This is a genomic window from Streptomyces sp. NPDC006529 (assembly GCF_040611795.1).
GTDB lineage: Bacteria > Actinomycetota > Actinomycetes > Streptomycetales > Streptomycetaceae > Streptomyces.
The window spans coordinates 1-43,145 of record NZ_JBEXPB010000051.1 but is presented as its reverse complement, the minus strand read 5'-3'; the positions used below and the strand labels follow the sequence as shown (position 1 = coordinate 43,145).

Below are 43,145 nucleotides of genomic sequence, written 5' to 3'. Positions count from 1 at the left end.
GCCCCGTGGGGAGAAGGGGGCGGCGCGCGGGTTTCACGGGGTGGTGCCGGTCGCCGCGGCGGTCAGGCGTACACGCCTAAGTGGAACAGCGAGTAGCCGTAGCCGGTGCCGCGCTGGGTCATGTCCAGGCGTACGTACCGCCCCGAGGCCGCGATGCCGACGTCGTCGATACCGCCGTCCCCGGTGGACGTCGCGTACGCCGTGCGCCAGCTGCGGCCGTCGTCGGAGACCTGGACGGTGTACGCCCTGCCGAACGCCGACTCCCACACCAGCTGGACGTGCTTCAGCTGCTTCACCGCGCCCAGGTCCACCTGGAGCCACTGCGGATCGGCCCAACTGCTCGCCCACCGGGTGTCGTTGCGACCGTCCGTGGCAAGCGCCGCACCGCACGGACAGCCGCCCCAGGTGTCGTTCTGGAAGGTCGAGGCAGTGGTCGGCCGGTTCAGCGCCACGTCCGTGCCCGGCACCGGCGGCGGGACGACCCGCACCGAGCGCTGCTCCACGCCGACGTTGCCCCGGCCGTCCTTGACCTTCACGTACAGGATCCACACGCCGGTCCTGCCCGGCGCCGTGACCCGGATGGTGCCGTTGCCGAGGGCGCCCGAGGCGGCCGAGAGCAGCCCGACGCTCCCGTCGACGTACTTGCCGCCCCAGAGCACCTCGTACGAGAGCGCGTCGCCCTCCGGGTCGGTCGCCGGGGCCTGGAGGGTGATCTCCTTGCCCGCCGGCACGGCCGAGGCGTCGGCGACCGAGGGCACGGACACGGTCGGCGGCAGGTTGTCCCCGGCCGTGTTCCCGCCGTACATCCGCTTCACCGCGTAGTAGGCCTTGCGCCGCTCCCCGGCCGGGGTCAGGTTGAACCAGTGCCCGCCGAAGTCGTATTCGGTGCCGTAATGGAAGACGGTCGCGCCGAGCGCCACCCCGCGGTGGCCCGTGACGCAGTTCCACGCGTTGGTGTAGCCGTCGGCCATCGCCTGGTCGCCGACCTGCCGCGGCACGCCGTTCGCGTCGTTGGGCACCTCCCATTCGCCCGCCGGGCCGGTCTCGGTGATGATGTACGGCTTGGTGTAACCGCCCTGCTCCCAGGCCTGCTTGACGCCGCAGACCTCCTTGTAGGAGTTGACCGCGTACAGGTCGAGGTCGGGGGAGTTGCGCTTGTAGTACGTCCAGGCCCCCACCCAGGCGTCGGTGGAGGTGACCGGGTGGTTGGCGTCGATGCGGTGGACGGCCTTCGCCACGTCGTTCACGAAGGCGGTGTAGGCGTTGCGCTGGTTCTCCAGCTCCGTGCCCGCGTAGCAGTTCTGCAGGCCGAGCACCGATTCGTTGCCGACGTTCCACATCAGCACGCCCGGGTGGTCCCGGTAGGTCTGCACCCAGCGGGTGAACTCGGCGAGCATGTCGTTCTTGTACGTGGTGTCCGTGACGTAGTTGGTGCAGCCGCCGCTGCCGGGGCCGCCGCCGGGCTGGAGCCAGAAGCCCGCGATGACCTTGATGCCGTTGGCCGCCGCCGCGTCGAGCAGCGGGCGGCTGCTCGCGTCGGTGCCCCAGGTGCGGATGGTGTTGGCGCCCAACGACTTCACGTCGGGCAGCAGGCGGGCCGCGTCGGCCGGGGAGGGACCCCAGGTGACGCCCTTGACCTGGTACGGCGAACCGTTCACCTGGAGCTGCCAGTTGCCCTGGGAGCCGGTCACCCTGACCACGCTGCCCGCGGCGTGCGCGGGCAGGGCGGGCAGGGCGGTGACGGCTCCGGCGAGCAGGGCCGCGGCGGTGAGGGTACGCATGCGCGTGAGCATGCCGGTGCCTCCTTGGAGGAGTGGGGGGAGGGGATCGCGCGGGGAACGGACGGGCCTACGGGAGGCGGTAGTCGGGGCCCAGTACGGCGCCCGCCGCGGGGTGGGTCTCGTCGTAGCCGCGGGCGTTGCACTGGAGGCCGCCCTTGATGCAGTGCTCGACCAGGGCGCTCAGTGTCCGGTCGTCCCACGCGTTGAAGAAGTCGTAGTGGAAGGTGTGGCCGGCCCCGCTGGAGAGCCGGACCTGCGACATGTCGCCGCTGACCGGGAAGGCCATCTTGAACTCGACCATGGGCAGCGCGACCGGGTGGTCCGCGGGGCAGACGTTGTCGTTGTTGCCCGGCTTCACCACCGGGTAGGCCATGTGCGCCTTGTGGTCCGGGGTGTCGAGGTTCTTGCCGTCCCAGCAACTGGGCGCCTGCATGCGGATGTTGAGCTGCGTGCCGACGGGGCAGTTGGCCGGGAACTCGACGTTCTTGAAGCTGTCGCCGCACTCCCAGCCCTCGACCCAGCCCTTGTGGGCGCGGAACTCGGCAGCGGTCTGGGTGGGGCTGCCGACGACGAACCGCAGCCCCTTGGGGAAGGGGCGCACGCTCGTGTAGTCGGTGACGCCCGTCTTGTAGTAGATCACTTGCGGTCCGGTGGGCAGGACCGGCCGGGTGCCGTTGTAGAGCGTGGGCATCCAGTAGCCGGACAGGTCGCCGGGCGCGTTGCAGGCGGTGCCGCCGGCGCTGAGGGACGCGGTGGTGCTGAAGGCGTTCGTCGTGGTGTTGCCGAGGAACGTGTGGTCGTGCGAGGCGCCGGGGCGGCCCGCGAAGACGATCGGGTCGTCGGGGGCGGTCCTGCTGACCGCACAGTTGGCCTGGAACTCGTGGAAGTACCGGTCCGGGGGGTTGTTCCAGGACGGGCTCACGCCGGTGACCGGCGGTACGGCGGGGATGTAGCCGTCACCGTCCGGGTCGTCGCCCCCGGCGAGCGGGGCGGCGGCGGTGTGGTCCATGCCCTGGTGGACCGCGAGGCCGGCGTCGGGTGAGGCCTGTGCGGTCAGCGTGGTCAGGCCCAGACCGGCGGTGGCGGTCACGGCGCAGGCGACGGAGACGAGGGCGGCGGACAGGGCCCGCGGGTGGAGTGTCATCGGTTCAGCTCCTTCGGGGAGGGGGAGGGTGCGGCCGTACGGTGCACTGGGAGAGCGCTCTCTCAGGTGGCCCGGAAAACGCGGGGCGGCCGGCGGCCGCCCCGCGTCCTGCGGGGATCAGGGGTGGATCAGGGGAACGAGACGACGGTGGACGGGGTGGTCGACGTACCCGAGGTCGGGGCGCCGGTGCTGTTGATGACGTGCTCGTACTGGCCGTTGCCGCCCAGGGAGACCACCAGCAGGTCGTGGAACCGTACGCCGGGCTTCACCGGCACCTCGAAGCCGTGGTCCTGACGGATCGTCGGGTCGACGTTGTAGTAGCAGTAGCTGCCCAGGCCCCAGCCCTCGTGGGTGGTCACCGAGTCCGCGACCTTGTACGCCGCGAAGCCCTTGACCGATCCGTTCTGCACGGCCGCCTGGTTGGGGGCGTCGTAGGCCTTCTCGTTCTGGAAGAAGATCGTGCGGCCGCGGTCGCCGTTCCACTCCACGTCGTACTTGTTGAAGTGCTCGACGAACAGGCCGGTGGCCAGGACGTCGTCACCGTTGACCCGGAAGCCGTAGTCGGAGCGGTTGGTCTCCCAGCCCACCCCGTCCCCGTGGTCGGCGCGCCAGATCCACGTGTGGTCGACGATCGTGTCGTGGTTGTTGACGACCATGCCCGCCGTGGCCTTGCCCGCGCCCGCGCCGCCGACCCGGATGAAGACGTCCTGGACGGTGGTGGGGTTCGCCGCGTGGTCCGTGGTGGTGCCGGCCGGGCCGACCTCCAGCAGGCTCGGCGAGTTGACGGTGCCCGCGTCGACGAGGAAGCCCGCGAGCCTGACCCCGTCCACGTCGGCGACCTTCATCGCGGTCACCCCGTTGTCCGGGACGATCGTGGCCAGGCCGAGGCCCAGCACCACCGTGTCGGCGCGGTTGACCTGGATGGTCTGGTTCACGTGGTAGACGCCGGGGGTGAAGAGCAGGTGCAGGCCCTGGGCCAGCGCCTGGTTCATGGTCGCCGCGGTCGTGCCCGGCTTGACCACGTAGAAGCGGCTCAGCGGGACCGAGGTCCCCTGCGGCGCTCCGTTGCCCCAGGACGTGCCGCGCGCGTTGACGCGCTTGGCGGGCACGAACACCTTGTACTCGGACCCGTCCAGGTACAGGAAGGGCTTCTCGCGGGAGACGGGCGTCGTGTCGAGGGTGGTGTACCGCGGGTCCGGGAAGCTCTGCGCGGGCGCCCCCTGCGTGCCCGAGAACACCTGGTTCCAGACCGAGTTGTTCCAGCTGCCGATTGAGCTGTCGCGCGTGTACCACTGCTGCTGCGAGTAGTTGCCGACCTGCCCGTCGATCTTCGAGTCGGCGATGTAGCCGCCGGAGGCCCAGCCGTAGCCGTTGGGGGCGAGGTTCAGGCCGCCCTTGACGTGCATCCGGCGGAAGGGGGCCGCCTGGGAGACGGCCCAGCGGTCGGTGCCGTTGACCGGGTTCAGCGCGAGGTTCTCCGCCGAACGCCAGAAGTTCTGGGTGGCGTTGCCGCCGAACCAGCCGGCGTCCACGGTCACGTCACCGTTGATCGTGGTGTCGTCCGGGTTCAGGCCGAGGCCCGAGATCGAGGTGTAGAAGCCGATCTGGGCGTTGAGGCCGTTGTACGTGCCCGGCTTGAACAGGAACTGGTAGCGCCCGGAGCCGAATTGGGCGGACTCCTGCTGAGCGAAGACCTGGTCGAGCCGGGCCTGGATGTTCGGCGTCGACGGATCGAAGACGATCACGTTGGGTCCGAGGTCCCCGCCACCGGGCAGGGTCGGACCGGTGCCGCCCGGGGTGCCGTAGACCTGGAACTCGAACAGCGAGTAGCCGTAGCCGGTGGCGCGCTGCGTGCCGTAGACCCGGACGTAGCGGGCGGTGCCGGAGACGTCGTGGGTCTGGACGCCGCCGGTGCTCGCGGCCGTGGAGTACGCGGTGCTCCAGTTGGTGCCGTCGGTGGACAGCTCGACCCGGTAGGCCTTCCCGTAGGCCGTCTCCCAGCGCAGGACGACCTGGTTGACCTGAGCGGGCGCGCCCAGGTCGACCTGTATCCACTGGGGATCGGCGAACTGGCTCGACCAGCGGGTGCCGTTGTCGCCGTCCACGGCGGCGGCGGCCGGGGTGCCGGCGCCCTCGATGCTGGACGCGGTGGCGGGCTTGCCCTGGGAGAGCAGGGTCGGAGCCGCCTGGGCCGCGGTGGCGGGGAGCAGCATCAGCAGGGCCGCGACCAGCGCGGCGGCGAGCGCCGCCGCGGTGAGCCGCGGCGGCCGGTCGGAGAGCAATCGCATGGAGGTACTCCTGACGTCGGGGATCCGGGGGGATCGAAGCGTGAGTGAACTGCCCCCGGGTGGGCCCGTCAAGAGGTGCAGCGTTCATGAACTGAAGACCCGTGGATGCGTCAAATCGATGGCAGGCCCGTGAACTTGGGGTTTCTTCAATCCTTGTGAAAAGTATTGACGAAAAAAGTCGCGAGCGCTTGGCTGAGACTCCCAACGGCTCCGTCCGACCCTGCCCCGAGGAGACCCGGGAGGCCGCCGTGCGCACTGCGTTCGGAACATGGCGACACCGCCGCGTTCACGGGCGAACCGCCTTCGCTACTTGTCAGGCCGGGCCACCGGTGCGCCCGCAGCCACCCCGCTACCGGGGCGGTGTCGGTACGTCCCCGCCCGCCACCCGGGCCACCTCCACACCCGGCAGCCCCGCGGCCCAGCGCCGGGCGATGACCGCGAGCCGCTCCGCGTCCGGCGGGGTCCCACCCAGACCGATCGCGTACCGGATGCTCCCCGGGGCGCAGGCCGGGGCCGGGGCGAAGGGGCGCGGCCAGGCGTGCGCGTCCACCGCCCCCGCCTCCTCCAGGGCGGCGAGCAGCGCGCGCATCCGGCCCCGGACCCGGCCCACCGTCTCCTCTGCCTCGGCCTCCGCTCCGGGAGCGGGGCGCACGGTGACCTGCGCCCAGGCCGCGTGCCGCCGGTGCAGCGGCGGCGGGTCGAGCAGCGCGGGCCAGGGCCCGGGCCCGCTCTCCGTGATCTCCCACGCCCGGTACAGCTCGCGCACCAGCAGGTCGCGGAAGCCCGGCCCCACCTGGGCCGTGCAGGAACGCACCGGCGCGGTCGGGGTCAGTACGGTCACCGGGGCGTCGGTCGCGCGGTCCGAGGTCACATCAGCCGCGGTCGCTTCCGGGGGCATGGCGTCCGCCGCGGTCACGGACCCTCCCGCAGCCGGCCCGTCCCGCAAGGCCACCGGCAGGCGCCAGTCCCAGGCCGCCCACCCGCCGAAGAACTGGCGCAGCAGCGCGTCACCGGTCAGGCCGGCCGCGCCCGCGCTCTCCGTCGTACGCGCGGCGAGCACCGCCCAGGCCAGCCCGGGCAGGCCGCCGAACGGAGCGCAGTCCAGCCCCCGGGCCCGCGCCCACTCCTTCACCCGCCGGGCCAGCTCCGCGAAGGCCGCGTGGCGCTCCGGGCCCACGGCTTCGCGCACCGCCACGGCGTCGCTCACCGCGCTCAGCGCGAGCGCGGCGCCTTCGCCCCACTCGGCCCGCCGGGCCACCGCGCGACCGGGATCGACCTCCGCGCCCGCGACGACCGCGAGGTCAACGTCCAGCGCGCCGACCCGCAACCGCAGCCCGGGTACGCGCGCCCCGTGCACCTCCCGGACCCGGACCGCCTCCGGCAGCGCGGCCACCACCCGCTCGCGCAGCCGCGCCGGCTCCACCGGCCCCGCGAGGGCCGCCACCAGGTCCAGGTCCGCCCCGGACAGCGCGCACCCCGTCCGGCGCGATCCGGCGACCTCAACCACCCCCTCGGACAGGGCCCGCGCCAGCCGCTCCGTGACGGAACGCGCCTGCTCCTCCAGGAAGTCCGGGGCGTCCGGGCCACCGTCCGGCCCCGCGCCTCCGTCCGCCTCCGGCCCGGCCGACCCCTCCGGCAGCCACCGCACCTCGCCCGTGCCCAGGGCCACCGTGAACCGCACCCGCATCGCTTCCCCGCCCCGCCGGGACAGCACGGCGAGCGATCCCACCCGCACGGAAGCCCCCGCCTCCGGAGCCGCGGCCAGCACCTGCGCGCACCGGGCCGCGTCGCGTGCCGGATCCGTACTGCGACCCAGCGTCAGATGCGGGGTATACCCCTCGGCGCGCCCCCCGCACCCGGGGAACCGGCCTACCAGCGCCGCCCGCAGTTCCTGCCAGGGCGCCTCACCGCCCGCCGCCGGGTCCAGCCACAGCATCGCGTCCTCGCGGTGGCCGAAGCTGTGCACGCCGGCCGGACGCGCGCTGAAGGCGGGCACCGCGGCGGCGGCTTCGGCCAGCAGGACGGCCGCCCGGTCGAACGCGGACTCCGGTACGAACCCGAACAGCAGGTTCACGTGCGGCGGCCAGCGGTCCACCTGCGGATCCAGCTCCCGGCGCAGCTCCTGCACGGTGGGCCACAGCTCCGCGGGCGGGATCCAGGCCACGGCGGTCCGCGCGGTCGCCGCGGCGTCGAGCACGGCCGGCCCGCCCCCCGGGTCGGCGGCCGCCCCACCGGTCGTCGGGCCGAATCGGTCGTCAGGCGGCCCGAGTTCGAGTTCCGCCGCCACCCCGAAGTGATCGGACACGAACAGTCCGTCGGCGGTGGCGGGCCGGTCCCCGCGCAGGACCGCCCCCGCCACCCGGGCCCCGCCCCGCAGCAGGATCCGGTCCAGCCGGGCGGCGCGCCCGGTCAGCGAGCCCACGGCGGCCAGCGGATTGACCGCGGGGTCGAAGGTCGCCGTCGCGTCCGCCGCCCCGTGCACCTCGGTCCACACGTCCCGCAGCCCCAGCGCCCCCGCGGGCCCCTCGGCGCCCCCGCGCCCGTCGTTGAAGTCGCCCATGAGTACGACCTCGCCGTCGATCCCGGCCAACCCATCGGCCAGTTCGACCAGTTCGGCCGCCCGCCGGCCCGCGCCGTCGGCGGAGTGGTCGCTGCTGAGGTGGGTCGCGGCGACCACGAGCGGCCCAGCCGCCGTCTGTACCGTGATGGCGGCGACCCCCTTGTGCGGCCCCAGGGCGTGAACTCCCGCCTCGCGTACGGGCATCCGGCTGAGCAGCAGCAAGCCGGTACCGGGCACGTCCCGGCCGCGCGGAGACGTGCCCACGGTGCAGGAGGCGCGTACCCAGGGTTCGGCCAGGAGGAGGTCGAGCAGCCGTGGTTCGACCTCCTGGAGCGCGATCACGTCGGCGTCGGCGGCGGCCAGCTCGGCGAGCAGCAGCGGGCGCCGCCGCGCCGTCTCGATGAACGGGCCGTCGTAGCGGTCCCACAGCGTGTTCCAGGTCAGCACGCGCACGGTCGCCCCGGCCGCAGCGGTCACCGGCGCGAGCCCGGTGAGGGCGGCTCCCTCGTCCGGCACCCAGCCGCGCGCCGGGTCCCAGACGTGCGCCGTGCGCGCCGTGAAGAAGGGCGCGCGCAGCAGCCGGGGGGCGCGCGCCCGCCCGGCCCCCGAGGCCTCGACCCGGTCCACGCCGGTCGCCCGGTCCCACACCCGCTCCCCGTCCGCCTCGACGAACAGCACCCGGTGCCAGGGGATGTCGCCGCCCGGCACGAAGGAGGTCAGCGGCATCCGCTTCGGGTCGGCCCCCCGCTGGAGCAGCCCCATGACGAACCGGGCGGGATCGAAGCGGGGGTCCCAGCGGACCTGGTGGTACAGCTGCTCACTGGTGCGCATCACGCCGGCCCCCCGTCGTGCCGGTCTCGTCCGGGTGCCCGTCGTACAGCCCGCCCGCCGTGTCCTCCACGGCGCTGCCCGCCCCGATGTACCACGTCCGGTGCGCCTCACCCGGGTACGGCGGCGCGAACCGGCGCAGCTGGGCGTCCAGGACCGCGGGCGGCACCGGATGAGCGCGCGTGCCGTTGCGCCGCAGCAGCGCCTGCTCGTCGGCCAGGACGACGGCCTGCGTCACCAGCGCGTCCCGGCGCCGGGCCACCGCACCGACCAGCGCGCGCTGCGGAGCCACCAGCGAGGTGGCGTCCCACACCACCGTGCCCCCGGCAGCGAGCGCCGCGTCGAGCCGGTCCAGCCCCTCCCGCAGCACCTCGCCGTTGGCCCGCTGGTCCGACCGGGCTCCGCGCGCGGAGCGCAGGTCGTCCAGCGAGACGTACGCGTCCACCCCCGGCAGCGCCCGCCCGAAGGTGCTCTTTCCGCTGCCCGACGGCCCGACCAGCTGGACCAGCCGGGGGAAGTCCCCGTCCCGCCACCGCCAGGTCGCCGCCACCGCCTCCTCCACGCCGCCGGCCCGGCCCTCGGCCCAGGCCTGGCGCGCTTGCGCCCAGCACCGGTCCGCCGCCTGCCCGTCGAGTCCCGCCAGCGCCTCCCGGAGCCCCGACCGCAGCGGCCCGTACGGATCGGGGCCCAGCAGCCCGGCCTCCTCGGCGCACAGCGCGGACCATTCGACGCACTCCCGCGCCCCGGCGCCCTCGGCGTCGGTACGCGCCCCCGCCACCGCCCCGGCGACCGCGTGCAGGACCCCGAGATCGGCCGCGGCCGCCATCCGCGCGAGCCCCGCCGCGCGCCCGTCGTCGGGGAACGGCAGCTGCAACCGCCCCTGCAACCCGACGAGATCCGCCACCCGGCGCGCGAGCGGCAGCCCGAGCGCTTCCGCGAGGCGCGGCGCGAGGAGCCCCCGGTGCGCGCCGTGCAGCGCGGCGGCCAGCACCCCCGCCAACCGGGCGTCCCCCGACCGCCCCAACCCGTCGAGCCGGGCGACGGCCCCGGCCACCCTCTCCGCGCGCGCGTCCGCGCACTTATCGACAGGGGCATCCGCATGGTCCCCGGCGTCCGGCACGCCCGCTGCCGACAGCACGGCCGGTACGTCGGGCATCGCGCCCGAACGGACCGCCCATAGCGCGGCGGCCGGGCCGAGACCGTTCTCCACCACGGACGCGAACATCCAGTGCGTGCCGGTCTGCACATGGCCCCCGCGCACCCATTTGGCCACGTGCCGGGCGAAGGCCGCACGGTCGAAGCCCTCCACGGAGCGCACGACGTACCCCTCGTGGCGGCTCGTGTCCAGCTTCAGCCTGCGCAGCGCGCGCTCGGCCGGCGCGTCCAGAACGCCCCGCCACAGCACGCGCGGCACCGGCACGCCGAGCCCGGTCAGGAACCGCACGGTCCGGTCCCAGTCGAGGCACCGGTCGCCGTCCCAGACCGAGAAGCCGTAGAACCAGCTGTCCAGCGCCTCGTAGGCGAGGGAGTGGCGCGCGTAGAGGTTCTCGCCGCAGATCCGCCAACCGGCGGGGATGCGCGGGCCGATGCGGCCCTGGAGGGCCTTCACCCAGGCCCGCGAGGGGTGGTGGGCCGAGTCCAGCGAGCGGGCGTGCAGACCATCGGTGTAGATGCTCGTGTTCTCGCCGTCGAGCTTCTCGGTCACGACGACCTCGCGCCCCGCGAGCCCGGGCATCCCCGACAGGTCCCCGGTCCGAATGTCGTCGGGCGTGGCCCCGGGCGACCACGGGACGTGCGGCGTGCGGGGATAGTGGGTGCGCATGATCCGCTCCGGTCGGCGAGGTGGTCCCGCCACTGTAGGAAGGCGTACCGGGCCGATCTACCGATTATCGCTCCGGCGCGGGGCCGTCGAGCCCGCACGGGCGGCGCCGTTCAGCGGCCGAACCGGTCCGCGCACAGCTGGGCGAGGGCCGGAGACGCCGTCCCCCGGGCGGCCGCGCAGATCGCCGCCATGTCGGAGGCGCGCCCCGGTGCGGCGGGCCGTGCGTGCGGACGAGGCCGGGCACGCGGCGTGCGCGCCTTCGGCGGGGCGGGGTCGCGCCGCGTGTCCGAGCGGTGCGGGGCCCGGTGCCGGCCGTCGTCGGCGCCTTGGGCCGCGTGGTCTTCCTGGTCTTCTGGGTCTTGGTCTTCGCCGCTGGGCGCGGGGCCGGCCGGTGCCTGATCTTCCGCTACCGGAGCGGGTTCCTGCGGCAGGCGCCCCAGGGGCAGCACCGGAAGGGCCGCACGCGTGGGCGGGGCGGCCGTACGGACGGCCGCCCCGCCCGGAGCCGCCGGTGCGACCGTCACACATCCGGCGCACCCCGCCCCGAGGACGAGCGCGGCAAGAGACAGGGGCACGACCCGGCGCAGCTGCATCCGCCCACCCTGCCGCATCCGGGACCCGGGCGGGTGACGGCGTCACGCTCACGGGTGAGGTCACCATCGCCGGGTTGCGCGCGCATCGGCGCCCCTGAGGTGACCTCGTGCGCGCGGCGTACGCCCGGCGCCGTAACCCGGGGGCCGCGCGCGCTGTTGCACAGGTGCAGGGGAACGGCTCCGCCCCGCCTGTCACGAGCCCGCCCCGGCCCTCTCCCACCCACGGTGAACGGAGTACCGATGCCGCAGTTGACCGACACGGACCGGACGGACCGCGCGGACCACGCGACCGAGGACTGCACGACCGAGGAGCACCCGACCGAGGACCGCACGGCCGAAGGGCACGCGGCCGAAGAGCACGGGGGTGTGGACCGTCCGGCCGGGGAGCGGGAACTTCCCGAGCCCGCCGTACCGGCCCCCGTGACCCCGGGCCGGCTCGCCCACACGGTCGGGACGTGGATGACCGCGGCCGAGTACGGGGCCTCGCGCGCCGCGCTCTGGAGCGCCGCGTGCGTCCTGGTCACCGACCCCGACGGGCGGGTCCTCGTCCAGACCGTGGACTACCGTCCCGACCGGTTGCTGCCCGGCGGGGCCGTGGACGCGGGGGAGGCGCCGTCCGCGGCGGCCGCCCGCGAGGTGTACGAGGAACTCGGCATCCGGGACCACTTCCCCCGCGGCCTCGCCGTGGACTGGATCCCCGCCGACGCCCCCGGTTTTGAACCGGAGATGCGCTTCCCCGGCGAGATCCTGCACGTCTTCGACGGCGGCACCTGGAACGCGGAACGCATCGCTGCCATCCGCCTCCCCGCCCAGGAGATCACCGGCGTCCACTTCGCGGAGCCCGCCGATCTGCCGGGTCTGATGCACCCCGGCGACGCGCGGCGCGCACTGTCCGCCCTGCGGGCCCGCATCGAGGGCGGCGGCCCCGCCCTGCTGGAGGACGGACGGCCCACCACCCCCGGCGCGCTCGACCGGCTCGGCGCGCTGCGCACCCGGCGCACCCCGCAGCGGGGCACCTGGTGCGCGGGCCCGGCCCCGGAGACGGCGCGGGTGGAGGACCGGGCGGCCTGGCTGTTCGCCCCCGACGGGCGGGTGATGGTCCTGATCGACCACGCCACCGGAAACGCGCGGCTGCCCGAACCCGGCCCCGAACTGACCATCACCGAGGCGGAGTTGCTGGGTCACCTGACCGAGGAGGGCGCGGCGGGCCGCGGTGTGCGGATCCGCTCCGCGGCCCGGCTGCGCGCGCTCGGCCCGGCCGCCGATGCGCGGCACGCCCGCCTGCTGGCCACCCCGGAGCAGGTCCGGGACCTCTGCGACTGGGGCCCCGCGGCGGCGGACCAGCTGACCGCCGTGCACGCGGCCCGTACCCGCCTCGGCCTGCCCCGGTCCCCGCGCCGCCCGTGCACGGAACTCCCGGCGGAGGGTCTGGCCTGGTGAGCGCGGGCGTTTCGTACCGGCACCGGGCGCCCGGCATATAGTTTCAGGGGCCACGCGTCGGGTGATGCGGTACCGGCACGGGAACAGGAACGGGGTGGCGGCATGGGCCGGACACTGGGGGAGATCCTCGACGCGGCGGCACGCGGGCAGTTCCCGCCGCCCGACGGGGGTACCACGGTGGTCGCGCAGGAGCGGCACCGGGACGCCGGGGTGATCGCCTTCACCGCGCATTCCGTGGTCTTCACCGACGAGGACCCCGCGTGGGTACGGTCGGCCCTGGCCACCGTCGACTGCGACGGCCTGGCCGCCACCATGAACCCCCGCTTCCTGGCCGCCCTGCTGGACCGCACCGGGCGCCGGCACGACACGATCGACTTGATGACCGTGGCCGACCCGCTGCCGGGGGAGCCGCCGCTCGCCCTGCGCGAACTCGCGGACCGGGACCACCCCCGGGTGGTCCGGGCGCGCGCCCGGCGCGACGACGTACGGGTGTGGGCCGCCGACGGCGGGGTCGTGGTCCTCGGCCGCGGGGTCGCGGGCCGCTGGGAAACGGCGATCGAGGTGGACGAGCCGGCCCGGCACCGGGGCCTGGGCCGCGCCCTCGCCACCGCCGCCCGCCACCTGGTCCCGGGCGGCGCCCCGGTCTGGTCCCAACAGGCTGCGGGCAATGCCCGCAGCATCCGCGCCTTCCAAGCCGCCGGCTACCGCCCGATCGGCTCAGAGGCCCTCCTGATCGCCCCCTGACCCCGGAAACCGCCGGGTGAAGCGCAGGGCCCACCCCGGCCCGATCCAGCCCCGCCCACCATGAGGCGCAGGGCTACCCCGGCCCGATCCAGCCCCGCCGGCGTTTGAGGCGCCGCCGGAGGCCCCCCAGGCGCAAGCCGGCACTCACGCTCTCCGCCCCCTGCGCCGCTACCGGGGGGCGCCGAGACCAGTGGCCGGGACGGCCCGGCCCGGGCCGCTGCTCACCAGGGAGCGCACCGCGGCACCCCGTCCCCCCTCGGCCCCCCCAGGGGCCCGCGGCAACCCCCCGCACCAGCCGATCCGTTACCCCCCGGCCCCCCGCCGAACCCCTCCGCTTCGCCGCAGCCTCGTCATGTACCCGTCCCGTGGTCTAAGGTCTGGCTACCCGGCCAGGTGTCAGTGCTGATTCCGTGCCATATCCCGGAGGACGACTCTCCATGTCGCAAGCTGCGCGTCTCCCTGTCACCGACCCCCCCGTGCTGTCCGCAGCACCGGTCCCCACGGGGTTCAAAGACGTGAAGGGATGGTTCTGGAACGTCGACCAGCTGCTGTTCGACTGGTTCCTGCAACACCAGAACGCCGACGCCGAACACCGCGGTGACCTGCTGGAACTCGGCGCGTACATGGGCAAGAGCGCGATCTACATGGGCGGTTACCTGCGCGACGGCGAGGAGTTCACCGTCTGTGACCTCTTCGACTCGCCCGCCGAGGACGCGTCCAACCTCGCCGAGACGCAGTCCTCGTACGCCTCGCTGACCCGCCAGGCTTTCGAGGCCAACTACCTCGCCTTCCACGAGGAGTTGCCCACCGTCATCCAGGCCCCGACCTCCGTCGTCGGTGACCGCGTACGCCCCGCCAGCTGCCGGTTCATCCACATCGACGCCTCGCACCTCTACGAGCACGTGCACGGGGACATCGAGGCCTCCCGCGTCCTCGCGGCGCCCGGCGCCGTGGTGGCGTTCGACGACTACCGGTCCGAGCACTGCCCCGGCGTCGCCGCCGCCGTATGGGGCGCGGTCACCTCGTCCGACCTGCGGGTGATCTGCGTGACCGGGACGAAGCTCTACGCGACCTGGGACGACCCCGCCCCGCTGCAGAAGGCCCTGGGCACGTGGCTGGAGGGCCGCGAGGACCTGTGGCACGGGATCGACCACGTCGCGGGCGCCCCGCTCGTGCGGATCGGCGGCCAGCGGGCGGACGCCGGCCCCGAGCCGAAGCCGCTGAAGGCCCCCGAGGTCCCCGTGCTGGCGGCGGTTCCGGCGCAGCCCAAGCCCGCACCCCGCGGGCGGCGCGTGCGCAAGCTCGCGAAGGACCTGCTGCCGCCCATCGTGACGCGCGCGATCGTCGCGGGACGCCGCCACTGAACCGTAGGCCGTAGGCCGGGCTGCGCGAGAGCGCACCGGCCTCCGGCGCGGGACGCCACCACTGACCCGCACGCGGAAGGCCGGGCTGCGCGACGCGCACCCGGCCTCCGGTCACTCTCACCGTGCGCGGTCAGACTCCGCGGCGCACCCGCGCGGCCGCCCGCGCCTCGGCGGCCTGGCGGGCCTCCGTGGTCTTGCGGGACTCCTTGGCCTTGCCGCCGCCGGGCCGGCCCGGCCGGGTGCCCATGCCGCGGAAGGCGAGGGTGCTGGTGCCCTTCCCGCCCTTGCCGCCCTCTGCGGGCACGGACCCGGCGAGGGGCACGCCGGACGGCTTCTTCGCCCCGGTGATCCTGCTCAGCAGGGAGTCGCCCGACCGCACCTGGGTGATGGTGGGGCGGATCTTCGCGTCGGCCAGCAGCCGTGTCATGTCGCGGCGCTGGTTCGGGGTGACCAGGGTGACGACCCGGCCGGACTCGCCCGCGCGCGCCGTACGGCCGCCGCGGTGCAGGTAGTCCTTGTGGTCGGCGGGCGGATCGACGTTCACGACGAGGTCGAGGTCGTCGACGTGCAGCCCGCGCGCGGCCACGTTGGTGGCGACCAGTACGGTCACCGCGCCGGTCTTGAACTGGGCCAGCGTGCGGGTCCGCTGCGGCTGCGACTTGCCGCTGTGCAGGCCCTCGGCCCGTACGCCGTTGGCCCGCAGGTGCCGGGTGAACTGGTCCACACCGTGCTTGGTGTCCAGGAACATCAGCACCCGCCCGTCGCGCGCCGCGATCTCGGTGGCGGTCTCGTACTTGTCGGCGGCGTGGATGTGGAGCACGTGGTGCTCCATCGTCGTCACCGTGCCGACCGACGCGTCGACCGAGTGGACGACCGGGTCCTTCAGGTAAGTCCGGACCAACTGGTCGACGTTGCGGTCGAGGGTGGCGGAGAAGAGCATCTTCTGACCGTCGTGGTGCACCTGGTCGAGGATCTCGGTGACCTGCGGCATGAAGCCCATGTCGGTCATCTGGTCGGCCTCGTCGAGCACGGTGATCTTGACGCGCTCCAGGTGGCAGTCGCGCCGCCCGACGAGGTCGCTGAGCCGTCCCGGCGTGGCCACGACGATCTCGGCGCCGGTCCGCAGGGCGCTCACCTGGCGGCTGATGGACAGACCGCCCACCACGGTGGCCATCCGCAGCTTCATGGCGTGCGCGTACGGGGTCAGCGCCTCGGTCACCTGCTGGGCGAGCTCCCGGGTCGGTACGAGGACCAGGGCCAGCGGGCGCTTCGGCTCCGCGCGCCGTCCGGCCGTCCGGACGATCATGGCCAGCCCGAAGGCGAGGGTCTTGCCGGACCCGGTCCGCCCGCGGCCGAGGATGTCCCGGCCCGCGAGCGCGTTGGGCAGGGTGGCGGCCTGGATGGGGAACGGCTCGCGCACCTCCAGCTCCGCCATCGCCGCCATCAGCTCCTCCGGCAGCCCCAGCTCGGAGAACGCCGCCACCGCGGGCAGCGCCGGCGCGACCGTCTGCGGCATCGCGAACTCGCCCTGGAGCGCGAGGGGCCGCGCGGACTTCTTGGGGGACTTCGCGGTCTTGGGGGGCCTGCCGGGCTGGACGCCGAAGCGGCCACGGGCTGACGGATTCAAACGGAGAACCTTCCTCGATACGGAGCACGTCGTCGAGGAGTCCCGACCCGGGCCGGGGAACGGCGGCGGGCGGGCACGCGCGAGAACGAGCCGGAACGAACCGGGGCCCGTACCCAGCGGTACGGGCCCCGGCTTCGTCGTGCGTAGGCGCCTGACCGAAGGCCGTGCGCCACAAGTAACCATCCCATTCTACCCCCGGCCCCCACCGGCCGGGGGCGCGGCCCCGGGCCGGAGAACGGTCCGCTGCGTGCGCCTGTGGCCGGGCGGCCCGTTCACCAGCGAACGGCGGTGAAGTCGATCGGGCGCGGCCGCAGCCGCCGGGTGCGCTCGGCCAGGGTGCGCAACCGCCGGGACATCTCCTCGGCAGGCAGGCGGCGGCGATCACCGTGGCCCGGCAGAACCCATGCGAAGCGGACCCGCCCGGCCGTCCTGACCAGTGAGGTGGCCAGTTCCTCGATGGAATACCAGGTCACACTGTCCGCGACTGCCAGGTCGCCGGCGGCGCGGGACCAGTAGAAGCTGTCCCCGCTGAAGCAGTACCGGTCGTCCGCGAGGTAGAGCACGCTGCCCCGGGTGTGGCCGGGCAGCGGGTGGGCGGTGACTCCCTCGCCGATCTCCACGGGCTCGCGGCCCCGGATCACCTGGTCAGCGGTCGGCTCCGCGTCGAGGTCGCCCTCGTGGATCCACAGCCGGGCGCCGAAGTGGTCGGCGTAGCGGCGGCCGTGCGCCGCGTGGTCGCGGTGGGTGAGCAGCACGTCGGTGACCGGGCCCACGGCTGCGTAACGTTCGGCGAGCCCACGACTCCAGCGCGGGGTGTCGATCATCATGACCGCGCCGGAAGGCCGCAGCAGCAGGTAGGAATTGGCCCCGGCCGTCTGGGGCGAGTTGTGCCCGCACAGCAGCACGCCGCTGTCCAAGGGCATCGGGAAGGGGTCGAGCCGCTGGTCCGGTCGCCCGGAGGCGGGGCGGATCGAGCGGGTGGGGCAGGCGAAGACGGCTGCGTGCAGATCCCGCGTCTCCCTGTCGTCGCGCGGCGGCCGCAGGATCCGGGACCTTCCGTTCACCTCGCCGATCAGACCGGGCGCGAGCTGTCGTGCGACATCGCAATTGAAGCAGCGCTCATCCACATACCAGCCGTCCACGGCACGTGTCCTTCCATGGGGCAGCGCAGGGGGCAGCGCCTCCGATCGGGGCGCCCTTCAGGGATACCCCACCCCCGTCCGGTCCCGGTAGGCAGTGGCGATCTTGTACTTCCCGCCCTGCCGTGATCTCCGGGTACCGTCCACCGCCCTGGAGGGAGGAGCATGGGATCATGGACCTTCCGCCGACCGACACCAGGGCCACCACCCCCACCACCACCCCGAGCGCCGCCCCCGGCCCGACCGACCACCGCCCCGACCGGTGGTCCGGCGCACTGCTCGACCTCGACGCCTATCTGGCCCGGACCGGCTACGACGGGCCCCGTGAGCCCACGCTCACGGTCCTGCGCGACCTCCAGCGCGCCCACACCACCGGCATCCCCTTCGAGAACGTGCACGCCGTCCTCGGCCGGGACCTGCCGCTCGACCTCCCGTCCATCGAGGACCGCCTCGTCCGGGACCGCCGCGGCGGCTACTGCTTCGAGCACGTACTGGTCTTCGCCGCCGCGGTCGAACGCCTCGGGTTCCACGTCACCGGCATGATCGGCCGGGTCAGCCTGGGCGCTCCCAAGGTGCTGCCCGCCACGCACGGCCTGCTCGCCGTCACCACCCGCGACGACGACCGCAGGTGGCTGTGCGACGTCGGCTTCGGGGCCGGTCCGCTCGGCCCGATCGAGATCGCCGACGGGGCGCGCATCGCGTACGACGGCTGGCAGCACCGGCTGGAGCGACGGCCCGGTCCCCACGGCATCGACCAGTGGTGGCTGTACCAGAGCGCTCCCGGCCCGTCCGGCCCGGACCACGACCCCGAGCGCGCCGCGACGCCGTGGATCGACCGGCACACCTTCACCCTCACCGCCCAGTACCCGATCGACTACGTCGTCGCCAGCCACTTCGTGGGCACGCACCCGCGCTCCCCGTTCGTCCGCCGGTTGTTCGCCCAGCGCATGACCCCGGCCGCCCACCACAGCCTGGACGGCCTGACGCACGTCACCACCCGCCCCGACGGGACGGACACCACCGAGCAGATCGCCCCGGAGGCCCTGGACGGGGCCCTGCGGGAGGTGTTCGGGATCGCGCTCACGGAGGAGGAACTCCGGGAGGTCGCCGCCCACCGATCGGCCGCCGCCGAAGCGGGAGCGTGACGGTCGCCAAGGTCCTGGCGGGCAGGGGTCAGTCAAGGCCCTCGACGATGCGGAAGTCGCGCTCGACGCCGTCGGCGAGTACGGCCAGCGCCTCCTGGTAGGCCGCACTCTCGCGCGCCGCGACGGCCTGTTCGAAGCTGTCGAACTCGATCAGGATGGTGCGCTCGGCGGTTCCGGCGTCATGCGCCACGACACGACCGCCCCGGACGAGGACCCGCCCGCCCCCGGCCCGGACGGCCGGACCGGCCAGCTTGTTGTAGGCGTCCAGCTTCGCCTGGTCCGAAATGGTGCGGTAGGCGCTGACCCAGTAGCCCTTGGGCATGGAAACCTCCAGTGTGGGGATGCGTGCATCCGACGTACGGGTGGTCGAGCATCAGGTGGGGAACCGGTGGCCCCAGGGTTCCGCTTCCAGGAGGAGCCCGTTGGCCAGACAGCTGATGGTTCGGTACCAGCCGATCAGTACGAGCAGTTCGAGTAGTTGAGCCGCTTCGTAGTGCGTGTGCAGGGCGTCCCAGGCGGACTGTGTGAGCCGGGCCGTGTCGTCCAGTTCGTCGACGGCGTGGAGCAATGCCGTGTGGCGTGGTGACCAGGGGGCGCTGACTGCCGCGTCGGGTCGGGTGGTTGCGCGGAGTTGTTCCGGGCTGAGTCCGGCCTGTGGCGCCAGGGTGGCGGCGTGGACGCCCCATTCGTAAGCGCAGGCGGATCGCGCGGTCACGCGGGCGATGACGATCTCCCGGTCGATGGCGGGCAGGAGCCCGTGGCCCAGCAGTCCGGCGCCGAGACCGAACATGCGTGAGGCGAGCTCCGGGTTCCGGTGGAGGACGCGGAACAGCGTGAGCGGCTCGTGCGGCACACCCGGCGGCATCCATCGGCGGAGCGCCCGGTCGACGTCGGCGGTGTAGGGCGGGGTGAGCGGTTCGATGCGTGGGATCGCGACACCTCCTGCTTCGATTTCCGAATCACTATGATGCTTCGAGAAGCGAAGCGCAAGGAGGGCGTATGGAAGCCAGAGCGCCACGTCCCGGTGTGCCGGTGCGGGGGTCCGAAACGGGTCGTCCAGTGATGGCCGCACTCGACCTGCTCGGCCGGCGTTGGACGATGCGGATCCTGTGGGAACTGCGGCAAGCCCCGGTCGGCTTCCGTGAATTGCAGCGCCGATGCGAGCGCATGTCCTCCAGCGTGCTCAGCACCCGCATCGAGGAACTGTCCGGCGCCCGCCTGATCGCCCCGGACGGCGATGGCTACCGCCTCACCGAGCTCGGCCGGGACCTCGTCGAGGCGCTGAGCCCGCTGGGCGCCTGGAGCCGCCGCTGGGCCGAGGAAATGGGACCCGCTACGGCAGACGGCCCGCAATGATCACCGCATGGCCGCTCTGACCACGGCAGCGGTGCCGTGGCGAGTTGGCGACCTGGTACCCGCCGACCTGCGCCCACTCGCGGGCCGAGCCCTCGACCGCGTGGTCACCGGCCCCAGCGAGCTCCTGGAGCTCGGGGAGGAGACCGACTCGGCCGACGCGTGGCGGGACACCATCGGCCGGCTGCGGACGCCACTACTGGCCCCTTCGGGCCCGGAGACCGGGCACCTGACCCAGCCGCCGTCGTGCCCGCGGCAGGGCGGCCGTTCACACCTCTGGGTGAGGTCGGAGCGGTTCGCGGGGGTGGGGGTGGGGCGGCTGTCTAGGGTGGGTCCCGGGTGCGGGCCGTCGTTCCGATCGGCGCGTCGAGGGATGTACGGGAGCTGGTGTGGCACAGCAGCGCACGACGACACTCAGGCTGCGGCTCCGGTACCGCTTCGACCATCTGTTCTCCGGGGGAACCACCGCGCTCATCGGCTGGCTCGCCCTGGCCTGCCTGGCCGTCGTCGTTCCGGCGAGCACGGTCCTCGTCTGGTCCGACCGGGCCGCGCCCGCCACGCTGTCGGGACGGCTCACCGCGGTGTGGGTCAGCGTCGGGCAGACGCTGAAGATCGGGGGCGCGGTCGGCTCCCCGCTCTACGTCCTGGCCTCCGTGTCGCTCGCGCTCGTGGCGCTGCTCTTCGTGTCGACGCTGGTCAGCCTGATCACCACGGGCATCAACCGGCGCGTCATGTCGCTGCGCATGGGCCACTCCACCGTGCTGGAGACGCGGCACACCGTCGTACTGGGATGGTCCGACCAGGTCTTTCCCGTGATCGCGGAGCTGGTGGCCGCCAACGCCAACCAGCGCCGGTCCGCCATCGCCGTGCTCGCCCCGCAGGACAAGGCGTGGATGGAGGACGAGATCTCCACCCGGGTCGGCGACCCGGGAAGGACGCGGATCATCTGCCGCAACGGGAGCACCACCAACCCCACCGAACTCGCCCGGGTGAGTCCCGGCACCGCGAAGGCGGTGCTGGTGCTGCCGCCCACCGGGGACGCCGGTGACGGTCACGTGGTGAAGACGCTGCTCGCCCTCGACACGGCCGTGTCCGGGTCCGTCACCGGCTCCGACGAGGGGCCCGTGGTGGTCGCCGCCGTCCGCGACTCCCGTCATCACGTGACCGCCCGACTGGCCGCCGGCCCCGCGGGACACGTCCTGTGCGTCGACGACATCGTGGCCCGGATCCTCGTCTCGACGGCCCGGCAGCCCGGCCTCTCGCTCGTCTACTCGGAGTTGCTGGACTTCGCGGGGGACGAGTTCTACCCGGTCACCGCCGAGGACCTGGTGGGCCGGACGTTCGGGGAGGCGCTGCTCTCGTTCGCCACGTCTTCGGCGGTCGGCCTGCTGCACGGCGACGGGAGCGTCACCCTCAACCCCGCACCGGAAACGGCGGTCGGCCCGGCCGATCGGATCATCGTCATCTCCCGGGACGACGACACGGCCGTACGGGCGGACGTCGCCTCCCACGTGGAGGAAGGCGCGATCGTGGCGCCGGAGCCCGGGACGGGAACCGGGCCCGGCGCCGGGGCCGTTCAGGGGGAGCGGCTCCTCCTGCTCGGCTGGAACCGCCGCGCGCCGCTCGTCATCGAGCAACTCGACCAGTACGTGAGCCCGGGAACCACCCTGGACGTCGTGGCCCTCGGCCCGTACGCGGCCGCGTACGGAGCCAGGGCGGCCGCGGCGGCGCGGTCCCGACTCGACGTCCGCGTCCACGACGGCGACATCACCGACCCGCTGACCCTGGCCAAGCTGGACGTGCCGTCGTACGACGGCGTGATCGTGATCGGTGAGACGGAGCCCGCGGTCGCGGGCTGCGGTTCGCCCTCGGGCTGCGGCTCCGCCGCGGACCCGACCGGCGCGCCCCTCGCCGCGCCCCAGGCCCCGCCGCTCGCTCCGCTGCCGGATCCGGAGGCGCGGGCCGACGACAGGACGCTGGTCGCCCTGCTGCACCTGCGGGCCATCGGGGACGCCGCAGGGCGGGATCTCGTCCTGACCACCGAGATGGCCGATGACGGCAACCGGCTCCTCGCGCCGGGGCGGGGCGGCAACGACTTCGTCGTGAGCGGCCGGCTGATCAGCCTGCTGATGACCCAGATCTCGGAGAGCCCGTATCTCGCCGCGGTCTTCGAGGAGTTGTTCACCGCCGAGGGCCACGAGTTCCACCTGAAGCCGGCCACGGACTACGTCCGGGCCGGCCGCGAGGTCTCCTTCGCCACCGTCGTCGAGTCGGCGCGGCGGCGCCGGGAATGCGCGGTCGGCTACCGGCTGCGCGCGGAGAGCGCCACCGGTCCCGGCTTCGGGGTGCGGATCAACCCCGACAAGCGGCGGCGGGTCCGGTTCTCCGACGGCGACTGGGTGATCGTGCTCGCCGAGAGCTGACGTACCCGCCGGAAGCCGATCGGACCCGCCGCATGCCGACCGCGCCGCCGCACGCCGACCGCGCCGCCGTGGCGCGCCTACGCCGTGTGCACTTCCAGTGCGGCCCGCACCGCCGACTCCAGGGCGCCCTCGATCCACGCGGGCTTGATCGAGGTGTGGCATCCGGCGAAGTGCAGGTTGCCCTCGGCCCGTCGGACGTGCGGGAACAGCTCGGTGTGCTGGCCGGGCAGGAGGACGGACGCCTCGCCGTAGGCGTACGGGTCGCGCATCCAGGACTGGGTGCGCCCGACGCCGGTGTAGAACACCTCGATGCGCTGCCCGAACACCTCCTGGACCCCGGCCAGCGCGCGCGGGTAGCGCTCCTCGTCGTCCAGGGAGTCCCACTTCAGGGCGTCGTCCGACCAGCTGTAGGAGGCGAGGATGACGCCGCCGGGGCTGCCGTCGACGGGGTAGGAGGGCTGGAACATGAAGCGGTTCGGGTTGTCGGTCGCCGATCCGCCGCCGACCACGCCGGCCGCCTCGGGCTGGTCGCGCGTGACCACGCGGCAGGCCGCGTAGTGGGCGCGCTGGCCCGCGGAGATGTGGCCCCCGGGTACGGAGGGGTGGGCGCCCAGCAGGGTGCCGTCCGCCGGGGTCTGCCCGGTCTGGTACCGCCGGTACAGGCCGGGCCGCACCTCCTCCAGCTCGCGCTTCCAGTCCGCCTCGTCGAACTCCCACCAGCGGCGGCTGAATTCGAGCAGCACCTTGGTGGCGGCGTCGTAGTGCAGCTCGGTGACCGCGCGCCGCTTGCCGTACGAGAGGGCGGGGGCGATGGGGATGTGGCGCAGCCCGGAGAAGGGGACGGTGATGACGGCCGAGTCGGCGGTGAAGGTCTCGCGCCGCACGGGGCTGCCGTCCCGGCCCTCGGAGACGGTCTCGACGGAGACCTCCCCGGCGCCGTGCGTGATGCGGGTGGCCCGGCGGTCCAGCCGTACGAGGTCCTTGACGCGGGCGTACATGGCGTCGGCCAGCGTGGCAGTGCCGCCCGGCAGTTCGTAGAAGGCGGTGTCGGGGCTGATCAGCGAGGCGCCGATGAAGCTGTGGACGAAGGCGAGGTGCAGGCGGGAGGTGAGGTTCTCGACGGTTCCGATCAGGTCGATGGTCCGCTCGTCGAGCCTGGCCTCCTCCGTCAGGAATCGATACATCGACATGTGGCCGTAGCGCTGGATGACGCGCGCCCAGCCCTCGACGAGTTCCTTGTCCTGCTTGCCCTCGATCTCCTTGCGTACGGGGGCGAACGCGTCGCGGACGATCTGCGCGGCGGGGCGGGATTCGTAGGCCTTCGGCACGCCGAAGGAGCGGTTGAGCGCCTGCGGAGCGCGTGCGTAGTCGGCGCGGCGGACGCGGATGCCGTTGACGTAGATCCACGTCCGGTAGGCGGGGCGGCCGGCCCCGTCGACGTCCACCAGGTAGAAGCGCCGGCGCTTGAGGCCGAGGCCGTCCATCAGCCCCGTCACCAGGGGGTGGCTGTCGGGGATGCGCATCGCGCCGGCCTCGGCGTACTGCTTCGGGTCGGCGAAGGGCTGGGCCGCCTTCTCGTGGCCGCCGGAGCGGAAGGTCTTGATCCGGCCGCCCACCCGGTTGGCGTTGGCCTCGATGACGGTGACCTGGTGGCCGGCTTCGCGCAGGAGGTGGGCGGCGGTGAGGCCGGCCGGCCCGGCGCCGACGACCAGCACTTTCTTGGCGGGGCGGCGGGAGCGGGGCAGGCCGTTCTTGAGCAGGATGTCGGCGTAGCGCGGCACGAGCGGCTGGTCGTGCTCGTCCCGTACGAGGACGGCCCGGGCGATCGTGAGGCAGGTGCCCCAGTCGGTGACCGCGGCGCCGGCGGGGGCGGCCTGCGAGGTCCCGGCGGAGGTGGCGGCGACGGTCACTCCCGCGGCGGTGGCGACGGCGGCCGCGCCGGCGATGACCGTACGGCGGGAGGGCTGACGGGAGGGGGAGGGGGCGGTGTCGCCGGGGGCGTCGGGGGTACCGGAGTCGCCCTTGGGATCCATGATCATGGCGCAACTCTCGCGGCCGCGAACCTGCGGGAGCCGCCAGAACGCCCCTGTGGGGACAAGGACCACCCGGACGTGGGTCGGGCGCCGTTCTGCTGACGAACTGGGTTTCGGACCGGGGTCGTTGGGGTCGGCCCGACCGGGGGATCGCGCAGCCGGTCAGTCGTACGGCAGTGGCTCTATCTCCAATCCGCGTTGTTTCTAGAATGGCCGGATGGAGGACATCGAAGCGATCGCGGCGTTGCAGGACCCGGTACGCCGCCGCCTGTACGAGTACGTCGCCGCGCAGGGCCGGGAGGTCGGCCGCAACGAGGCCGCCGAGGCGGCGGGGGTGGCCCGCACGCTCGCCGCGCACCATCTGGACAGGCTGGCCGAGGCCGGGCTGCTCGACAGCGGCTCCCGCCGCCTGACCGGGCGTACGGGGCCCGGGGCGGGCCGCCCCGCCAAGGTGTACACGCGGGCGCGGACCGAGCGGTCGGTGTCGCTGCCCGCCCGCGACTACCGCACCGCCGCCGAACTGCTCGCCGAGGCGGCGGAGGAGGCCGGGCTCGACGCCGGGCTGCGCGCGGCCGCGCGGCGGAGGGGCGAGGCCCTGCGCGGTGCGGCGGCGCCTTGCGCGGGGCTCGAAGAGGCCATGGAGGTGCTGGCCTCGCGCGGCTACGAACCCCACCTGGAGCGGGCGGGAAGTAGTGACCCCGATGAGGCGGCGGGGTATGGGGCGGTGGCCGACGAGGTGGGGACGCCTTGCCCGGTCTCCCCGGCCGCCCCCGTCGTCCGCATGCGCAACTGCCCTTTCCATGCCGTTGCCGAGCGCTTCCCGCCCCTCGTCTGCGGCATGAACCTCGCTCTGCTGGAGGGACTGATCGGCGTGGACGGCCCGGTACGGGCGCGCATGGATGCCCGGCCGGGGGAGTGCTGCGTGGTGCTCCAAGCTTCTATCAACAATGAACATTGACATAGAAATGGAGGCCGTGCTGGGATGAGGCCATGACCGCATCAGCGTCCCCGCAGCCGGCCCACCTTGCCCAACTCAACGTCGCCACAATCCGGTTCCCCCTCGACGACCCGCGCGTCGCGCCGTTCGTCGAGATGCTCGACCCGGTCAACAGCGCCGCCGACGGCGCTCCCGGCTTCGTGTGGCGTCTCGTCGAGGAGGGCGCGGCCGACGCCACCGGCATGCGCCCCGCCGGGGAGAACGTCATCGTCACCCTGTCGGTGTGGGAGACCAGGGAAGCGCTGTGGGACTTCGTTTACCGCAGCGGGCACCTGGAGGCGATGCAGGGGCGGCGTGCGTGGTTCGAACGGCACGTCGAGGCGCACCTGGTGCTCTGGTGGGTCCCGGCCGGCCATCGCCCGACCGTCGATGAGGCCCTGGAACGGCTGGCGGAGCTACGGGCGCACGGGCCGTCCCCCCGCGCGTTCACCTTCGCCTCCGCCCATACCGCGGCCGAGGCGGCCCACCACCCTCGGGCCGCCCTCACCCCCGCGTGCGGGGGACAGGCCGGCTGACCTGCGAGGTGCCCGGGGCTGCTCACGTACGGGCGAAGGTGCGCAGGTCGTCATTGAGGCGCTCCGCATGCGTCGCGAACAGTCCGTGGCCCGCGTTCTCGTACACGTGGAGCGTCGCGCCCGGGATCAGCGCGGCTGCGCGGCGGCCCGTGAGTTCGATCGGGGCGGAGGCGTCGGCCGAGCCGTGCACGACCAGGACCGGGCAGTCGATCTTCGCCATCTCCGGTGCGAGGTTCAGCGTGACCAGCAGGTCGTTGAGGGCCGTCCCGGCCCGTGCCGTCGCCCCCTGGCAGAGGTTCACCATGTGCGCCACGTACGCGTCCGACACCGCGGGGCCCGGAAGCCCGCGGGCGAAGAAGGCGTCCGCCCCGTCGGTGAAGAACTTCGCGCGGTCCTGCCGGAAGGTCTCGTTGAACGCGCGGACGAGCTCCGGGTCCAGGCCCTCCGGGTGGTCCGCGGACCGGGCCGGGCCCGGTGCGACCCCGCTGACGAGAACCGCCCGGGCCACCCGTCGGCCGCCCGCGAGGGTCAGGTGGCGGACGACCTCGACGCTGCCGAACGAGTGCCCCACCAACGTGACGTCGAGCAGGTCCAGGTGGTCGAGCAGGGCGCCCAGGTCCCCGGCCAGCGTATCGAGGTCGAAGCCGCCCCAGGCGTCCTCCGACCTGCCGTGCCCCCTGCGGTCGAAGCCGACGCACCGGAACCCCTCGGCCGCCAGCGGCAGCATCTGGTACTCCCACATCTCGCTGCTGAAGTAGGAGCTGTTGACGAAGACGATGGCCGGGCCGCTCGCCGGACCGTAGTCGACGAAGTGGAGGCGGGCGTGATCGGCCGTGGACTCGAAGTACGGCATGACGGAGGTCCCTTCGCGAGGCGGTTGTGGGGGCGTGGCACCATCCTCGCCCGGTGTCCCGGGCCGGGCCATTACCGGCGAGGTCATGGCGGGGACGGCTGCGCGGTGTCGTGCGCCGGCCATCCGGGCATGCCCGAGACCGAGCATGCCGAAGGGGCGCCTTCGTGCGTGTGCAGTCCGCGCGGACTTCCCCAACATGCAGCGCATGGCGGATCACTGACGGGCATTCAGTAAGCGGTTCGGAGGTACTACAGTTCGCCATGCCCCTGACACTTCGCCACTTCGCCCTCCCCGGGTGGCCGCACCCGCCACCCGCCGACGGCACGGACCCCGAAGGGGGCCACCAGCACATGACCAGCCCGGACGGTGCGGGACCCGACTACGACGTCGTCATCAGCGGAGCCGGCCTGGCGGGCAGCGCCGCGGCGATCCTGCTCGCCCGACGCGGTGCCCGCGTCGCTCTCCTGGAACGCCGCTCGGACCCGGACGCGTACAAGGTGCTGTGCACCCACTCGCTGACGGCCAACGCCCATCCGGTGCTGGCCGAACTCGGCCTCGTACCCGACCTGGAGAAGGCGGGAGCCGTCCGCAACGAGGCGCGTTGGTACACGCGTTGGGGCTGGATCGAGCCGAAGGCCGCGGCGGCGGGCCCCGCGCTGCCGTACGGTTACAACATCCGTCGCAGCGTCCTCGACCCGCTCATCAGGTCCTGGGCGGCCGGCACCCCGGGCGTGGACCTGCTCCTCGGCCACCGGGTGACCGCTCTGGTCCGGGAAGCCGGGCGGACCGTAGGGGTGCGTGCGTCGACGGGGGTGGGCGAGCGCGATATCCGGGCCCGCCTCGTGGTCGGCGCGGACGGCAGGGACTCGGCCGTGGCGAAGCTCGCCGGGGTCCCCACCCGGCTGCACGAGAACGGCCGGTTCGGCTACCTCGCGCACTTCCGCGGGCTTCCGCTGGCCGGCGGGATCGGCCAGACCTGGTTCCTGGAACCGGACATGGCGTACGCGTTCCCGAACGACGACGGTGTCACGGTCCTCGCGGTGCTGCCCGACAAGCAGTGGCTGCCGGCCTTCCGGGAAGACCTGGAGGGCAGCTTTCTCGCCTTCGTCCGCGCGCTTCCGCAGGCGCCGCCCATCGACTCCGCCGAGCGGGTCAGCAAGATCATCGGGACTGTCGACTACCCGCTCGTCAGCCGCAGGCCGACGGCGCCGGGCGTGGCGCTGATCGGGGACGCCGCCCTCACCGGCGACCCCTTGTGGGGAGTGGGCTGCGGATGGGCCCTGGAGTCCGCCCGATGGCTGGCGGAGGCGGTCGCTCCCGCGGTGGTGGGCGATCCCGCGGTCGCGGGCCCCGTCGGCCCCGCCGACGTCGCCCACCTCGACCGGTCGCTCACCGCGTACGCCCGCAGGCACCGGCGCCGGCTGCGCGGCCATCAGGCCCTGGCCGCCGACTACGCCAGATCCCGCCCCTTCAACCCCGGGGAACGGCTGATGTTCTCGGCGGCGGCGCGCGACGAGGCGATGGCACGGCACATGTACCTGTTCGGCACTCGCGTGATCAGTCCGCAGCGCTTCCTGAACCCGCTGGCCCTGGCCAAGGCTGCCGCCGTCAACATCAGGCACCGCCGGGCCGCCGCCGGCGCGGCCGCCGAGGGGACGCGGCCCGCGGGATAGTCCGGGCGGAGCCGGGCCCGGCGGCGCGCGTGCGGTCGGCCCCAGAAAGCCGACGGCAGCGGTGTCCGACGGATCCATCGCACAGCGGGCCGTGGCCGAATCTGACAGAACCTCGTCATTGCGGCCATCATGGTCGGCCGAAATGATCAGAGCATGCCCCTACCCCTCCCGCACACGGTCGTCATCGTGGCCTTCGCCGGTGCCGAACTCCTCGACGTCACCGGCCCGGCCGAGGTGTTCTCGGTCGCCACGCGGGTCGCCGGCCCCGACCGCCGCGGGTACCTCGTACGGATCGCCACGGCCGACGGTGGCCCGGTGGCCACCTCCAGCGGCGTACGGCTGATGGCGGACCTGGCGCTCGACGAGGTGCGCGGCGGGGTCGACACGCTGCTCGTGGCCGGTGCGGTCACCATGGTCGGCGACCGGGTGGAGCCCGTGATCGACGGTGCGGTCACCGCCTGGCTGCGCGATGCGGCGCCGCCGACGCGCCGGACCGGGTCGATCTGCGCGGGAGCGCACCTGCTGGCCGCGGCGGGTCTGCTGGACGGCCGGTCCGCCACGACCCACTGGCTCACCGCTGCCCGGCTGGCCGCCGACCATCCGCGGGTCACCGTGGATCCGGACCCCATTTTCATCCGGTCCGGGAGCGTGTGGACCTGCGCCGGTGTCACCTCCGGGCTCGACATGGCGCTGGCGATGGTCGCCGAGGACCACGGCCAGGCACTCGCCCTGTCCACCGCGCGGATGATGGTCATGTACGTCAAACGTTCCGGCGGGCAGAGCCAGTTCAGCGTCCCGCTGTCCGCCCCGGCCGCGTCGGGCGACCGGATCGACGAGCTGCGCGTGTGGATCGCCGACCACCTCACCGACGACCTCTCCACGGAAGCCCTGGCCGCACGGACGCACCTCAGCGTGCGCCATTTCTCCCGGCTGTTCCGGCTCCGCACCGACGGCACGCCGGCCGCCTACGTGGAATCCGCCCGCCTCGAAGCGGCCCGCCGACTGCTGGAGGAGAGCGACGGCAGCCTGCCGGAGATCGCCGCCGCCAGCGGTCTCGGCTCGGTGGAGACGCTGCACCGCTCCTTCCAACGCCGCCTGGGCACCACTCCCGCCGAATACCGGCGCCGCTTCCGCTAGCCACCTGCACACCCGCCCCGGCCGCCGGTCGCCCGGCGGATTTCCGGCACGCCCGCGAGGGCCGCATCCGTCACTCACCTCATGGAGGACGCCATGTCCCGTACGAAGGTCATCCCCATCCCGGTCATGGGCCGAACGGCCATCAACGCCTACTTGCTCCTGGGCCGACGGCCGGTGATCGTCGACGCCGGGACACCCGGCAGCGGTCGGAAGATTTACGACCGCGTCACCGCGCACGGAGTGGACCCCCGGGACGTCTCGCTGATCGTCATCACGCACGGGCACATCGACCACTTCGGCTCCGCGGCCGAATTGCACCGCCTCACGGGCGCCCCGGTCGCCGGCCACGTCGCGGACCTCGGACCGTACCGCAGCGGCCGCGTCCGCGAACCGTACCTGCCCACCGGCCCGATGGGACGCATCATGAACCGGAGCAAGGACCTGCACGTCCAAGCAGAACCCCTCGACCCGGACGTCCTGATCCACGGCGAAACATCCCTGGAGGACTTCGGCATCGCGGCCCGCATCATGCCCACGCCCGGACACACCGCCGGGTCGGTCTCCGTCCTCACCGATGACGGGGATCTGGTCGCCGGTGACCTGGTGGCGAACTCCTTCATGGGCCTCATCCCGGGCAGACCGGCCAATCCGCCCTTCCACGACGACCCGCAGCGCAACCTCACCAGCCTCCGCGAGATGCTCGCCCTCAACCCCACCAGACTCCACGTCGGCCACGGAGCCCCGCTGGAACCCGACCGCGTCCGACGCTGGGCCGACGGAGAGTCCGACCGCCTGTCCCGCCTCGAAGCGGCCGGCCGGATCACCACCCGCGCCACCATCCGACCGTGAGCGCCCGCAGGCCGTCCGCCTCCCTGCCCCAGGCGTAGCAGGCGCACCAGCCGTACCAAGGGACGCCGACACACGCGGTCGCGGCGGATCCGGGACGCGGTCGGCCGGGGACCGCTCCCGTCGGCCCGGGCCGCGCGGGCCGTGCCAGCCGTGCCCCGCCGCCGCACGTGGCGGGCCGTACGTCGCGTACGGCCCGCTCGCGCGCGTGCTCGACCGCCCGGTAGACGGAGCGTCGCAGCTGGGCAGTATGGCCAAGCGGGTACGCAGCCCCGAGTCAGTCGAACCAAACGACAAGGCGTACGTTCTCGGCTCCGTGGACCTCGCTGAGGATGCGCATGACGCTCCAGACCCGGCCCCGGTCGATGTCGGTTCCTGCGGCCGAGGCGCGGGTTCGTGTGCCTGAGTCGTTGGTCTCCTGCCAGTCCGTGGTGTCCAGCTCGGCCCGGGGCAACCAGGTGGTCCCGTGTGCGTAGTGGGGCCCCACCGCAGGCGGAGAACGCACCCGGCATTCGATCATTCCGCTGACGTCGGTCGACATGGAGAGATCCTGCCTGCGCGGGCCAGGAGCCGGCATCTCCGATTTCGCGCGCGGGCGTACGTGGCTCGGTCGAGGCGGGCTCGGCCGGATCCGTAGGCCGCATAGTGGCGCCTCCGGCGCGGTTCCGGCCCATGACAGCGCCCTCACGGTCCATCGCGGGCTAGGAGGTGTAGTAGACCGCCAGCACCGGTCCGTCCCCGAGGCTGCTGTCCGGCGCGAGCCACCGGGAGCGTGATCTCGACAGCATGGGACGACGAGGCGGCCCGCATCACGGCGCTGGTCGCCCGGATGACACCTCCTGCCGATGCCGAACGGACGGAGAACTTCCGCTTCATCGACGAGGTGACCACGCTCCTGGCCTCGCGCTACGGAAAACTGGGCCTGCGGCTGGGACCGGGCGACCCACAATGGCGGACCTGTCGCCGCTTGGTACTGCGATGCGCATTCGGCGGGAGAGGCGCAGGAGACCGCCGCGCGGGTGGTGGCCTCGCTGCTGGAATCGCGTGACTGGCTGGAGGACATGGCCGAGCGATTCGAGCAGCTCACCCCGTCGCGCTCGTTGGCTCTTCCGCCGGGGTGCTGTCCTGACCTGTGTCCATGAGTGTTTGGATGGTGGAGTTTTGCCCCGATATGGCCGTCCAGAGTCCGGTCGCTGGAGTGCCTTTCGGCCCGCTTAAGCTCCGATCATGGAGCTGTGCGAGCGGTGGGCGGAGTGGAACAGGCTGCGGGGCCGGGTGCCTGAGTGGCACCCGGTCGGGGTGGTGGTCGATGCCGAGGGGCCGGTCGTGCGCCGGTACTACGGGACGCATGGCACCGTCGAGCACTCCCCCCTCGTGCCCGGGACGGACATCGCCGGGCTGGTGCGCGTCCAGCAGGAGGCGTTCGCGGAACGCGGTGAGCCGGTGGAGTGGAAGGTGTGCGGGCATGACTCGCCGGGCCCCTGCCCGATGAGGAGCGCGGTACCCCGCCCGCAGAAGCGGCCGACCGTCCGGCGGAGCCGCCCCGGCAGGGGGTGTGCAACCTGTACGGCGTACGGGATCAGGCCGAGCGGGCGTGGAAGGTCGCCGTCGGATCCACGGGACCCCACGCGGTGCCCTACGCGGAGATGATCGCGGACGGCGCCTCGGATTACGGTGGCGTGTTCATAGAGGTCCTGTTGGAGGACGGCCTCGTCGTCGCCGTCGCCTGGGTGCATGCCGAAGGACGCAGTACCTTCGCCCTCGTGGGCGGTCTGACCCGGGACGACGCGGATTTCGTCACGGTCTGTACGGACGGATGGCGCAGGCTCTGGTCGGGCAGGGCCCTCCTCGCGGAGGCCGATGGGCCTCTGCGTGCGCGGCTCCTGGAGGCAGGGTTCAGCGAGGCCGCCACCGTCCGCTCTTACCATTGGAGCCCGCCGGGCGCCCGCGAGACGACGCGTCCCGCACGATTCCTCGACTGGCTTCACGACGACGGCCCGTTGTGGGACCGCTTCTACACGGACTTCAACTTCAAGCCGGGCACCACATGCCGGCCCGCGATCACAGATCCCTCCCCTTCGGCCGTCTGGAACCTGCACTCCCACCACCGCCTCGCCCCGGACCTCCCCGCGGAGCTCGACGCGATCGTCCGCCGCGGACTCCTTGCCGCCACCGAGCCCGGGGAGCTCGTGTGCTGGCCGGACTGGCAGCATGACGGCTACCGCTACGACCCCCGCCGCACCGACTCCCCCGGACGGCCACCCCGGCCCGGCAAGGGCACGTACCCCAACGGCGACTACTACCTACATCTCACGCACGACCTGCGCCTGGGCACCTTCGGACACCCCTGGGAACTGGCACTGACCGTCTGGGGGCCGACACTGCTCGCCGCCGTCGAGGCGGAGCTGACCGACCTGCTCGGAGAGCCGGTCAGGCACCGCCACTGAGCGCACCGGCACGGTCGCCGCATGGCTCCACGAGCACCCCGGCGCCGGGATCATCTGCCGAGACCGCCTGATGAGGTGCTCACCCTCGGCTGCACCGGCGGACACCACGTCGTGCACGCTACGTAGGTCGGAGTCGCGCGTCCGCCTCGCCAGGGAATTCGAACACATGTTTTACTTGGTGGATGGAACTGTTCCGCTTCCCCGATGACCTGGTGGCGCTCCAGGGCTCGTGGCTCGATGCGTACGCCGCCTTGGCCCAGGCGCCCTCCGGGGTCGGTACGACCGTGCTTCGGCGGCGCCTGGTCGTCCTCTCCTGTCGGCTTCATGCGCATCCGCACTGGACCGCGCCCGGTGGTTCGCGCGGTACCTGGGCGGAGCTGCGACGGCAGGCGCGCGCCCGTGGGTGGGCCGCTGCCGCGTGAGCCCCGACGAGGGTGCGGCGCGACCCGTACATGCCTTCCCCGAGGACTTGGTCCGACTGCAGCAGGACTGGATCCGGACGTACAACCGGCTCGCCCATCGCCCCGCCACGGGCGCTGCCGAGCTGCGGGCCGAGCTGTTCGCCCTCACGCTGCGGATCGATTCCCACGGCCACTGGCGCACCACCGGCTGGAGCCGGCTCGGCCGGCTCCGGCTGTGGAAGGCCGCTCAGGAGGGGCCCGGCGGGGTGCGCGAGGTGAGAGTGCGGTGGGCGGGCGGCGCGTTCGTGATCACCGGGGCGGAGGGTGGTCCGGGTGAGGAGCCCGGTGAGCAGCCGGAGGAGTGAGCCGCGCGAGCATCACGGGCTGATCCGGGGGCCGCTCCCCGCCTGGGGCGGTGGCGCGGGCGCGGCCACGTCGGTGTACGCCTCCCAGATCAGCGGAGGGAAGGCGCTGCCCCGCGCGGAATCCGGGCCGCCCACTCCCTGCATGGGGAGCAGCTGCGGCACGTCGGGCTTCGTACGGAACATGACGACCGAGGTGCTCAGTTCCGTCGTCGCGCCGATGAACCAGGCCGAGTTCATGCGGTCGTTCGGACCGGTTCCGCCCGCCATGAACGGGACGTGGGTCCGCTGGTCCTTCGGCGGTCCGACGACGCGCCAGCCCACTTCGCGGAGGGCGGAGCCGACGATCGAGGCCGCGTCGGAACTCATCGCCCGGCGCGGTTTCGCCGCGCCCAGGCCGTCCACCGCGACGCCGTGCCGCTCGACCCTGGTCACCGAGTAGGGCTCGGTGGCCCGGCCCTGGTTGACGAAGGTCGTGTAGGCGCTGGCCAGCCGCACGGCGCTGGGGGTGGAGGTGCCGATGGAGAAGGTCGGCTCCAGCTTGGCCATGCTGTCCTCGCGCAGCCCCGACGAGACCGCGAGCTCCTTGACCGCCTTCAGCCCGATCTTCTTCCCGGCCTCCACGAACGGCGTGTGGTCGGAGCTCACCAGGGCCTTGTGGAGCTCTGCAGCTGCCGTCCCCGGCCCGCTCGGCCGGATCGCCCCGGGTTTGCGGGGGGCCGGGCCCTCGCCGTCGGCGGAGCGTTCGCCGCCGACGGACTCCGCCTCCAGGGCGGCGGCGAACACGAAGGGTTTGAACGCCGAGGCCGCGGGGACGCCGGACGTGTCCGCGTTGTTGGTGAAGTGCTCGATCGCGTCCGAGCCCCCGTAGACGGCGACGACCGCTCCGTCCTTGGGGCGTATCGAGGCGGCGCCGACCTGCACGAATTGGTCCTCCGCGCGCTTCTTCGGGTCGAGCCGCTCCGCGCGCACCTGCTCGACGGCCTTGGTGAGCGCGACTTCCTTGTCCTTCTCGAAGGTGGTGTGCACGGCGTAGCCGCCGCTCGCCAGATCCTTGTCCGTGATCCCGCCGCGGCTCTTGAGGTACTTGTTGGCGATGTCGACCAGGTAGCCGGTCTGACCGGCCTGGCTGGTCGGCTTGGCGGGAGGCTTCGGCTCGGGGAACCGCGTGTACTTCGCGCGTTCCCCGGCGCTCATCGAACCCGTGGCGACCTGCCGGTCGAGAATCCATGCCCAGCGGTCTTCGGCGCGTTTGTGGTTGTTGGCGCCGAGGGACGGATCGAAGCTCTCCGCGCCTTTGAGGACAGCGGCCAGCAGGGCGCCCTGGCTGGGGTCCAGGTCCTTGGCGGGGATGCCGTAGTACGCGTAGGCGGCGGCCTGGACGCCGTACGCGTCGCGGCCGAACCACGAGGTGTTGAGGTACCCCTCCAGGATCTCTGCCTTGGGCCGCTGGTTGCTGACCTTGAGGGAGAGGAAGAGTTCCTTGATCTTTCGCTGGACGGTCTGGTCCTGGCTCAGGTAGGTGTTCTTCACGTACTGCTGCGTGATCGTCGAACCGCCCTGCGTCTCCTTGCCCTTGACGATGTTGAGGGCGGCGCGGCCGATGCCCGTCACGGAAACGCCGGAGTCGCTGTAGAAGTCCGCGTTCTCGGCCGCGATGACAGCGGCCTGGACGGATTCGGGCACCTGCGAGAGCTGCACGTCCTGCCGGTTCACCTCGCCGACGCTCACCATCCGGCTGCCGTCCGCCCAGTAGTAGACGGTGGCCTGCCGCCGCGCGGAATCGTGTGCGTCCGGGATCTCGACCTGTAGGTAGATGGCGGTGAAGAGGCCGGCGAGGGCGCCGGTGAAGAGCAGGAAGAGGCCGGAGGCCAGCTTCCAGGAGGGTGTCCAGCGGCGCCGGCCGCGTCGGCCGTGCCGGGGGAAGTCGATGAGGCGGCGCCGGGCCTTACGGCTGCCTGACCCGTGGCTCTTTCTTCGATCCGTGGCCGTCTCGCGGTCCGTACCGTGGCTCGTCCCGTGGTCCGCCCCGCGGCGCATCCCTCGGCGCGTGCGGGACCGGGCGCGGTCCGGCGCTTCCCTGCGCTCCGGGCTGCTGGGGTCGTCCGTACGGGCGGTTCGAGCCGCGCGGCGTTTTCGGGGCAGCCTCATGGGGATGCGGACCTCCTCGGTCGCGATCCGTCACTTCGGGGCGGTGACGGACTCGACCGGAGAGATGATCATCTGACGGTAGTGGTTGGGTGGTTCACTAAATCTCCTTATATGACAGGGAGGGTGGACTGTCCGTTTCCCGTGGGCGGGACGGGGGAGTCACCAGGGCGGCTGCGCGGGGGCCTGGGCCGAGCAGGGGTCGCCCGCAGTTCCCGTAGGAGTTCCACGATGAGGTCCGGTCGCCCTACGAAGGGAGAGTGGCCGGTGTGCCACTCGCGCGTTTCGGTGCAGCGCGCGGCCATCCGTTGCTGGAGGCCCGGGTCGATGGCGCGGTCATGTGCGCAGACGACGTACGTCGAGGGGGTGTGCTTCCAGCCGTGGTGCTCCGGGACTCCCCGTCCGCAGCCGGGGGCTTGCGTACGCAGAAGGCCGATCGCCTGCGCGGCCAGGAGTTCGGGGCAGTCGTCGTAGAGGGCGTGGGCGGCCCGTTCGGGGTGGAGGCTGGTCGCACCGTCGGGCTCGGCGACGATCGCGTCCCGCAGCTGCGGGGACGCGCCGCCCAGACCGGCCGCGCTCTCACCGGCGTCCGGCACGAAGGCCGCCAGGTAGACGAGGTGCCCCGCGCCCCGCACCCCCGTGATCACCGACCCTCCGTAGGAATGACCGAGGACGATCGCAGGCTCCGGCAGTGCGTCGACGGCGGCCTGAACGGCGGCTGTGTCAGCGCGCAACGAGCCGCGGTGCAGCTCGGGCGCGACAGTTTCGATCCCAGCGGCCCGCAGGCGCTCCGCGACCGCGTCGAAGTGCTCCGGACGGTGGTACAGGCCGTGAACGAGCACCACAGCGGCCAACTCGCCCGCCCCCTCGGATCGGTGTCAGGTCAGTGAGCGTATCTCCGGTCCTGGACAGGTCATCACGCGGCGCCGGGACGGGCCGATGGTGTTCGTGGCCGGGCCGTCGGGTCAGTCCGTCGTGCCGAGGGCGCTGTCGCGCCGTGCGTACCAGCGCAGGGAGTCGCGGATGCCGTCTTCCAGGGTGTGTTCGGCCTTCCAGCCGAGGAGTTCGCCGGCGAGGGCGACGCGCGCGAAGGCGCCGGCCGTGTCGCCGGGGCGGCGGGCGGTCTCCGTGGTGGGGAGGGGGGTACCGGTCACCGCTTCGAAGGCGGTGACGAGTTCGCGGACGGTGGTGCCGCGGCCGGTGCCGAGGTTGATCACGCGGTACGGCTCGTCGCGGGTGATGGCGTCGAAGTTCCGGACGGCCTTGACGTGGGCGGCGGCGAGGCCCCAGACGTGGATGCAGTCGCGGATGCCGGACCCGTCGCGGGTGGGGTAGTCGGTGCCCCTCAGAATCCGGCGCTGCCCGCGATCAGCACCCTCAAGGTTTCTTCCGCAGTGCGTCCGCGGGCGTTCGGAACTTCGGTTCCTTCCGGCGCGGGGCCGAAGATCCCGGACCGGAACGGACGGACCGGCCCGTTCCGGCCCGGGTCGGCCGGCGACCGGCGTGCCGAGGCCATAGATCAGGGGCAGGTCTCTTCGATCTTGGCGACCGTGAAGGACACGGGCCGGCCGGTCAGGGCGGCGCCGGGCTTGGGGTCCTGCGTGCACACCTTCCAGTTCGACTCCTGGAGCACCACGCGGCTCTGCACCGCGTCCTTCACGGTGATGCTCGCGTTGGAGGGCAGGGCGCCGCGGACCGCCTTCATGCCCCGGCCGACGAAGTTGGGCATGGTGTCCCCGGCGGGCTTCGGGCCCGGCGCGTCGGTCGCGGGGCAGGTCTCTTCGAGCTTGACCGTCCCGAAGTCGACGGTGGTGCGGGTGTCGACGCTCGCCGCGGCGGCGGGGGTCTGCGAGCACACCTTCCAGTTCCGGTCGAGGGCCTGGCGGCGGTCGCGGCCGAGCGCGTCGTGGGACTTCAAGGTGTAGAACCCGGCGGCCTGCGCCTCGTCCTGGGCGGTTTGCAGACCCTTGCCGACGAGGTTCGGGAGAGCGGCGGCCTTCGTGGCGGCGGGGGCGCTGCCCGCGGGCGTCGACGTCGCCGCGCCCGGGGCAGTGGCGGGCTTGTTCGAGGTCGTCGTGCTCTGCGGACCGCAGGCGGTGAGGGCCAGGGCGGCGACGGCCGCGAACAGGGCGGTGGTGTGATGTGTGCGCATCGTGCCATATTCGGCTGAGTGGAGCCGCTGTGTGGGCACTGTGACCGGTCTGTGACGCTCGACAGCCGCCGTCGCCCTCGCCGTTGGCCCGCGGAGGGGTCGGCCTGCGGAGGGCCGGCCTGCTTCATGATCGCGAGCGGCCCGCACGGCTCCGGGCACCGGATCTACGGCACCGTCTACAACTACGACAAGCACTACCTGCAGGGCAAGAGCGAGATGTGCGTGTGACGGACCGCCCGCGGACCGTGTGCCTGCTGCACTGGCACGACCGGCCCCCCTACGGGCTGACCGTGCTGGGCCTGGCCGCGGACCGCCTGCGCGAGGCGGAGGAGGCGGCGGGGACGGCCCTGGCCGGCCTGCCCCTCCCCGCCTCGTGGCAGGACGCGGACCCGGAGCTGCGCCGGAGCCTGGTCGCCGCGTGCCGGCCGGTGCCGGTCCTCCGCGCGTGGCACGTGAGCGACGACCGGCCGGACACGGACGCGGTGCGCGCCCGGCGGGACTGCCTGCGGGCGCTCGCCGCGGAGTGGCCCGGGGCCGAGCCGGTGCCCGGCCAGGACCGGCTGCCGGGGCTGAACGCCCTGCTCCGCCTGACGGCGCTGGTGTGCCGGATGCCGCCCGGCGTCCGGCTCGACGCCGAGGAGGACCTCCTGGACCTTTACGACACGTACACCGGGGGCGGTCTGTGAGCCCACCCGCTTCCCTGTGACCACAGCCGCCCCCGGCCGGAACCTCCGGCCGGGGGCGGCCGTCGTTCGCGGGCGGCCCGGGTGCTTCCCGTCGGCTCGGGCGGGTAGCCGGGGCATGACGGCACGCTCGACAGCGAGGCAAGGAGCAGCAGTGATCACTCAGGAACAGCTCTCGTCCCTGACCGGCTACACGATGCGGACGGACCAGGGCCAGCACGTGGGCCGCGTGGAGTACCTCCTGGTGGACGACACCACCGGGAGGCCCGAGTGGGCCCGGATCACCGACCCGGCCTCGGGCCTGGGCGGGGTGTTCGTTCCGCTGCGCCGGGCCGAGCTGGAGGACGGGGTCGTGGTGGTCCCGTACCCGGTGGCGATGATCGAGCAGGCGCCCTGTGCGGCGCTGGACTGCGGCAGCGTGCTCTCCGTGGCGGAGGAACAGCAGCTGTTCGGCCACTACGGCGTGCGCGACCCGCGCGACGAGGTCAACGCGGAGAGCGGTACGGGCTGGAGCGCGATGGACCGGGCGAGCGCCATCCGCGAGGGCACGACCGGCCAGGAGCACGCCGCCTCCCGCCTGCGCCCGGTGCGGCCGGGGGAGTGACCCCCTGGCCCGGCGTCCGGGGGGCGACCTGCCCCGCCCCCCGGCCGGGGTGTCACGTCAGCTCGGTGCGGGGGTCGATGACCCAATGGTGGGTGCGCAGGACGCGGTCGGCGAAGGTGACGTCCTCTTCGCCCAGGAGCCGGAAGCCGAGCGACCGGCAGATGCCGTTCGACGGGCCGTTGGTCGTCGCGGGGAACGCGTGCACCTCTCCCCAGCGGTCCTCTCCCCGGGCCAGTTCGAGCAGCGTGCGGACGGCCCGCTTGCCCAGGCCCCGCCCCTGGAAGGCGGGCAGCACCATCCAGCCGATCTCGGTGATCAGCCGGCCGCCTTCCTCGTGCGACCACAGGGTCACGGTCCCCGCCACGACCGCCGGGTCGTTCCCGTCGGGGAGGATCATCTTGATCCACTGGCTTCCCCCGGCGGCGCTCCCGACATCGCGCGCGACCTTCTCCGCCATCCCCTCCGCGGGAAGCGGGCCCCCGAGGTCGGCCATCATGGCCGGGTCGCACCGCATCCGCACGTAGGCCTCGACATCGCCCGACTGCACATCACGCAAACGCACTCTCTCGCCCTCCGCCGGCCTGCCCGCCAAGGCCCCCGCGCTCACGCGGCAGCCTCCAAGGACGCCACGCCACAGGCCCGTTGCGGGGCGACCGGCTGCGCGGCTTCCGGTGGACCGGTGGGGTGCGGGCCCCTGCCGGGGTGCGGCAGGGGCCCGCGGGGTCACTTCAGGTGCCGGGCGAAGAACTGGGCCGCGGCGTCTCCGGCGTACCGGGGGACGCCGGTGTGGCCGCCCATGTTGGCGTGCAGGGTCTTCTCCTTGGAGGCGAAGGCGTCGAACAGGTCCAGGGCCGCCTGCCGGTCGTTCCCCTCGTCGTCCCACTGGAGCAGGACGTGCAGCGGGACGGTGACCCGCCCGGCCTCCTCGAAGGAGCTGCGGGGCACGAAGCTGCCGGCGAAGAGCGTGGCGGCCGCGATGCGCGGCTCGACCGCCGCCAGCCGGATGCCGATGGAGATCACGCCGCCCGAGTACCCGACCGGACCGTCGATCCCGGGCAGCGACAGGAGGGCGTCCAGGGCGGCCCGCAATTCCGGGACCGCCTCGTCGACCAGGGGGAGGACGAGGGCGTCGACGATCTCGTCACCGACCGGCTCACCGGCCTGGAGGGCCCGCCTCAGGTCGGCCCGGGCCTGATCGACGACGGGCAGCCGGGGCCGGTCCCCGCTTCCGGGGAGTTCGAGCGTGGCCGAGGCGAAGCCGTCCGCGGCGGACTGCCGGGCCCGTTCCACCAGCCGCGGGCGCATCGCGCTCAGCCCGAGGGGAGGGGTGCCGAGGAGGATCAGGGGTGTCGGCGCGGGCGCGGAAGCGGGCGTCCAGAGGATGCCGGGAACGTCACCGAGGGTGAACCTGCGTTCGAGGACGCCGTCGTCGAGGCGCTGCTCGGAAGTGAAATGCATGGTCGTGCCTTTCGGGAGTGCACTGGAACGGCGCTCCCGGACGACCTGCCTATCGCCCGACCGTGACCCCGGAGGGGAGCACCCATGTCGTTACTGCGTTCACGGGTACCACCTCCTCGGTCTCTTGCACGGCTTCCGGAAAGGTAGCAGCGCTCACCCCGCTCCGCCAACGGGTTTGCGGCCCCCTCACCGGCCAGAGCGCTTTACCCGTTATGCGCGGATAGTCTGGGTGATGTGATCGAGTCCGGACGGCCGCGGCTTCGTCGGCGCCCCGAGCCGGGAAGACTTGTGCGACTGTCGCCGGTCGTCCTGACCGTCGTCATCGCCGGCCTGGCCTACGCCACCCCGCCGGAGATGGCCTTCAGCCGCCTCCTCCCGGCGGCGCCGGCGCTCGCCGCCGCCATGTGGCCGGTCCTGCCGACCGTCCTGCTCGGGACGGTCTGCCTGCTCCTGATGATCGGCCTCAGCCTCGTCTTCCCCGACCTGGGGACCTGGTGGACGGCGGCGGGGATCATCGCGGTCACCGTCGCGGCCGCGTACGGGAGCCACGCCCGGCTGGAGCGGGAACGTACGCTCTTCCAGGTACGGCTCGTCGCCGAGGCCGCGCAGCAGGTGGTGCTGAGCCCCCTGCCGCATCGCATCGGCACCATCGAGATCGAGTCGCTGTACCTCGCGGCCGCGGCCGAGGCGCGCATCGGCGGGGACTTCTACGAGGTGGTCGACACGCCCCACGGGGTGAGGCTCCTCATCGGGGACGTGCGGGGCAAGGGCCTGCCGGCCGTGGGGGCGGCCGCCGCCATCGTCAACGCCTTCCGGGAAGCGGCCTACGGCGAGACCGGCCTGGTCGAGGTGGCACGGAGAATGGACGCGAGCAGCACCCGCTACAACGCCGGGTTTCCCCCCGAGGGGCCGATGGAGCGCTTCGCCACGGCCCTCCTCGTCGAGATTCCGCACGAGGGCAGCCGCATCAGCATCCTCAACTGCGGGCACCCGCCGCCACTACTCTCGAGCCGTACGGGCCTGCGCGTCCTGGACTCGGTCAGCCCCTCGCCGCTGCTCAGCCTCGCCGAGCTGATCGGTGATCAGTACTCCGTGGACACCTTCGAGTTCGCCGTCGACGACCTGCTGCTCCTGTACACCGACGGGATCGCCGAAGCCCGCGCCCGCGACGGCGAGTTCTTCCCGCTGGCGGCCTGGATGGGCCGCCAGCCCCCGACGCCGCCGCGCGAACTGCTCACCGCGCTGCACCGCGACCTCCTCCGCTACAGCAGGGGGCGCCTCGACGACGACATCGCCGCACTCGCCGTACGTCTACGTGCGTCGTGAGCTTCTACCCGCGCCGGTTCTGCGGGGACCCGCGCGGGCTCACGGCGCCCCGAGCACCTGGTCGAAGTAGCCGGGCCCGGTGGGGGGCCGGACCCGGGGCGCGTCCGTGTAGCGGTGGGTCCGGGTCTGCCAGGCGTGGTAGCCGCTCATCCACGCGCCCATGGTCTCGACGTACGCCTCCACCGCGGCCCGTTCCCCTGCGTCCAGACCGAGTTGGGAACACAGCCCGGGGACCTGGGGGGCCAGTTCCACGAACCGTGCGACGAGCCGGTGGACTTCGGCGCGTGCCTCTTCGACGGCCTCCGCGCGCGTACAGCGCCGTTCGTGCTCGATGACGAGGACGAGATTGTCCATGTCGCCGCGCGCCTCCTCCTTTTCGAGGGAGTAGACGTCGTTGCACATGAACGTGACGTCGATGGCGGCCCGGCGCATGATCCGCAGCTGCGGGCTGTGGAAGGCGGCCGGCGGAACGGTGATGCCGGCGGTCCTCTCGCCCAGGCAGAGCGGCAGGTCGGTGCCCGCGATGCCGCGGCGGACCTGGAGATAGGTCTCCCGGTCGCCGGGTGTCCCGCGGAGGCGGCCCACGGCCTCGTGGGCCTGGGTGGCGAAGTAGTACTCCCATGCCTGCGCGCACCGCGCCGCCCAGCCGGGAGCGGCGCCGTCGGCGCAGCGCGCCCAGAGGTCGGCGAACGCCGTCGAGCACCCGTCCGCGCCGGCGCCGGGACGAGCGCCGTGGACGATGTCGATCAGCCTCTGGCACACCGCCGCGGACCGGGCCGGATCGAGGCCCAGCGCTCCGTCGAACTGGTCGTCGAAGACGAAGAAGAACGCCATCGCGTCCGCGCACAGGTCCAGCGCGGTGCCCCGGGCGCAGGGAAAGCCCAGGGCGGCCAGGCGGGGCATGTCCCACGACGCGTACCACCGCAGCGAACGGCCCTCCCCGACCAGCCCGGTCTCCGCGACCCACGCCAGGTTCCGCTGCCGCGCCGCCTCCAGGTCGGGGCTGAGGGCGACCGGGAAGGGCAGGTGGAACTCGACGTCCTGGGGCATGTGTCCTCCGTGCGGGCGGCGCGGGGCGGCGCAGTCCCGCACCGGCTTCGGAGGGTGGCACGGCGCCCGCCGGCGGACAAGGACGCCTGCCGGACACCGCACTAGACACCGGTGGTGAGGGCGAGCCAGTCGCCGTCGAGGTAGTTCTTCTTCCAGGTGTCGAGCTGTTCGGTGGTGATCTTGTACTTCTTGGCGATCTTCTCCTGGTT

The 43,145-nt window shown here is 73.1% G+C and carries 37 protein-coding genes and 1 pseudogene; 19 read left to right on the top strand and 19 right to left on the bottom strand.

The window, feature by feature from the left end:
- Positions 1-62 precede the first annotated feature (62 nt).
- The 5 genes from ABZY31_RS26925 to ABZY31_RS26905 all read right to left on the bottom strand — a co-directional run bounded on the left by ABZY31_RS26925 (position 63) and on the right by ABZY31_RS26905 (position 10,423).
- Positions 63-1,793, bottom strand: coding sequence for a discoidin domain-containing protein (locus tag ABZY31_RS26925; RefSeq protein ID WP_356415040.1), 1,731 nt, complete (start codon positions 1,791-1,793; stop codon positions 63-65).
- A 55-nt stretch (positions 1,794-1,848) separates the two neighbouring features.
- A complete protein-coding gene (locus ABZY31_RS26920; protein ID WP_356415037.1) occupies positions 1,849-2,925 on the bottom strand; it encodes a DUF1996 domain-containing protein in 1,077 nt (358 codons plus the stop codon).
- Positions 2,926-3,053: 128 nt separating this feature from the next.
- On the bottom strand, positions 3,054-5,213 hold the full coding sequence (locus ABZY31_RS26915; protein WP_356415035.1) for a discoidin domain-containing protein: 2,160 nt from the start codon (positions 5,211-5,213) through the stop codon (positions 3,054-3,056).
- A gap of 349 nt (positions 5,214-5,562) precedes the next feature.
- The gene (locus tag ABZY31_RS26910; RefSeq protein WP_356415049.1) at positions 5,563-8,604 is read right to left on the bottom strand and encodes a poly(A) polymerase; all 3,042 of its coding nucleotides are present in this window, start codon (positions 8,602-8,604) and stop codon (positions 5,563-5,565) included.
- Positions 8,591-10,423, bottom strand: coding sequence for an RNA ligase family protein (locus ABZY31_RS26905; RefSeq protein ID WP_356415032.1), 1,833 nt, complete (start codon positions 10,421-10,423; stop codon positions 8,591-8,593). Before ABZY31_RS26905 ends, ABZY31_RS26910 begins: the two co-directional genes overlap by 14 nt.
- An 833-nt stretch (positions 10,424-11,256) precedes the next feature.
- On the opposite strand from ABZY31_RS26905, the gene ABZY31_RS26900 reads away from it, so the two are divergent.
- The 3 genes from ABZY31_RS26900 (at position 11,257) to ABZY31_RS26890 (ending at position 14,564) form a co-directional block, all read left to right on the top strand.
- Positions 11,257-12,456 carry an NUDIX hydrolase gene (locus ABZY31_RS26900; RefSeq protein ID WP_356415029.1) on the top strand — a complete coding sequence of 400 codons (1,200 nt, stop codon included), beginning with the start codon at positions 11,257-11,259 and terminating at the stop codon, positions 12,454-12,456.
- Between the two features lie 102 nt (positions 12,457-12,558).
- Positions 12,559-13,200 carry a GNAT family N-acetyltransferase gene (locus ABZY31_RS26895; protein ID WP_356415019.1) on the top strand — a complete coding sequence of 214 codons (642 nt, stop codon included), beginning with the start codon at positions 12,559-12,561 and terminating at the stop codon, positions 13,198-13,200.
- A 515-nt stretch (positions 13,201-13,715) separates the two neighbouring features.
- Positions 13,716-14,564 carry a class I SAM-dependent methyltransferase gene (locus tag ABZY31_RS26890; protein ID WP_356415016.1) on the top strand — a complete coding sequence of 283 codons (849 nt, stop codon included), beginning with the start codon at positions 13,716-13,718 and terminating at the stop codon, positions 14,562-14,564.
- Positions 14,565-14,694: 130 nt separating this feature from the next.
- On the opposite strand, the gene ABZY31_RS26885 is transcribed toward ABZY31_RS26890, so the two are convergent.
- Both ABZY31_RS26885 and ABZY31_RS26880 read right to left on the bottom strand, forming a co-directional pair.
- Positions 14,695-16,080, bottom strand: a complete 1,386-nt coding sequence (locus ABZY31_RS26885; RefSeq protein ID WP_356415046.1) for a DEAD/DEAH box helicase — start codon at positions 16,078-16,080, stop codon at positions 14,695-14,697.
- Between the two features lie 383 nt (positions 16,081-16,463).
- Positions 16,464-17,333: an MBL fold metallo-hydrolase gene (locus ABZY31_RS26880; RefSeq protein ID WP_356415014.1), complete on the bottom strand. Its 870-nt coding sequence runs from the start codon at positions 17,331-17,333 to the stop codon at positions 16,464-16,466.
- A gap of 170 nt (positions 17,334-17,503) precedes the next feature.
- Here ABZY31_RS26880 and ABZY31_RS26875 point away from each other — a divergent pair, with 170 nt between their 5' ends.
- The gene (locus tag ABZY31_RS26875; protein ID WP_356415012.1) at positions 17,504-18,475 is read left to right on the top strand and encodes an arylamine N-acetyltransferase; all 972 of its coding nucleotides are present in this window, start codon (positions 17,504-17,506) and stop codon (positions 18,473-18,475) included.
- Positions 18,476-18,503: 28 nt separating this feature from the next.
- Here ABZY31_RS26875 and ABZY31_RS26870 read toward each other — a convergent pair whose 3' ends face one another.
- Both ABZY31_RS26870 and ABZY31_RS26865 read right to left on the bottom strand, forming a co-directional pair.
- Positions 18,504-18,797, bottom strand: a complete 294-nt coding sequence (locus ABZY31_RS26870; protein ID WP_356415009.1) for a DUF1330 domain-containing protein — start codon at positions 18,795-18,797, stop codon at positions 18,504-18,506.
- Between the two features lie 51 nt (positions 18,798-18,848).
- Positions 18,849-19,406, bottom strand: a complete 558-nt coding sequence (locus ABZY31_RS26865) for a carboxymuconolactone decarboxylase family protein (protein ID WP_356415043.1) — start codon at positions 19,404-19,406, stop codon at positions 18,849-18,851.
- Between the two features lie 68 nt (positions 19,407-19,474).
- Between ABZY31_RS26865 and ABZY31_RS26860 the strand changes: the two genes are divergently transcribed.
- From ABZY31_RS26860 to ABZY31_RS26850, 3 genes and pseudogenes are all read left to right on the top strand, one after another.
- The gene (locus ABZY31_RS26860; protein WP_356415006.1) at positions 19,475-19,831 is read left to right on the top strand and encodes a helix-turn-helix domain-containing protein; all 357 of its coding nucleotides are present in this window, start codon (positions 19,475-19,477) and stop codon (positions 19,829-19,831) included.
- 7 nt (positions 19,832-19,838) lie between these two features.
- Positions 19,839-19,988: pseudogene (locus ABZY31_RS26855) on the top strand (hypothetical protein); the annotation flags it as partial.
- 229 nt (positions 19,989-20,217) lie between these two features.
- Positions 20,218-22,251 (top strand): NAD-binding lipoprotein, encoded by a 2,034-nt coding sequence (locus tag ABZY31_RS26850; protein WP_356415004.1) that lies wholly within the window; start codon positions 20,218-20,220, stop codon positions 22,249-22,251.
- Between the two features lie 77 nt (positions 22,252-22,328).
- Here the strand turns inward: ABZY31_RS26850 and ABZY31_RS26845 are convergent, their stop codons facing one another.
- Positions 22,329-24,290 (bottom strand): FAD-dependent oxidoreductase, encoded by a 1,962-nt coding sequence (locus ABZY31_RS26845; protein WP_356415001.1) that lies wholly within the window; start codon positions 24,288-24,290, stop codon positions 22,329-22,331.
- Positions 24,291-24,501: 211 nt separating this feature from the next.
- Between ABZY31_RS26845 and ABZY31_RS26840 the strand changes: the two genes are divergently transcribed.
- Entirely contained in the window at positions 24,502-25,242 is a 741-nt protein-coding gene (locus tag ABZY31_RS26840) for a transcriptional regulator (RefSeq protein WP_356414999.1), read from the top strand.
- A 32-nt stretch (positions 25,243-25,274) separates the two neighbouring features.
- Positions 25,275-25,796 carry a DUF3291 domain-containing protein gene (locus ABZY31_RS26835; protein ID WP_356414996.1) on the top strand — a complete coding sequence of 174 codons (522 nt, stop codon included), beginning with the start codon at positions 25,275-25,277 and terminating at the stop codon, positions 25,794-25,796.
- Between the two features lie 22 nt (positions 25,797-25,818).
- On the opposite strand, the gene ABZY31_RS26830 is transcribed toward ABZY31_RS26835, so the two are convergent.
- Positions 25,819-26,649, bottom strand: a complete 831-nt coding sequence (locus tag ABZY31_RS26830) for an alpha/beta hydrolase (protein ID WP_356414993.1) — start codon at positions 26,647-26,649, stop codon at positions 25,819-25,821.
- Positions 26,650-26,909: 260 nt separating this feature from the next.
- Here ABZY31_RS26830 and ABZY31_RS26825 point away from each other — a divergent pair, with 260 nt between their 5' ends.
- The 3 genes from ABZY31_RS26825 to ABZY31_RS26815 all read left to right on the top strand — a co-directional run bounded on the left by ABZY31_RS26825 (position 26,910) and on the right by ABZY31_RS26815 (position 30,308).
- The gene (locus ABZY31_RS26825) at positions 26,910-28,322 is read left to right on the top strand and encodes an NAD(P)/FAD-dependent oxidoreductase (protein ID WP_356414990.1); all 1,413 of its coding nucleotides are present in this window, start codon (positions 26,910-26,912) and stop codon (positions 28,320-28,322) included.
- Between the two features lie 153 nt (positions 28,323-28,475).
- Positions 28,476-29,459, top strand: coding sequence for a helix-turn-helix domain-containing protein (locus ABZY31_RS26820; protein ID WP_356414988.1), 984 nt, complete (start codon positions 28,476-28,478; stop codon positions 29,457-29,459).
- A gap of 93 nt (positions 29,460-29,552) precedes the next feature.
- Positions 29,553-30,308: an MBL fold metallo-hydrolase gene (locus ABZY31_RS26815; RefSeq protein ID WP_356414985.1), complete on the top strand. Its 756-nt coding sequence runs from the start codon at positions 29,553-29,555 to the stop codon at positions 30,306-30,308.
- A gap of 274 nt (positions 30,309-30,582) precedes the next feature.
- Here the strand turns inward: ABZY31_RS26815 and ABZY31_RS26810 are convergent, their stop codons facing one another.
- Positions 30,583-30,846, bottom strand: a complete 264-nt coding sequence (locus ABZY31_RS26810) for a hypothetical protein (protein ID WP_356414982.1) — start codon at positions 30,844-30,846, stop codon at positions 30,583-30,585.
- 231 nt (positions 30,847-31,077) lie between these two features.
- Here ABZY31_RS26810 and ABZY31_RS26805 point away from each other — a divergent pair, with 231 nt between their 5' ends.
- From ABZY31_RS26805 to ABZY31_RS26790, 4 genes are all read left to right on the top strand, one after another.
- Positions 31,078-31,353: a hypothetical protein gene (locus ABZY31_RS26805; protein WP_356414979.1), complete on the top strand. Its 276-nt coding sequence runs from the start codon at positions 31,078-31,080 to the stop codon at positions 31,351-31,353.
- Positions 31,354-31,858: 505 nt separating this feature from the next.
- Positions 31,859-32,752, top strand: a complete 894-nt coding sequence (locus ABZY31_RS26800) for a DUF2716 domain-containing protein (RefSeq protein ID WP_356414977.1) — start codon at positions 31,859-31,861, stop codon at positions 32,750-32,752.
- 182 nt (positions 32,753-32,934) lie between these two features.
- Complete coding sequence (locus ABZY31_RS26795; protein WP_356414974.1) at positions 32,935-33,174, top strand: hypothetical protein; 240 nt, start codon at positions 32,935-32,937, stop codon at positions 33,172-33,174.
- Entirely contained in the window at positions 33,171-33,518 is a 348-nt protein-coding gene (locus ABZY31_RS26790; RefSeq protein ID WP_356414971.1) for a hypothetical protein, read from the top strand. The genes ABZY31_RS26795 and ABZY31_RS26790 overlap by 4 nt, the downstream gene beginning before the upstream one ends.
- Positions 33,519-33,530: 12 nt before the next feature.
- Here the strand turns inward: ABZY31_RS26790 and ABZY31_RS26785 are convergent, their stop codons facing one another.
- From ABZY31_RS26785 to ABZY31_RS26770, 4 genes are all read right to left on the bottom strand, one after another.
- Positions 33,531-35,666 carry a transglycosylase domain-containing protein gene (locus tag ABZY31_RS26785; RefSeq protein WP_356414969.1) on the bottom strand — a complete coding sequence of 712 codons (2,136 nt, stop codon included), beginning with the start codon at positions 35,664-35,666 and terminating at the stop codon, positions 33,531-33,533.
- A gap of 107 nt (positions 35,667-35,773) precedes the next feature.
- A complete protein-coding gene (locus ABZY31_RS26780) occupies positions 35,774-36,517 on the bottom strand; it encodes an alpha/beta hydrolase (protein ID WP_356414966.1) in 744 nt (247 codons plus the stop codon).
- A 111-nt stretch (positions 36,518-36,628) separates the two neighbouring features.
- The gene (locus ABZY31_RS26775) at positions 36,629-36,880 is read right to left on the bottom strand and encodes a hypothetical protein (protein ID WP_356414964.1); all 252 of its coding nucleotides are present in this window, start codon (positions 36,878-36,880) and stop codon (positions 36,629-36,631) included.
- Between the two features lie 302 nt (positions 36,881-37,182).
- A complete protein-coding gene (locus ABZY31_RS26770) occupies positions 37,183-37,815 on the bottom strand; it encodes a hypothetical protein (protein ID WP_356414961.1) in 633 nt (210 codons plus the stop codon).
- A gap of 224 nt (positions 37,816-38,039) precedes the next feature.
- On the opposite strand from ABZY31_RS26770, the gene ABZY31_RS26765 reads away from it, so the two are divergent.
- On the top strand, positions 38,040-38,501 hold the full coding sequence (locus ABZY31_RS26765) for a hypothetical protein (protein ID WP_356414958.1): 462 nt from the start codon (positions 38,040-38,042) through the stop codon (positions 38,499-38,501).
- Between the two features lie 151 nt (positions 38,502-38,652).
- The gene (locus ABZY31_RS26760; protein WP_356414956.1) at positions 38,653-39,102 is read left to right on the top strand and encodes a PRC-barrel domain-containing protein; all 450 of its coding nucleotides are present in this window, start codon (positions 38,653-38,655) and stop codon (positions 39,100-39,102) included.
- 52 nt (positions 39,103-39,154) lie between these two features.
- Here the strand turns inward: ABZY31_RS26760 and ABZY31_RS26755 are convergent, their stop codons facing one another.
- Together ABZY31_RS26755 and ABZY31_RS26750 are read right to left on the bottom strand one after the other, a co-directional pair.
- Complete coding sequence (locus ABZY31_RS26755) at positions 39,155-39,664, bottom strand: GNAT family N-acetyltransferase (protein WP_356414953.1); 510 nt, start codon at positions 39,662-39,664, stop codon at positions 39,155-39,157.
- Between the two features lie 161 nt (positions 39,665-39,825).
- On the bottom strand, positions 39,826-40,560 hold the full coding sequence (locus ABZY31_RS26750; RefSeq protein ID WP_356414950.1) for an alpha/beta hydrolase: 735 nt from the start codon (positions 40,558-40,560) through the stop codon (positions 39,826-39,828).
- Positions 40,561-40,848: 288 nt separating this feature from the next.
- Between ABZY31_RS26750 and ABZY31_RS26745 the strand changes: the two genes are divergently transcribed.
- The gene (locus tag ABZY31_RS26745; RefSeq protein ID WP_356414947.1) at positions 40,849-41,886 is read left to right on the top strand and encodes a PP2C family protein-serine/threonine phosphatase; all 1,038 of its coding nucleotides are present in this window, start codon (positions 40,849-40,851) and stop codon (positions 41,884-41,886) included.
- 39 nt (positions 41,887-41,925) lie between these two features.
- On the opposite strand, the gene ABZY31_RS26740 is transcribed toward ABZY31_RS26745, so the two are convergent.
- Positions 41,926-42,936 (bottom strand): terpene cyclase, encoded by a 1,011-nt coding sequence (locus ABZY31_RS26740; protein ID WP_356414945.1) that lies wholly within the window; start codon positions 42,934-42,936, stop codon positions 41,926-41,928.
- Between the last annotated feature and the right edge of the window lie 209 nt (positions 42,937-43,145).

Bases quoted from the DNA above. Each gene is read 5' to 3' on its own strand.
- ABZY31_RS26925 (WP_356415040.1), bottom strand. From the start codon at position 1,793: ATGCTCACGCGCATGCGTACCCTCACCGCCGCGGCCCTGCTCGCCGGA.
- ABZY31_RS26920 (WP_356415037.1), bottom strand. From the start codon at position 2,925: ATGACACTCCACCCGCGGGCCCTGTCCGCCGCCCTCGTCTCCGTCGCC.
- ABZY31_RS26915 (WP_356415035.1), bottom strand. From the start codon at position 5,213: ATGCGATTGCTCTCCGACCGGCCGCCGCGGCTCACCGCGGCGGCGCTC.
- ABZY31_RS26910 (WP_356415049.1), bottom strand. From the start codon at position 8,604: ATGCGCACCAGTGAGCAGCTGTACCACCAGGTCCGCTGGGACCCCCGC.
- ABZY31_RS26905 (WP_356415032.1), bottom strand. From the start codon at position 10,423: ATGCGCACCCACTATCCCCGCACGCCGCACGTCCCGTGGTCGCCCGGG.
- ABZY31_RS26900 (WP_356415029.1), top strand. From the start codon at position 11,257: ATGCCGCAGTTGACCGACACGGACCGGACGGACCGCGCGGACCACGCG.
- ABZY31_RS26895 (WP_356415019.1), top strand. From the start codon at position 12,559: ATGGGCCGGACACTGGGGGAGATCCTCGACGCGGCGGCACGCGGGCAG.
- ABZY31_RS26885 (WP_356415046.1), bottom strand. From the start codon at position 16,080: ATGCCGCAGACGGTCGCGCCGGCGCTGCCCGCGGTGGCGGCGTTCTCC.
- ABZY31_RS26875 (WP_356415012.1), top strand. From the start codon at position 17,504: ATGGACCTTCCGCCGACCGACACCAGGGCCACCACCCCCACCACCACC.
- ABZY31_RS26870 (WP_356415009.1), bottom strand. From the start codon at position 18,797: ATGCCCAAGGGCTACTGGGTCAGCGCCTACCGCACCATTTCGGACCAG.
- ABZY31_RS26860 (WP_356415006.1), top strand. From the start codon at position 19,475: ATGGAAGCCAGAGCGCCACGTCCCGGTGTGCCGGTGCGGGGGTCCGAA.
- ABZY31_RS26845 (WP_356415001.1), bottom strand. From the start codon at position 24,290: ATGATCATGGATCCCAAGGGCGACTCCGGTACCCCCGACGCCCCCGGC.
- ABZY31_RS26840 (WP_356414999.1), top strand. From the start codon at position 24,502: ATGGAGGACATCGAAGCGATCGCGGCGTTGCAGGACCCGGTACGCCGC.
- ABZY31_RS26835 (WP_356414996.1), top strand. From the start codon at position 25,275: ATGACCGCATCAGCGTCCCCGCAGCCGGCCCACCTTGCCCAACTCAAC.
- ABZY31_RS26830 (WP_356414993.1), bottom strand. From the start codon at position 26,649: ATGCCGTACTTCGAGTCCACGGCCGATCACGCCCGCCTCCACTTCGTC.
- ABZY31_RS26825 (WP_356414990.1), top strand. From the start codon at position 26,910: ATGCCCCTGACACTTCGCCACTTCGCCCTCCCCGGGTGGCCGCACCCG.
- ABZY31_RS26820 (WP_356414988.1), top strand. From the start codon at position 28,476: ATGCCCCTACCCCTCCCGCACACGGTCGTCATCGTGGCCTTCGCCGGT.
- ABZY31_RS26815 (WP_356414985.1), top strand. From the start codon at position 29,553: ATGTCCCGTACGAAGGTCATCCCCATCCCGGTCATGGGCCGAACGGCC.
- ABZY31_RS26810 (WP_356414982.1), bottom strand. From the start codon at position 30,846: ATGTCGACCGACGTCAGCGGAATGATCGAATGCCGGGTGCGTTCTCCG.
- ABZY31_RS26795 (WP_356414974.1), top strand. From the start codon at position 32,935: ATGGAACTGTTCCGCTTCCCCGATGACCTGGTGGCGCTCCAGGGCTCG.
- ABZY31_RS26785 (WP_356414969.1), bottom strand. From the start codon at position 35,666: ATGAGGCTGCCCCGAAAACGCCGCGCGGCTCGAACCGCCCGTACGGAC.
- ABZY31_RS26770 (WP_356414961.1), bottom strand. From the start codon at position 37,815: ATGCGCACACATCACACCACCGCCCTGTTCGCGGCCGTCGCCGCCCTG.
- ABZY31_RS26750 (WP_356414950.1), bottom strand. From the start codon at position 40,560: ATGCATTTCACTTCCGAGCAGCGCCTCGACGACGGCGTCCTCGAACGC.
- ABZY31_RS26740 (WP_356414945.1), bottom strand. From the start codon at position 42,936: ATGCCCCAGGACGTCGAGTTCCACCTGCCCTTCCCGGTCGCCCTCAGC.